This is a genomic window from Pseudoxanthomonas sp. CCNWLY206-1, from assembly GCF_039710385.1.
In the GTDB taxonomy this organism is placed as follows: domain Bacteria; phylum Pseudomonadota; class Gammaproteobacteria; order Xanthomonadales; family Xanthomonadaceae; genus Pseudoxanthomonas_A.
The window spans coordinates 260,825-318,495 of sequence record NZ_JBDKXI010000005.1 but is presented as its reverse complement, the minus strand read 5'-3'; the positions used below and the strand labels follow the sequence as shown (position 1 = coordinate 318,495).

The 57,671-nt window shown below is 63.0% G+C and carries 48 protein-coding genes and 1 pseudogene (2 of these 49 running past the window's edge); 21 read left to right on the top strand and 28 right to left on the bottom strand.

The genetic code is table 11. From position 1 onward, the window contains the following. A protein-coding gene (locus AADW18_RS13575) for a hypothetical protein (RefSeq protein WP_337343922.1) crosses the window boundary here: on the top strand, window positions 1–572 show its 3' portion. It extends 133 nt beyond the left edge of the window; only the last 572 of its 705 coding nucleotides appear in the window; its start codon lies off the left edge, out of view; it ends in the stop codon at window positions 570–572. Between the two features lie 232 nt (window positions 573–804). Here AADW18_RS13575 and AADW18_RS13570 read toward each other — a convergent pair whose 3' ends face one another. The 3 genes from AADW18_RS13570 to coaBC are packed head-to-tail and all read right to left on the bottom strand — an operon-like array spanning window position 805 to window position 4,844. Continuing rightward, the gene (locus AADW18_RS13570; RefSeq protein ID WP_337343921.1) at window positions 805–3,123 is read right to left on the bottom strand and encodes a phosphomannomutase/phosphoglucomutase; all 2,319 of its coding nucleotides are present in this window, start codon (window positions 3,121–3,123) and stop codon (window positions 805–807) included. 15 nt (window positions 3,124–3,138) lie between these two features. After that, window positions 3,139–3,612, bottom strand: coding sequence for a dUTP diphosphatase (gene dut, locus AADW18_RS13565; protein WP_337343920.1), 474 nt, complete (start codon window positions 3,610–3,612; stop codon window positions 3,139–3,141). Then, complete coding sequence (gene coaBC / locus AADW18_RS13560) at window positions 3,609–4,844, bottom strand: bifunctional phosphopantothenoylcysteine decarboxylase/phosphopantothenate--cysteine ligase CoaBC (RefSeq protein WP_337343919.1); 1,236 nt, start codon at window positions 4,842–4,844, stop codon at window positions 3,609–3,611. Before coaBC ends, dut begins: the two co-directional genes overlap by 4 nt. 96 nt (window positions 4,845–4,940) lie before the next feature. On the opposite strand from coaBC, the gene radC reads away from it, so the two are divergent. From radC to AADW18_RS13540, 4 genes are all read left to right on the top strand, one after another. Beyond that, window positions 4,941–5,615: a DNA repair protein RadC gene (radC, locus tag AADW18_RS13555; RefSeq protein WP_337344004.1), complete on the top strand. Its 675-nt coding sequence runs from the start codon at window positions 4,941–4,943 to the stop codon at window positions 5,613–5,615. A 167-nt stretch (window positions 5,616–5,782) separates the two neighbouring features. Continuing rightward, complete coding sequence (gene argS / locus AADW18_RS13550) at window positions 5,783–7,471, top strand: arginine--tRNA ligase (RefSeq protein ID WP_337343918.1); 1,689 nt, start codon at window positions 5,783–5,785, stop codon at window positions 7,469–7,471. A 14-nt stretch (window positions 7,472–7,485) separates the two neighbouring features. Beyond that, window positions 7,486–8,292 (top strand): SPOR domain-containing protein, encoded by an 807-nt coding sequence (locus tag AADW18_RS13545; RefSeq protein ID WP_337343917.1) that lies wholly within the window; start codon window positions 7,486–7,488, stop codon window positions 8,290–8,292. Between the two features lie 155 nt (window positions 8,293–8,447). Next, complete coding sequence (locus AADW18_RS13540; RefSeq protein ID WP_337343916.1) at window positions 8,448–9,197, top strand: SDR family oxidoreductase; 750 nt, start codon at window positions 8,448–8,450, stop codon at window positions 9,195–9,197. Window positions 9,198–9,458: 261 nt separating this feature from the next. On the opposite strand, the gene speA is transcribed toward AADW18_RS13540, so the two are convergent. Both speA and AADW18_RS13530 read right to left on the bottom strand, forming a co-directional pair. Beyond that, window positions 9,459–11,351 (bottom strand): arginine decarboxylase, encoded by a 1,893-nt coding sequence (gene speA / locus AADW18_RS13535; protein ID WP_337343915.1) that lies wholly within the window; start codon window positions 11,349–11,351, stop codon window positions 9,459–9,461. Between the two features lie 61 nt (window positions 11,352–11,412). Continuing rightward, complete coding sequence (locus AADW18_RS13530; protein ID WP_337343914.1) at window positions 11,413–13,263, bottom strand: M48 family metalloprotease; 1,851 nt, start codon at window positions 13,261–13,263, stop codon at window positions 11,413–11,415. Window positions 13,264–13,361: 98 nt separating this feature from the next. Between AADW18_RS13530 and speE the strand changes: the two genes are divergently transcribed. Beyond that, window positions 13,362–14,228 carry a polyamine aminopropyltransferase gene (gene speE / locus AADW18_RS13525; RefSeq protein ID WP_337343913.1) on the top strand — a complete coding sequence of 289 codons (867 nt, stop codon included), beginning with the start codon at window positions 13,362–13,364 and terminating at the stop codon, window positions 14,226–14,228. Between the two features lie 155 nt (window positions 14,229–14,383). On the opposite strand, the gene AADW18_RS13520 is transcribed toward speE, so the two are convergent. Continuing rightward, window positions 14,384–14,878 (bottom strand): hypothetical protein, encoded by a 495-nt coding sequence (locus AADW18_RS13520; RefSeq protein ID WP_337343912.1) that lies wholly within the window; start codon window positions 14,876–14,878, stop codon window positions 14,384–14,386. Window positions 14,879–14,985: 107 nt separating this feature from the next. Beyond that, window positions 14,986–15,324, bottom strand: coding sequence for a P-II family nitrogen regulator (locus AADW18_RS13515; RefSeq protein ID WP_337343911.1), 339 nt, complete (start codon window positions 15,322–15,324; stop codon window positions 14,986–14,988). Window positions 15,325–15,565: 241 nt separating this feature from the next. Here AADW18_RS13515 and AADW18_RS13510 point away from each other — a divergent pair, with 241 nt between their 5' ends. From AADW18_RS13510 to AADW18_RS13495, 4 genes are all read left to right on the top strand, one after another. Beyond that, on the top strand, window positions 15,566–15,832 hold the full coding sequence (locus AADW18_RS13510) for an accessory factor UbiK family protein (protein WP_337344003.1): 267 nt from the start codon (window positions 15,566–15,568) through the stop codon (window positions 15,830–15,832). A gap of 7 nt (window positions 15,833–15,839) precedes the next feature. Next, window positions 15,840–17,360: a YifB family Mg chelatase-like AAA ATPase gene (locus AADW18_RS13505; protein ID WP_337343910.1), complete on the top strand. Its 1,521-nt coding sequence runs from the start codon at window positions 15,840–15,842 to the stop codon at window positions 17,358–17,360. 193 nt (window positions 17,361–17,553) lie between these two features. Next, window positions 17,554–18,378: a hypothetical protein gene (locus AADW18_RS13500; RefSeq protein WP_337343909.1), complete on the top strand. Its 825-nt coding sequence runs from the start codon at window positions 17,554–17,556 to the stop codon at window positions 18,376–18,378. Further along, complete coding sequence (locus AADW18_RS13495; RefSeq protein ID WP_337343908.1) at window positions 18,378–18,971, top strand: hypothetical protein; 594 nt, start codon at window positions 18,378–18,380, stop codon at window positions 18,969–18,971. The genes AADW18_RS13500 and AADW18_RS13495 overlap by 1 nt, the downstream gene beginning before the upstream one ends. Before the next feature lie 132 nt (window positions 18,972–19,103). Here the strand turns inward: AADW18_RS13495 and aceA are convergent, their stop codons facing one another. Together aceA and aceB are read right to left on the bottom strand one after the other, a co-directional pair. Then, a complete protein-coding gene (aceA, locus tag AADW18_RS13490) occupies window positions 19,104–20,396 on the bottom strand; it encodes an isocitrate lyase (protein ID WP_337343907.1) in 1,293 nt (430 codons plus the stop codon). 148 nt (window positions 20,397–20,544) lie between these two features. Further along, window positions 20,545–22,194 carry a malate synthase A gene (aceB, locus tag AADW18_RS13485; RefSeq protein ID WP_337343906.1) on the bottom strand — a complete coding sequence of 550 codons (1,650 nt, stop codon included), beginning with the start codon at window positions 22,192–22,194 and terminating at the stop codon, window positions 20,545–20,547. Window positions 22,195–22,304: 110 nt separating this feature from the next. On the opposite strand from aceB, the gene AADW18_RS13480 reads away from it, so the two are divergent. Next, on the top strand, window positions 22,305–23,270 hold the full coding sequence (locus AADW18_RS13480; RefSeq protein ID WP_337344002.1) for a LysR family transcriptional regulator: 966 nt from the start codon (window positions 22,305–22,307) through the stop codon (window positions 23,268–23,270). 18 nt (window positions 23,271–23,288) lie between these two features. Here the strand turns inward: AADW18_RS13480 and AADW18_RS13475 are convergent, their stop codons facing one another. The 3 genes and pseudogenes from AADW18_RS13475 to AADW18_RS13465 form a co-directional block, all read right to left on the bottom strand. Then, window positions 23,289–24,071: a phytanoyl-CoA dioxygenase family protein gene (locus tag AADW18_RS13475; protein WP_337343905.1), complete on the bottom strand. Its 783-nt coding sequence runs from the start codon at window positions 24,069–24,071 to the stop codon at window positions 23,289–23,291. 175 nt (window positions 24,072–24,246) lie between these two features. Next, on the bottom strand, window positions 24,247–25,236 hold the full coding sequence (locus tag AADW18_RS13470) for an isoaspartyl peptidase/L-asparaginase (RefSeq protein WP_337344001.1): 990 nt from the start codon (window positions 25,234–25,236) through the stop codon (window positions 24,247–24,249). A gap of 174 nt (window positions 25,237–25,410) precedes the next feature. Further along, a pseudogene (locus AADW18_RS13465) lies at window positions 25,411–25,980 on the bottom strand (cyanophycinase); the annotation flags it as partial. A 482-nt stretch (window positions 25,981–26,462) separates the two neighbouring features. Here AADW18_RS13465 and AADW18_RS13460 point away from each other — a divergent pair. From AADW18_RS13460 to AADW18_RS13450, 3 genes are all read left to right on the top strand, one after another. After that, window positions 26,463–27,053, top strand: a complete 591-nt coding sequence (locus AADW18_RS13460) for a sigma-70 family RNA polymerase sigma factor (protein WP_337343904.1) — start codon at window positions 26,463–26,465, stop codon at window positions 27,051–27,053. Then, window positions 27,031–28,098 carry a FecR domain-containing protein gene (locus AADW18_RS13455; RefSeq protein WP_337343903.1) on the top strand — a complete coding sequence of 356 codons (1,068 nt, stop codon included), beginning with the start codon at window positions 27,031–27,033 and terminating at the stop codon, window positions 28,096–28,098. The genes AADW18_RS13460 and AADW18_RS13455 overlap by 23 nt, the downstream gene beginning before the upstream one ends. A 110-nt stretch (window positions 28,099–28,208) precedes the next feature. After that, window positions 28,209–31,316 (top strand): TonB-dependent receptor, encoded by a 3,108-nt coding sequence (locus AADW18_RS13450; RefSeq protein ID WP_337343902.1) that lies wholly within the window; start codon window positions 28,209–28,211, stop codon window positions 31,314–31,316. Window positions 31,317–31,396: 80 nt separating this feature from the next. Here AADW18_RS13450 and AADW18_RS13445 read toward each other — a convergent pair whose 3' ends face one another. Both AADW18_RS13445 and arfB read right to left on the bottom strand, forming a co-directional pair. Continuing rightward, window positions 31,397–31,999 carry a lysophospholipid acyltransferase family protein gene (locus AADW18_RS13445; protein ID WP_337343901.1) on the bottom strand — a complete coding sequence of 201 codons (603 nt, stop codon included), beginning with the start codon at window positions 31,997–31,999 and terminating at the stop codon, window positions 31,397–31,399. Window positions 32,000–32,004: 5 nt separating this feature from the next. Next, window positions 32,005–32,439 carry an alternative ribosome rescue aminoacyl-tRNA hydrolase ArfB gene (gene arfB / locus AADW18_RS13440; protein WP_337344000.1) on the bottom strand — a complete coding sequence of 145 codons (435 nt, stop codon included), beginning with the start codon at window positions 32,437–32,439 and terminating at the stop codon, window positions 32,005–32,007. Between the two features lie 126 nt (window positions 32,440–32,565). Between arfB and AADW18_RS13435 the strand changes: the two genes are divergently transcribed. After that, window positions 32,566–33,108 carry a DUF2059 domain-containing protein gene (locus AADW18_RS13435; RefSeq protein WP_337343900.1) on the top strand — a complete coding sequence of 181 codons (543 nt, stop codon included), beginning with the start codon at window positions 32,566–32,568 and terminating at the stop codon, window positions 33,106–33,108. A 184-nt stretch (window positions 33,109–33,292) separates the two neighbouring features. On the opposite strand, the gene ung is transcribed toward AADW18_RS13435, so the two are convergent. The 5 genes from ung to rhlB form a co-directional block, all read right to left on the bottom strand. Next, a complete protein-coding gene (ung, locus tag AADW18_RS13430) occupies window positions 33,293–34,018 on the bottom strand; it encodes a uracil-DNA glycosylase (RefSeq protein ID WP_337343899.1) in 726 nt (241 codons plus the stop codon). Beyond that, entirely contained in the window at window positions 34,015–34,854 is an 840-nt protein-coding gene (locus tag AADW18_RS13425; RefSeq protein WP_337343898.1) for a response regulator, read from the bottom strand. The genes ung and AADW18_RS13425 overlap by 4 nt, the downstream gene beginning before the upstream one ends. Window positions 34,855–34,868: 14 nt before the next feature. After that, window positions 34,869–35,813 carry a permease-like cell division protein FtsX gene (gene ftsX / locus AADW18_RS13420; protein ID WP_337343999.1) on the bottom strand — a complete coding sequence of 315 codons (945 nt, stop codon included), beginning with the start codon at window positions 35,811–35,813 and terminating at the stop codon, window positions 34,869–34,871. An 11-nt stretch (window positions 35,814–35,824) separates the two neighbouring features. Next, window positions 35,825–36,511 (bottom strand): cell division ATP-binding protein FtsE, encoded by a 687-nt coding sequence (gene ftsE, locus AADW18_RS13415; protein ID WP_337343897.1) that lies wholly within the window; start codon window positions 36,509–36,511, stop codon window positions 35,825–35,827. 72 nt (window positions 36,512–36,583) lie between these two features. Next, window positions 36,584–38,263, bottom strand: coding sequence for an ATP-dependent RNA helicase RhlB (gene rhlB, locus AADW18_RS13410; RefSeq protein ID WP_337343896.1), 1,680 nt, complete (start codon window positions 38,261–38,263; stop codon window positions 36,584–36,586). Between the two features lie 226 nt (window positions 38,264–38,489). On the opposite strand from rhlB, the gene trxA reads away from it, so the two are divergent. Both trxA and rho read left to right on the top strand, forming a co-directional pair. Then, complete coding sequence (trxA, locus tag AADW18_RS13405; RefSeq protein ID WP_337343895.1) at window positions 38,490–38,834, top strand: thioredoxin TrxA; 345 nt, start codon at window positions 38,490–38,492, stop codon at window positions 38,832–38,834. A 203-nt stretch (window positions 38,835–39,037) separates the two neighbouring features. Continuing rightward, window positions 39,038–40,831, top strand: a complete 1,794-nt coding sequence (gene rho, locus AADW18_RS13400) for a transcription termination factor Rho (RefSeq protein WP_337343894.1) — start codon at window positions 39,038–39,040, stop codon at window positions 40,829–40,831. A gap of 277 nt (window positions 40,832–41,108) precedes the next feature. Here rho and AADW18_RS13395 read toward each other — a convergent pair whose 3' ends face one another. The 5 genes from AADW18_RS13395 to AADW18_RS13375 form a co-directional block, all read right to left on the bottom strand. Continuing rightward, on the bottom strand, window positions 41,109–42,266 hold the full coding sequence (locus AADW18_RS13395; protein ID WP_337343893.1) for an NAD-dependent epimerase/dehydratase family protein: 1,158 nt from the start codon (window positions 42,264–42,266) through the stop codon (window positions 41,109–41,111). Further along, window positions 42,263–43,306 (bottom strand): Gfo/Idh/MocA family oxidoreductase, encoded by a 1,044-nt coding sequence (locus AADW18_RS13390; RefSeq protein ID WP_337343892.1) that lies wholly within the window; start codon window positions 43,304–43,306, stop codon window positions 42,263–42,265. The genes AADW18_RS13395 and AADW18_RS13390 overlap by 4 nt, the downstream gene beginning before the upstream one ends. A 231-nt stretch (window positions 43,307–43,537) precedes the next feature. After that, window positions 43,538–44,395, bottom strand: a complete 858-nt coding sequence (locus AADW18_RS13385; protein WP_337343891.1) for a protein tonB — start codon at window positions 44,393–44,395, stop codon at window positions 43,538–43,540. Between the two features lie 72 nt (window positions 44,396–44,467). Continuing rightward, the gene (locus AADW18_RS13380; RefSeq protein WP_337343890.1) at window positions 44,468–45,316 is read right to left on the bottom strand and encodes a protein tonB; all 849 of its coding nucleotides are present in this window, start codon (window positions 45,314–45,316) and stop codon (window positions 44,468–44,470) included. A 91-nt stretch (window positions 45,317–45,407) separates the two neighbouring features. Next, a complete protein-coding gene (locus AADW18_RS13375) occupies window positions 45,408–46,130 on the bottom strand; it encodes a hypothetical protein (RefSeq protein ID WP_337343889.1) in 723 nt (240 codons plus the stop codon). 227 nt (window positions 46,131–46,357) lie between these two features. Here AADW18_RS13375 and AADW18_RS13370 point away from each other — a divergent pair, with 227 nt between their 5' ends. Beyond that, window positions 46,358–48,148 (top strand): monovalent cation:proton antiporter-2 (CPA2) family protein, encoded by a 1,791-nt coding sequence (locus tag AADW18_RS13370; protein ID WP_337343888.1) that lies wholly within the window; start codon window positions 46,358–46,360, stop codon window positions 48,146–48,148. A gap of 154 nt (window positions 48,149–48,302) precedes the next feature. Here AADW18_RS13370 and AADW18_RS13365 read toward each other — a convergent pair whose 3' ends face one another. Then, entirely contained in the window at window positions 48,303–51,575 is a 3,273-nt protein-coding gene (locus AADW18_RS13365; protein WP_337343998.1) for an ankyrin repeat domain-containing protein, read from the bottom strand. A 37-nt stretch (window positions 51,576–51,612) separates the two neighbouring features. Continuing rightward, window positions 51,613–51,900 (bottom strand): YcgL domain-containing protein, encoded by a 288-nt coding sequence (locus AADW18_RS13360; protein WP_337343887.1) that lies wholly within the window; start codon window positions 51,898–51,900, stop codon window positions 51,613–51,615. A gap of 155 nt (window positions 51,901–52,055) precedes the next feature. On the opposite strand from AADW18_RS13360, the gene AADW18_RS13355 reads away from it, so the two are divergent. The 3 genes from AADW18_RS13355 (at window position 52,056) to hemF (ending at window position 56,039) form a co-directional block, all read left to right on the top strand. After that, window positions 52,056–54,434, top strand: a complete 2,379-nt coding sequence (locus tag AADW18_RS13355; protein WP_337343886.1) for a S9 family peptidase — start codon at window positions 52,056–52,058, stop codon at window positions 54,432–54,434. A gap of 17 nt (window positions 54,435–54,451) precedes the next feature. Then, the gene (locus AADW18_RS13350; protein WP_337343885.1) at window positions 54,452–55,009 is read left to right on the top strand and encodes a hypothetical protein; all 558 of its coding nucleotides are present in this window, start codon (window positions 54,452–54,454) and stop codon (window positions 55,007–55,009) included. A gap of 67 nt (window positions 55,010–55,076) precedes the next feature. Next, window positions 55,077–56,039, top strand: coding sequence for an oxygen-dependent coproporphyrinogen oxidase (gene hemF / locus AADW18_RS13345; RefSeq protein ID WP_337343884.1), 963 nt, complete (start codon window positions 55,077–55,079; stop codon window positions 56,037–56,039). 153 nt (window positions 56,040–56,192) lie between these two features. On the opposite strand, the gene AADW18_RS13340 is transcribed toward hemF, so the two are convergent. Together AADW18_RS13340 and polA are read right to left on the bottom strand one after the other, a co-directional pair. Next, window positions 56,193–56,678 (bottom strand): YetF domain-containing protein, encoded by a 486-nt coding sequence (locus AADW18_RS13340; RefSeq protein ID WP_337343883.1) that lies wholly within the window; start codon window positions 56,676–56,678, stop codon window positions 56,193–56,195. A gap of 504 nt (window positions 56,679–57,182) precedes the next feature. Beyond that, window positions 57,183–57,671, bottom strand: the end of a protein-coding gene (gene polA / locus AADW18_RS13335; RefSeq protein WP_337343882.1) for a DNA polymerase I. It continues 2,286 nt past the right edge of the window; only the last 489 of its 2,775 coding nucleotides appear in the window; its start codon lies off the right edge, out of view; its stop codon occupies window positions 57,183–57,185.

Here is a 57,671-nt window from a genome sequence, read left to right as displayed (position 1 = left end):
ATGCCTTGCCCGCCGAAGCGGTAAACGCCGCGCGCGAGGAGATCAGCGCCCAGAGCGGCCTGAAGGTCGGCGAAGTGCAGCGCGCGCTAACCGAAGACGAGCGTGCGCAAGCCGCCGTGGAAGCCGCCCAGCGGCAGCTCGACCTGGCCGCTGAGGAAACCCGCCGCCGTACCGATGAAGCCATGCTGCTCTCCTACCGCACGGAAGACGAGTTGCGCCGTGTATTTGGGGAGCGCACCGCGATTGTCGACAACAATGTCCGCACCGCCCGCTTCAACGTGGCCAGCTTGCGCGACGGCCTGGTCAGCTTGCTGCAGACCACGGGTGATCGGGAAATGGCGGGCAAGCCGATTCCTCCGGAAATGACTAGCACCATCCGCCAACGCCATGCCGCACTGTTGCGCCAGCACCGGTTGCAGCTGAATTTCGAAAGGCAGCGCGTCGAACTGGATGCGGAAATCGCCGAGATCCTCCAGCGTTACCGCGTGAAGAAAGGTCTCCTGCCGGCCGCTACGCCTGAGAGCTCCACAGCGGCCAATCCACCCGCCGCCAAGCCCACGTCCACGCAATAGGGCGCGAGAAGCATCGCGGAAGTTGCCGGACACCGGAGGCTCTCGTGCGTTTTTGATCACGCGTTGGCGATTCTCGCCTACGGTGCCGTGGGAGTCGCTGCCTTTCGGTTGCGTCGGAAGATCAAGAGCAAATCCCCCTCGGTCCCCCTTTTTCAAAGGGGGAGGTAGAAACGTTGAGGTTCTCGGTTCTCGGTTCTCGGTTCTCGGCTCCAAGCTCCAGGCTCCGGGCTCTCTAGAACGTCGGCTTCAGTTCTGGCGCGATCGTCAACAGATGGGCGCGGAACGCATCCTTGATACGCGCCAGCGCCTCCTGGTTGTCGGCTTCGAAGCGCAACACCAGGATGGGCGTTGTGTTGGACGCTCGCAGCAGTCCCCAGCCATCGTCCCAGTCAGCGCGCAAGCCATCGGTGGTAGAAATGCGGGCGCCTTCGAAGTGGGCCGTGTCGACGAATCGTTGCACCACTTCGTGCGGCGTGCCGGTGTCCACCGGCACCTTGAGCTCCGGAGTGGAGATGCCATCAGGTAGCGTCGCCAGCACTTCCGACGGTGTTTCGGGACGGCCTGCCAGAATCTCCAGCAGGCGCGCTGCCGAATACAGGCCATCGTCAAATCCGTACCAGCGTTCCTGGAAGAAGAAGTGGCCGCTCATTTCGCCGGCCAGTTCGGCGCCGGTTTCGCGCATCTTGGCCTTGATCAGAGAATGCCCGGTCTTCCACATCATGGGGGTGCCGCCGTAACGCAGCACCCAGGCTTGCAGCTTGCCGGTGCATTTGACGTCGTAGATGATCAGGGCACCCGGGTTGCGTTCCAGCACATCGGCAGCGAACAGCATCAATAGCCGGTCGGGGAACACGATCTCGCCTTCCTTGGTCACCACGCCCAGGCGATCGCCATCGCCATCGAACGCCACGCCGATGTCGGCGTCGAAGCGTTTCACCGTCTGGATCAGGTCCTCCAGGTTGTGCGGCTCGCTGGGATCGGGATGGTGATTGGGGAAAGTCCCGTCCACCTCGCAATAGAGCGGAATGACTTCAGCGCCGATTGCTTCCAGTAGTTGCGGCGCGATATCGCCCGCCACGCCGTTGCCGGCATCGACCACCACTTTGAGCGGGCGGTCCAGTTGCACGTCATCGGCGATGCGCTGGATGTAATCGGCCGCCACATCGCGCTGCTGCAGATCGCCATGGGTCTTGCCCACATGCAGGCGGTTTTCATTGATCCGGTTGTACAGATCGGTGATCGCATCGCCGGAGAGGGTTTGTCCGCCCACCACGATCTTGAAACCGTTGTAGTCCGGTGGGTTGTGGCTGCCGGTGACGGCGACGCAGCTCCCGGTCCGCAGATGATAGGCGGCGAAATATGCGACCGGGGTTGGCGCCATGCCGATATCGACCACATTGCGACCAGCCCGGCGCAGGCCGGCGATCAATCCATCCACCAGATCCGGACCAGAAAGGCGCCCGTCCCGTCCGACCACGATGTCGTTCAGATCCGCTTCCTGCATCACGGTACCGATGGCTTGGCCGATCAGTTCGGCCACCTCGATGTTCAAGGTCTGGCCAACGATGCCGCGAATGTCATAGGCCCGGAAAATTCCAGGATCGACTGCAATCTGTCTCATGTACTCATCCTTCGGGGGGGGAGGCGTAGCACGGGTGGGCGGTGGCAGCGGTTCACGCTGCAGGGCCTGCCCCAATGTGGTTTCGTCGCCTGCTTCCTCGGCTTTCTTGCGCGATGTCAGACGGGGCAGTCGGATACCTCCGCGCGCTACCAGCAACAGCAGCACCGCGATCACGGCGAGTGCCGCCGCCAGGATAAGGTTGGGCACCGCGTCCAGGCCGAATGCGCCGCCCTCGCTGTCGGGTACCGCCGCCGCTACCCGCAATCCCGTTTTGCCAACGGTATGCGCCAGTACTTCGGCACCCTCGCTGAGCGCGGCGTTGCCTTTCTCGCTAACGTTGTAGCTGCCTTGGCGCAAAGCCAGGTACGCCTTGTCTGCCACGGTGATCGCATCAAAACCGGCAGTCAATTCAGTCAATGGCAACCGCACATACATCACGCCCTGCGGCACGGTGGCCGCCAGGCCGAATTTAGGTTGCTTGCCATCGCGTATTACTCGGGCTGCCACCTGGTCCGCGCGCAAACCATCTTCGAGCAGTGCCAGCTTGCTGTAGCCGAATGCCTCCGGTTCGGCATAACCGGCATCCAGGCTAGAGGGCAGTATTTCGACCTGCTCGACTTGCGGCCAGTCTTTCTGGATAGCGGCGGTAGCGGCGGCCGTATCGTTCGCCGCCAACGCGTCCTTGACTGGCGGCGAAGCCAGGCGTTCGGTCAATTTGCGGACTTGCGCAGCATGCGCGGATGTCAGCGCAGCCACCGCGTTGTCGCGCGCCTGCTGCAGGCCTTCCGCCATCTGGGTGTCTTGCCACTGGCGTACGCCCATCCACCCCAGCCATGCGGCCAACAACAGCAGCAGCACCGCCAATAGCGGCAACGCTCGCCCGAGTTGCGGTATCTGCAGTGCCGACTTGCTCTCGCTAGTCTCAGCCATTCTCGTTTTCCCCTGTCAACGGACGCCTGTGTGGCCAAAACCGCCAGCACCGCGCGTGCTGTCGGCAAAACTATCCACCACTTGCAGGCTTACCCGCACTACCGGCAGGACCACGAGCTGAGCAATGCGGTCGCCCGGCTCGATGGTGAAGGCTGCATGGCCTCGATTCCAGACACTGATCAACAACGGCCCCTGGTAATCGGCATCGATCAGACCGGTACCGTTGCCCAGCACGATGCCATGGCGATGGCCCAGGCCGGAACGCGGCAGCACCACTGCGCATAGTTGTGGATCACCCAAATGCAAAGCGATGCCACTGGGCACCAAGGCGGTGTCGCCGGGTTCCAGGACCAGCGGCGTTTCGATCGCCGCGCGCAGGTCCATCCCGGCACTGGCGTCCGTGGCATAAGCCGGCAACGGCCAGGCATCGCCGAAGCGGGGATCCAGCAGCTTCACTTCCACGGCGCGCGGGGCGGATAGCAGGGTCATGCGTTCAGGCGCTCCACGATCAGATCCATGAGTTCATCAGCCAGCTGCGTCTTGGGTGCCGAGGCGAAGGCCCGCTCGCCATCTTTCCAGTACGCGGTCATTGCATTGCTGTCGCTCTCAAAGCCCCCATCGGCGATACCGACGCGGTTGGCGACGATCATGTCCAACCGCTTGGCAACCAATTTCTTGCGGGCGTATTCGGCGACCTTTTCTGTTTCCGCCGCAAAGCCCACCACCAGCTTCAATCCCTGCGTCTGTGCCGCCACCTCGGACAGGATGTCCGGTGTGCGCACCAAATCCAGCGCCAGCGACTCGCTGGACTTCTTGATCTTGTTCGCCGCCGGTAGCCGCGGGGTGTAATCGGCGACAGCAGCCGCCCCAATATAGATGTCGGCGGGAAATGCGGCGAACACTGCTTCGCGCATCTGCGCAGCCGATCGCACATTCACCCGGGTCACCCCAGGCGGTGTCGGCAAAGTCACTGGACCGGCCACCAGCAAGACTTCGGCACCTCGTTTCGCGGCACTCGCCGCCACCGCGAAACCCATCTTGCCGCTGCTGCGATTGCCGAGGTAACGGACCGGATCCAGATCCTCATAAGTGGGTCCGGCGCTGACCACCAGCTTGATTCCGGCCAGGCTGTCGTCAGCCGCGCCTGCTGAATGGGCAACCTGCCCGACGGCCAGTGCGGCCACGATGGCTTCCGGTTCGCTTAGCCGGCCAGGACCGGATTCGCCCTCGGCCAACGGACCGTCTTCCGGACCAATCACCTGCACGCCACGCTCGCGCAGAGTAGCGATGTTGCCTTGGGTGGCCGGGTGCAGCCACATGCGATGGTTCATGGCCGGCGCCACCGTGATCGGCGCCGTGGTCGCCAGGCAGAGCGTGGTCACCAGGTCATCGGCGAAGCCGTGCGCCAGCTTGGCAAGCAAGTCGGCGGTGGCCGGAGCAATCAGGATGCGGCTGGCCCAGCGCGCCAGTTCGATATGACCCATCGCCGCTTCCGCCGCGCTATCCCACAAGGTGGTGCGAATGGGGTGCCCCGACAGCGCCTGGAAGCTCAAAGGGGTGACGAACTGCTGCGCGCCGGCGGTCATCGCGACCTGCACTTCGGCACCCGCCTCTTTCAAACGCCGTACCAGTTCCAGCGATTTGTAAGCGGCGATTCCACCGCCCACGCACAACAGAATGCGCTGGTTCCCCAGCGAGGGCGGTTGCGTCGATCCTGTCACGTCAGCGATTTCCTACCTCCGAACCAGCGGTTAGCTTACCCGATGCGCCTGTAAAGCCTGACGGCACGTACGCAGATCGAAATGCATTCTGGTTCTATGCACATCCGCGATTGGCCCGCCGAAGAACGTCCCCGCGAAAAGCTGCTCAGCCGCGGCGCCGCGGCACTGAGCGATGCCGAACTGCTGGCCATATTCCTGGGCTCCGGCTTGCGCGGCAGCGATGCGGTCACCACGGCGCGCGATCTATTGGCCCGTCATGGCCCCTTGCGCAAACTGCTGGAACGGCCGCCGGCAGAGATGTCCAAGCTGCCTGCGCTGGGCCCTGCCCGAGCCTGCCAGTTGGCGGCGGCGCTGGAACTGGGCCATCGATATCTGGCCGCTTCGCTGGAACGGGGCCTGGCGGTTACCGATCCTGCTGCGGCGGGACGGTACTTCGCGCAGCGGTTGAGAGGGCGTCCCCAGGAAGTCTTCGCCGCCTTGTTCATGGATACCCGGCATCGCACTGTGGCGTTCGAGGAGCTGTTCCAGGGTTCCATCGACAGCGCGGAAATCCACCCGCGCGAAGTAGTCCGTCGGGCGCTGGCTCATAACGCGGCGGCGGTGATCGTGGGGCATAACCACCCTTCCGGCTGCTCCGAACCCTCCACGGCCGACCGCAACATCACGCTCAAGCTGAAGGAGGCGCTGGCGCTGGTGGAGATCCGCCTGCTGGACCATTTCGTGATTGGGGACGGTTTGCCGCTTTCCATGGCGGCGCGAGGATTGGTATGACAGGCAACAGCAAATCCCCTCAATCCCCCTTGACCAGCCATTCGGCTGTTGAGAAGCGCTTGGCAAAGGGGAGATAGAGCAAAGCCTCACTCGCTTCCAGTTTCCGCGGGGCACGCTCGCCCGCACTCGGCTAAAATCACCGTTTCCCACGTTCCAGTAGAACTTCCGTGAAACCCTTACTCCGCGCCCTGATCACTCGGGGCATCGATGCCCTGCGCAATGCCGGCACTCTTCCGGCCGATACGCCTACGCCGGACTTCGTGGTCGAGCGTCCCAAGACTCGCGAACATGGCGATTTCGCCACCAACGCCGCCATGCTTCTGGCAAAAGCGGCGCGCAGCAATCCGCGCGCCATTGCCACCGCACTGGTAGAGGCTTTGCCTGCCAGCGAAGACGTCACCCAGGTGCAGATTGCCGGCCCCGGCTTCATCAATTTCCATCTGTCGCCAGGCGCCTACCAGCGCGAGGTCGCCACCGCCTTGTCGCAAGGCGCGGCATACGGCCGCAATACCTCAGGAGCAGGCAAAACGGTCGGCGTGGAATACGTGTCGGCCAATCCCACCGGTCCGCTGCACGTTGGCCACGGACGCGCCGCCGCCATCGGCGACTGCATAGCGAGGGTGCTGGCCGCCAACGGTTGGAACACCAAGCGCGAGTTCTACTACAACGATGCTGGCGTGCAGATCGAGAACCTGGCCAAATCGGTACAGGCGCGCGCATTAGGCAAGACGCCCGATAGCGCCGATTGGCCGGAAGACGGTTATCGCGGTGAATACATCGCCGATGTGGCCCAGGCTTATCTCAATGGCGATACGGTCGAGTTCGAAGGCCATTCCGTCACTGGTGAGAAAGATCCCGCCGACCGCGACGCCATTCGCCGCTTCGCCGTGGCCTATCTGCGCCGCGAGCAGAATCTGGACCTGGCCGCATTTCGCGTCTCCTTCGACACCTACTTCCTGGAAAGCTCGCTGTACGCCGACGATAAAGTCGAAGAGACCGTGCGCAAGCTGATCGCCTCCGGCCACACCTATGAGGAAGGCGGCGCGCTATGGCTGCGGAGCACCGACTTCGGAGACGACAAAGACCGCGTCATGCGCAAGTCGGATGGCACCTATACCTACTTCGTGCCCGATATCGCCTACCACATGTCCAAATGGCAGCGCGGTTACGAGCGCGCCATCACTGAATTGGGCGCCGACCACCACGGCAGCCTGGCCCGCGTACGCGCCGGTCTGCAGGCGTTGGGCGAAGGCATTCCGCAAGGCTGGCCGGAATACGTGCTGCACCAGATGGTCACGGTGATGCGCGGTGGCGAGGAAGTGAAGCTTTCCAAACGGGCAGGCAGCTACTTCACGTTGCGCGACCTGGTCGAAGAAGCCGGCTGCGATGCCACACGCTGGTTCCTGATCGCCCGCAAGCCGGATTCGCAGCTCACCTTCGATATCGACCTGGCCCGTGAACAGAGCAAGGACAACCCGGTTTACTACGTGCAATACGCCCACGCGCGTATCTGCAGCCTGGTGCGCAAAGCAGCCGAAAAAGGCTACGTCTACGACCAGGCGCAGGGCATCGCGGCCTTGGATCAACTGAGCGACGAACCCTCGTTGTTGCTGATGGTCGAGCTCTCGCGTTATCCCGAAACCGTGGAAGGCGCGGGCCAGGCGTTGGAGCCCCACTTGATCGCGCAATACCTGCGCGAGTTGGCCTATGCTTTCCAGACGTGGTACGACGGCGCACCGATCCTGATCGACGACGCAGCCGTGCGTAACGCACGCTTGGCGGTGGCCTTGGCGGTCCGGCAGGCGTTGGCGAACGGACTTGAATTGTTGGGCGTCAGCGCCCCGGAGCGCATGTAAGTGGAGAGCAAGTAATGGCTGCAAGACGCGGCAAAAGCCAGGCGACACGTCATTCCAATCAAGCCACTCCGGCGTGGGTGTGGCTGCTGCTCGGGCTGCTGGTTGGTGTCGCCATCTTCTTCATCGCGCCCGGTCTGCTGAAGAAGGACGGCGATGGTTTCTTCCGTCCGCAGCCCAACCCGGATGCGCAGCCAGCACCGGCAGACGTGACCAGTGTGGAAGAAGTGGCTCCCGAACCGCCCGTCTCCACACAGCAGCCCACGGCCACGGACGAAGCGCCGAAAGAAACTCAGTACGACTTCTACACGTTGCTGCCGGGCAAGGAAGTGCAGATGTCCGATGCGGAACTCGCCGCCAGTGCGCGCGAGGAAGATGCACGCAGAGCGCGCGCCTTGTTGACCGCCGGCAACGACACTCCGGTTGCTCCGCCAGCGACCACGCTTCCACGCAATCCAACGCCTGTGACAGAGACCCCGGACAACAGGCCGACGCCCGCCAACACCTCCACGGTGACGGCGGCGACCGTCGCACCGGCCAAGCCTGTCACCGAGACGAACACAGCCACCACGGTCGCCAGCGCCAACACCGGCGCGCGCTACATCCTGCAAGCAGGTGCGTTCGGCGCTTCCGGCGATGCGGAAGCGGCCAAGGCCAAGATCGCCTTGCTGGGTCTGGGCGCACGCGTCGAATCGGCGCAGATCAACGGCAAAACGGTATACCGGGTGCGCATGGGGCCGTACGGCACCGCCAGCGAACTGGCCGACGCCAAACAGAAACTCGCCAACGGTGGCTTGCCAGCGATGGCCATCAAGGCGCAGTGAGCGAAGCCGGGAATGGGGAATAGGCAGACGGGAATCGGCAGGAACAAGGACGTCGGCGCTGCCGCATTCAAGAACTTCTGTTTCCGCTCCATGATCTTCGCCGGTCCGTGCGCTTCCCGGCTGCCCATTCAACATTCTCGATTCAAGGTTTCCAGATGACACGAACCGTCCTCATCACCGGCGGCACGTCTGGCTTCGGTGCCGCAGCTGTCAGGCGCTTCGCTAGTGCCGGTTGGCGCGTGATCGCGACCGGCCGCCGGGCCGACCGCCTGCGGATGCTGATCGACGAACTGGGCGCCGACAAGGTCCATGCGGCTTGTTTCGATATCCGCGACGAAGCCGCCATGGACGCCGCATTGACGGCACTGCCCGAAGGTTTCCGCGACATCGACCTGCTGATCAACAACGCCGGCCTGGCGTTGGGTACCGCCCCCGCGCAGAACGCCAGCCTGGACGATTGGCGCACCATGATCGATACCAACATCACCAGCCTGGTCATGCTGACTCATCGGTTGTTGCCTGCGCTGATCGCGCGCAAGGGCGCCATCATCAACATCAGTTCGATCGCAGGCAGCTACCCCTATCCTGGGGGCAATACCTACGGCGGCACCAAGGCCTTCGTCACCCAGTTCTCGCTGGGCCTGCGCTCGGATCTGCACGGTACCGGCGTCCGCGTGACGTCCATCGAACCGGGCATGGCGGAGACCGAATTTACCCTGGTGCGCACGCATGGCGACCAGCAAGCGTCCGAAAAGCTCTACAACGGCGCCCAGCCGATGACGGCCGAAGATATCGCCGAGACGCTGTACTGGGTCGCGACGCTACCGCCGCACCTCAACATCAACCGGCTGGAACTGATGCCGGTGACGCAGTCATTCGCGGGATTTCAGGTGGCGCGGCAGTAGACCTGTCCCTTCTCCCCTCGGGAGAAGAGCCTGCCCTCGCGAAGGCGGGGGTGGCGCGCAGCGACGGATGAGGGCATGAAGTGTCCGCGTGTAGCGAATGCCGATAGCGAGTCACTGCCATTCCCCCATCCGCCCTCCGGGCACCTTCTCCCGAGGGGAGAAGGCAAGAGGATCCGCTGGCTTCTCATCGCGAGGATGACGGGTAGATTAGTCAGACTCGATGCCGATGAAGTTCCCCCCCTTCGGCTTGAAGGAACAGCGTCACGCCAACGGCTCATCCGACAGATAGGTATAGCCAGTCAGCCCGGCTTCCAGCGCTTCGGACAACATTTTTGATTCGCCGGCAGGCAGCTGTGCGTTCGCCACGCGCTCGGCATATACCGCGCGCAGATCGTCCAGTTTGTAGCCCACGTAGTCCAGCATCACGTCGGTGGTATCACCACGGCGTTGCTGGTTCAGGAGGTAACCCGTACCGGCATCAGTGCTGACTTCCACCGCATCGGTATCGCCGAACAGGTTATGGATGTCGCCCAGGATTTCCTGATAGGCGCCTACCAGGAAAATGCCCAGGCGGTAGCTCTCACCGGATTTCAGGCTGTGCAGTGGCATGGAGGAATCCAGACCTTCATTTTCGACATAGGTCTTCACCATGCCGTCCGAATCGCAGGTCATGTCCGCTATCACGCCACGACGATCGGGCGTCTCGTCCAATCGCTCGATCGGCACGATGGGGAACACTTGATCGATGGCCCACACATCGGGAATGGATTCGAACACGCTGAAGTTGACGAAGTACTTGTCGACCAAGCGCTCGTTCAATTCATCCAGCAGATCGCGGTGGCTGCGCTCGTCGCTGCTCAGGCGGCCGCGCACGGAGTGGGCGATCGCATAGAAAAGATCGTCGATGCGCGCGCGGTGAGTGAGGTCGATCTGCCCCAACGCATACAGCGACAGGCCTTCGCTATGGTGGTGCTGGGCTTCATGGAACAACTCCACCGCCGGGCGCGCGTCCAGTTCGCCGTGGATCTCGCGCAGGTGGCGGATGACCGCCGGCTCGTCCTCATGCGCGGGCGGCACGCGGCCTTCCGGCGCGCGCTCCACCTCTGAAACATTGGCGACCAGCACGGCGTGATGCGCGGTCATGGCGCGTCCGCATTCGGTGACGATGCGCGGCGCCGCCAGTCCATGCTGTTCGCAGGCCTCGGCCAGCGGCTGCACGATATTGGAAGCGTATTGGTTAAGGCCGTAGTTGATCGAGCAGTAGCTGCGCGAACGCGTGCCTTCGTAGTCGATGCCCAGCCCGCCGCCGACGTCGACGTGGCTGATCGTGGCACCCAACTTGGATAGCTCGATGAAATAGCGGGTCGCTTCGCGCATGCCATTGGCGATGTCGCGCACGTTGGATATCTGCGAGCCCATGTGGAAATGCAGCAGCCCCAACGCATCTTCCATGCCCGAGTCGCGCAGGTACTTCCACATGTCCAGCACTTGACGCGGACTAAGGCCGAACTTGGCCTTGTCGCCGCCGCTGTTCTGCCACTTGCCCGCACCCAGGGATGCCAGCCGCATACGCACGCCGAGACCGGGGCGCACCCCCAACGCACGCGCTTCTTCCATGATCAACGGCAGCTCGGAAGGCTTCTCCACCACGATGAAGGTCTGCAGTCCCAGCTTGCGCCCGATCAGTGCCAGACGGATGTACTCGCGATCCTTGTAGCCATTGCAGACGATCAGTCCGCCCGGGCGCGACAGCGCCAGCACCGCCATCAGCTCGGGCTTGCTGCCGGCTTCCAGACCAAAGCCTTCACCGGCGTGCGAAGCGAGCGTCCCCGCCACGCCGCGGTGCTGATTGACCTTGATCGGGTAAACGGCGGTATAGCCGCCCGGATACTCCCATTCACTCTGCGCCTGTGCGAACGCCGACTGCAGTTTTCCCAGCCGATCGCCCAGGATGTCCGGGAAGCGCACCAGCAGCGGCAGCTTGGCACCGTTGGCACGTGCGGCGTCCACCACATCGGGTAGCGGGATCTGCGGCCCCTGCGCGCCCTTGGGGGACACCACGATGCGGCCGGCGCTGTCCACGTCGAAGTACCCTTCCGCCCAATGCGGGATGGAATAGGTCTTTCGGGCCTGGTCGAGGGACCAATGGGTCATTGCGGCGGCTCACGTAGAACAAGAAGGCGAGCATTCTACCGCCGCGGATGTCGCACTCCGGTTACCGTCGCCGCTGATAGGCTGGTTCGCCCGCCTTGGGCCTTATTCGTCTCGCCAGTGCCGCCTGTGTGGTAGCGGTGACGATGGTGAAGGTACCCGGCAAGCGAAGCTGGTCCGCAAGCCGCACCAAGCCTGCAGACTCGCTGGCCACCGAACCTGCCCAGCGCACCAGCACCAGATAGTGCGGCAGCGCCGATGCGCCGCCTTGGGGTTGAAGGACGATCCAGACTTCCGCGACCTTCTCGAAGCCACGGAATACCCGCGCAAGGGCCTGAATTTGCGTAGCGTCCAATGCATGCGGTAGCCATTCGTCGTCAGCTTCCAGCAGGTTCCCACTGTGGATCCGAGCGCCGTAGCGTTTTCTCAGCGCCGCCACGGTCGCGAATAGCTCGCTGTCATCCGGTAGCGTTCGCACATGCTCTTCCAGACTTTGTAGCGCCGGCTCGATCACCGCAGCATTCGACTCCATCGCGCGCTGCACACATTCGACACCTTCCACTTGTTCTCCGCGTTTCAGCAGGAGCACTCCCAATCGGTATCGGGTCCAGGCATTCGAAGGCGATCTGGCCAACGCCTCCCGATATAGCGGCAGCGCATCCGTGCCCAGGCGATGCGCTTCAATCAGCGCTGCATATTCCACCCATTCGGCGGGCGATCGCACGTCGTGCGCTTCCAGTTCCGCCAGCCGGTGGCGTTCCAACTCCAACTGCCGGTGCCGCTCCTGCCATTCTTTTTTTGCCGCCTCCTGCCATTCGCGGCTAAAGCGTTGCTCCAGCTTTTCGTGCAGCGTCTCCCCCAGCAGGTCCGCCGCGGAATGGTCGCTTCCGGAGTCCAGGCGCGGTGCAACAGCGACCTTGAGCGCGCCGAGCCGCTGGGCCAAGGTGGGGTGCGTATCGTCCAGGCCGGCATCGCGTTCAAGCAGCCAACGCGGGGCATCCTCATGGGTAAGCCGGTGCGCGCGTATCGCGGCCGACAGCCGGCCGTGGACATGCACCGGCGGGTAGGACTGGTCGTGTTCCGACCGATGCACGCTTGGCCAGAAGTCGCGCTGCAACCAGTCTGCGGTGAGTCCTATCCTCACCAGCGCACTCGCCATCGCCTGTTCTCCCGCGACCATCGCACCAACCGAATCGGCTGCGTATTCCTGACGGCGCGCCAGCACAAAGCTGTAAGCATCGAAATAGGGCGCATACCAACGGAAGAAAAGTTGCAACAATTGCCCCACGGACCAGCCGCCGCGAGCCACGCCTTCCATCAACCGGTACCAGCTGCTGCGCAAACGATATATCCAAGCCCCGAAACGGCCATGACCGCCATGGAAATGGCCGAATTCATGCGCGATCACCGCTGCCAGTTCGCTCCGGTTGAGCAGTTGCAGCAGAGGCAATCCCAACACCAGATAGTGCCGTTGATTCCACAGCCCGAATCCATTTGGCACGTAGGCGGCAGCGGCATTGAGTTCATCATTGATGACAATGCCGTGCAGGCGCTCGGCGCCGACTTGCCGCCGTATCCGTTCCACCTCCTCTCGCAATTCCAGCGCCTCACCCGGCTGCAGGCGGTGCCCATCGGGCTCGCTGAAACGGATCCAGACCGCGCGCAGAATGACGACACCGACGGTTCCGAGCATCAAAATGGGAATAACCACCATGGGATCTCCCGGCGGGCGAACGATCACCACGTACAGCACCAGAAAAACCGCCACGCCCAGCGTCATCGCCAGCGACAGAGCCAATACCGCATAGCCCACTGCGGCCAACAGGGCAAGTTTGAGCCGGTAGCGCGCGGGTGCCTGGTGTACTTCCCGCTCCAGCCGCTCCACCAACCTTCGCCGGGCTTCCATTGAATGCATTGTTGTCTCCCTGGTTCCCCCGATGCTAAAGGATCGCCGCCGGCTTGTAACACCGGTTCCGGTACAATCGGCGCCCCTTTGAACCGCGAATCCTGGCGATGACGAACGAAGACAACTGGTATATCGAACACTTCCAGCCCACCGGTTCGGCCATCGGCTATCGCATCACCGGCAAGCTGGATGAAGTACAGTCGCCGTTCCAGAAAATCGAGATCTACAACACCACCGACTGGGGCAAGTTGATGATCATCGATGGCGCGGTGATGCTGACCACGCGCGACAACTTCTTCTACCACGAGATGATTTCGCATCCGGCGTTATTCACCCATGCCGATCCAAAGCGCGTGGTGATCATCGGCGGCGGTGATTGCGGAACTCTGCGTGAAGTCCTGAAGCATCCGGGCGTGCAGAGTGCCACGCAATGCGATATCGATGAGCAAGTGACGCGGATGTCTGAAAAGTACTTCCCGGAACTTTGCGAATCCAATGGCGACCCGCGCGCCGAACTGCTGTTCGACGATGGCGTGGCCTATATGGCCAATTGCCCGGCTGGCAGTGTGGACGTCGTCATCGTGGATTCGACCGATCCGGTCGGGCCGGCGGAAGGCTTGTTCAACAAGGCGTTCTACGAATCCTGCTTCCGTGCGTTGAAAGACGACGGCATCCTGGTGCAGCAATCCGAATCGCCACTGGCGCTGCTGGAGCTGATCAAGGAAATGCGCGCCGAAATGGGCAAGGCCGGCTTCACGACCTTCAAGACGCTGCCCTTCCCGCAGCCCTGTTATCCCACTGGCTGGTGGAGCGTGACGATGGCGCGCAAACATGCCGATGGAAAGCATGGCGGCTTCGATTTTCGCCAACAGGATTCGAATGGCAAATCCTTCAATACGCTGTACTACACCGCGCATCTGCATGCCGGCGTAATGGTAGCGCCGCCGTTCGTCGCAAAAGCGCTGGGCGAGTAATCCGCACTGCTATCCGATAAACAAAGCCTCGCTGTGCGCGGCTTTTGTTTTCATTTGGCCGAGACCCACCGTGTGGGTGATCAAGAGGTTCGACGAGCCTCACGCGTGGCATAAAAAAAACCCCGCATCGCGCGGGGTTTTCGTATGCGCCCGCGTCAGTCGCCTAAAGCAGCTTCGTCGGTCGGCGCCTTCAGCCAGCCGCCTACATCCTTGCCCAAGGTTTCGACGGTGCGGCCCAGGACCGAACAGGCCCCCTTGAAGCCAGCGAAAGCGCCGCCCATCGAATTGCGACGCGCCTTGAACGAGCCGACTTTCTTCCCGTCCTGATAGAGCGTTCCACGTATCTTGGTGTAGGTCTGGCGCCCCATGAAGGCGTTGCCCATGTTCACCGAATCCAGGATTTCCATCTGCAGCACGCGGCCGGCACCGGTATCCAGCGGCCCGTCGGCGAGGGTCACTGGCAACGAGGAATTTCGCTTGACGGAATCCGCCAACTTCTCGCCCAGATTGCACTCGGCCTTGATGGCGTCGGAGATGTCGTTCTCCGCAGCCAGCGGCGTCACTTTCAGCAACGTTATCGTTTGAGCCGAAACCCATGACGAGGCGCTTAGCGCCACTGCCGCTGTCAACATGATCAACTTGTTACGCACTCAAATCCCCTTTCCGTTGTGAAGTTCCATCGTTGAATGCCTTCTAATGGATCCAGGCACCCCTACCCGCCAAGTGAGATCACTTGCCGCGGGCCATTCGTCCATCCTCACAGCGCGTCTCTATCCAATTCACCGGTCCGGATCCGCACCACCTTTTCCAGCTCATAGACGAAGACCTTGCCGTCGCCGATCTTGCCGGTGCCGGCGGCCTTGACGATGGCTTCCACCACCTGCTCCACCTGCTCGTCCGTGACCGCCACTTCCACCTTTACCTTGGGCAGGAAGTCCACGACGTATTCGGCACCGCGATACAGTTCGGTGTGGCCCTTCTGCCGGCCAAAGCCCTTCACTTCGGTGACCGTAATGCCGGCGATGCCGGATTCGGCCAGCGCTTCTCGCACATCGTCCAGCTTGAATGGCTTGATGATGGCCATGATCATTTTCATGCAGGGCTCTCCTTCTTTGCTGGCAGGCAGGATAACCCGATTGGGTTGTCTGATTGGAGTCGTCCGACTGGGGCAGCCTCACAGGCATCGGGGGATGGAGCCGCGCTGTTGCGGCCGACGCGGGGGTGCGCTTCAATGGCGGCGCGGAGAGCATCGGATTTTCCCGACAGCACCGTACAGCGAACGCTGATGGCGCTGCCCTTGCGGTATGGACAAGCTGGCCGGACTGCCGGAGAAACTCATGATCGACCTGAACCACATCGACGACCTAGCCCGCCGCCTCAGCAATCTGGTTCCGCCCGGCCTGCGTGAATCGCAGGAAGAACTGCAACAAACGTTCAAGAGCGCGTTGCAGACGGGATTGTCGAAGCTGGACCTGGTGACCCGCGAAGAGTTCGAGGTTCAACGTGCGGTGTTGTTGCGAACACGCGAAAAGCTTGAAGCACTGGAGCGCACGGTAGAGGCTCTGGAAGCCCAAGCCGCCGCAGCCAAACCCGACTCGAACTGAGACTCCCATGAGTCTTGCGCTGGTGCACAGCCGTGCACGCGCGGGCGTGCGTGCGCCTCCGGTCCGGGTTGAAGTGCATCTGTCGGGGGGCCTGCCAATGACGCACATCGTTGGCCTGCCGGAGGCGGCGGTGCGTGAATCCCGCGATCGCGTGCGCGCCGCCATCCTTTGCTCGCAGTTCGAGTTTCCCTCCAGCCGTATTACCGTCAACCTCGCGCCCGCGGACCTGCCCAAGGAAGGCGGACGCTTTGATCTGCCTATCGCACTGGGCATTCTTGCGGCCAGCGGGCAAATCCCGCGCGAGGCGCTGGATGAATACGAGTTCCTGGGCGAGTTGGCGCTGACCGGTGAATTGCGGACCGTGGATGGCGTGTTGCCCGCGGCGCTTGCAGCGGCGCATGCCGGACACAAGCTGATCGTGCCGGCCGGCAGCGGTGCGGAGGCCGCGCTGGCACGTGAGGTGAACGCGTATACCGCGCGTACGCTGCTGGAGGTCTGCGCGGCCCTGATCGGCACCAAGATACTTCCCGCCGCCGAAGCACCACCACCGCAGCCGACGCAAGTTCCCGATATGGCCGACGTACGCGGCCAGATGCATGCACGCCGCGCGCTGGAAGTGGCTGCGGCGGGCAACCATCACCTGCTTCTTATCGGTCCACCAGGCTGCGGTAAGACGCTATTGGCTTCACGGCTTACCGGGCTGCTGCCAGAAGCCAGCGAGGCGGAAGCTCTCGAAAGCGCTGCCATAGCGTCGATCAGCGGGCGAGGATTGGACCCGGCACGTTGGCGGCAACGTCCCTACCGGGCCCCGCACCACACCGCCAGCGCGGTGGCGTTGGTGGGCGGCGGCGCGGACCCGCGTCCGGGCGAAATTTCGTTGGCGCACCATGGTGTCCTGTTCCTGGACGAGTTGCCCGAATGGGATCGGCGCGCGCTGGAGGTCCTGCGCGAACCGTTGGAATCAGGCACCGTCACCGTCTCGCGTGCCGCACGCAGTTCCGAATTCCCGGCGCGGTTTCAGCTCGTGGCCGCAATGAATCCTTGCCCGTGCGGCTGGGCAGGTGATCCCAGCGGCCGCTGCCGGTGCAGCCAGGAAAGTACCCGCCGCTATCGCGCGAAAGTTTCCGGGCCATTGATGGATCGCATCGACCTGCATGTGGAAGTACCACGCCTGCCGCCGCAGGAGCTCCGACCCGATGCGCCCGACGGCGAACCCACGGCCAGCGTGCGTGAACGGGTGGTACGGGCAAGGGCTTTGCAAACGAGCCGCAACGTCAACGGCAAAGTCAACGCGCAACTCGGTCAGGCCGACACCATGCTGCATTGCCGGCTGCAACCACGCGACCAGGCTTTGCTGGAAAGCGCGATAGAGCGCCTGCAACTTTCCGCGCGGAGCATGCACCGCATCCTGCGTGTCGCACGCACCATCGCCGATCTGGCCGACTCCGTGCACATCCAAACGCCGCATTTGACGGAAGCTTTGGGTTATCGGCGGGTAGATCGGGGTGCGGCGAACGGAGCTACCTGACAGCACCGGGAAGAAGGTATGTGCGCCAGTATTTTTTCGAGAAATATCCATTGATTCGGCAAAAATGGTAGCCGACATTGAATGCGCAAACGTGAGCGTCTACGGACCGTTTGCTCTGTATTTCAATGGAGAAGTTGCTATGACGCGGCATGTACAAAGTAGGCGGTATGCTCTCTCGGCGCCAGCCGTTCTGATGATTTTTCTGGCAGGGGCAAGTGGGCGAGCCAGCGCCCAAGAAACAGCAAATGTGGCTCTATGCGATGGCTGCACCAGCGCCCAGATGCAAGAAAAAGCAAAAACTTCGGGCCTCCATCTCGTACACGTGGGAAACCGTGCTACCGGCCAGCTCAACGCGTACTGGGTAGATCTCACTCCCATTTGGGTCTATCCGATGGACTGGGTAGTAACACCCATGTCAGTCACCGAAGAACGGGCCATGGAGTTCATGGCCTACTCAGATGCCTATCGCGAGGCCGGTGGCGCGACAGTTGTTGATTTCAACGTTTATACGGCTGCTGCTCAGCCTACAACCGTGCCGCCGCACTTTCCTCAGAGCGGGTTTGATATTACGCGCGATGGATCGGCCCGTCAGGCGCTCTTGCAATGGGCAAAGAACGTCGATAACTGGCCTGATGCGGGCGACAGGCGAAGCTTTTACGCCAAGCTTGTTATCGAGTCTGGCAAGAAGCTCCATACCGGAGAGGAGTTCGCCATCCGGATCACCTTCCGGTTTCCCGATGGCACTGTGGCCAAGGTCGACTACCAGTCCGCAACTCAGTCGCTTGTCGTAGCGGAAGTCCGAGATTCGGCAGGTAATCTCATCTACACCAGCAGCCAGTCGCCCGTTCAAGTGGATTACTCTTCGTATGAGCGCCCCGAAGCTCGCAATGCGCCGGACTACAATCGAGGGCTGGGGTGGCTCAACAGCCACGGCCTCCTCATTGTTCGACCAAACGGCGGCATTGGGGTGAGGTCCGGAACGGTAATTGTCGGCAGTGTCGTAACCGTGCAGCAGTGATGGTTTTCAGACAACTCCGAGTCGATCCGCGGCGCCTCTATGGCACCGCAACCTTGGGAACATTAGCTCTCTTTTTCCTCTTGAGCTTTGGCTTCCAACAAGTGCGGTTGTTCGCGTTCGGAGCAACTCCAATAGCTGCCCTTTTTATCGCATTCAGATCCGCCGCCTCTCTGGATCGTAAGCTCACTAGGCGCTGGCTGTCGCTAGCAAAGCAGTGGTTTGTGTTCTGCACGTGCATTGCTACTGCAAGCGCTGTTATTGATGCGCTGAAGGTTGCATCCGAGATGTTTCAGACGACGGTTCAGGTCTTCTCCTACGGGGCGATGCTTTATGCCCTTCTCGGCTTAGCGATGTGGATGAGGCCCTTGATCGAAGCCTTTTGGCTCAGAGTGGGAATTGTTTTTCTGCTATCCAGCCTGCTCAGTTATGCAACGCTCACCGCGGCGGCCAACAATTCTCTCGAGAAGGAGACCTCGCCGATGCTCCTGGCTGTCAGACCCTGGCTAGGGTTCTGGCCTGGGGTGGTCGCAGCGAGCGATCCACACATTGAGGTCTCCATACCAGCCTCACCGCACCAGCCGACTGCAAGGTGATTCGGCGCCGATATCTGGCAGCCATACATTACCGCGGATAGTGGCCGACACAGGCGCCCATACTTTCATGCGAGCAATCCACGGCAAGTTGGTTCCTTTGATCAAAAAAATGGCGGCTAACGCACCTCGCCGTCACGCGGCCTTCTCGCCGTGAAACTGCTCTTCCTCGGTGGAGCCCTTCAGCGCCGTGGTCGATGACAGGCCTTGCTGGATCGCCTGGGTGACGGCGTCGAAGTAGCCAGTGCCGACTTCGCGCTGGTGCTTGACGGCGGTGAAGCCGCGGTCGGCAGCGGCGAACTCGGCTTCCTGCAGTTCGACGAAGGCGCTCATCTGGCGGCGAGCGTAACCGTGGGCCAGGTTGAACATGGAGTAGTTCAGTGCGTGGAAGCCGGCCAGGGTAATGAACTGGAATTTATATCCGTAGTTGGCGATTTCCTTCTGGAACCTGGCGATGGTGGCGTCGTCCAGGTTCTTCTTCCAATTGAAACTGGGCGAGCAGTTGTAGGCCAGCAACTTGCCGGGGAATTCGGCATGAATGGCTTCGGCGAATTTACGCGCGAACTCCAGGTCGGGCTTGCCGGTTTCGCACCACACCAGATCGGCATAAGGGGCATACGCCAGACCGCGGCTGATGGCTTGATCCAGACCGTTGCGGGTCTTGTAAAAACCTTCGACCGTGCGCTCGCCCACGACAAAAGGTTTGTCGTTGTCGTCGACGTCGCTGGTCAACAGGTCAGCGGCTTCGGCGTCGGTGCGCGCCACCAGCAAGGTGGGTACGCCGCAGACGTCGGCGGCCAAACGCGCCGCATTCAACTTCTCAACGGCCTCACGCGTTGGCACCAGGACTTTGCCGCCCATGTGGCCGCACTTCTTCACGCTGGCCAGCTGGTCTTCAAAGTGCACACCCGCGGCGCCGGCTTCGATCATGGCCTTCATCAGTTCGAAGGCGTTCAACACACCGCCGAAACCGGCTTCGGCATCGGCCACGATGGGCTGCAGGAAATCGATGCTGTCATCGCCTTCCGCGTGATGCAACTGATCAGCGCGCAGCAACGTGTTGTTGATGCGCTTGACCACCGCGGGCACCGAATCAGCGGGGTATAGCGACTGATCCGGATACATCTGCCCGGCCAGATTGGCGTCGGCTGCGACCTGCCAGCCGGACAGGTAAATTGCCTTCAGGCCCGCCTTTACCTGCTGCATGGCCTGGTTGCCGGTCAGCGCGCCCAGTGCATTGACGAAGTCTTCGGTCTGAAGATAGTTCCACAACTTTTCCGCACCCAGCTTGGCGATGGAATGCTCGACCGGTACGGTGCCGCGCAAGCGCACTACGTCCGCCGCGGTGTAGTTGCGCGTGATGCCTTTCCAGCGCGGATTGGTGTCCCAGTCTTTCTGGATCTGTTGGGCAGTCGGCAGTTGGGTCATGGCAGTGGTTCCGTGTTGTGAAGCAAAAGAAGGAAAAGCCATGTAGGAGCGGCGTCCCGCCGCGAGCTCTTTCTGGCGGGTTGCGGTAGAGACGAAGAGCTCGCGGCGGGACGCCGCTCCTACAAAAGCGAGATCAATAGAATCAAGATCAATCGATGCGTTCGTATGCGGGCAGTGTCAGGAACTCAGCCAGCTCGTCGCTGCGGGTCAGTTCGTCCAGCAGGGCGATGGCTTCATCGATTCGGCGACCACCTGGAATTCCGGTGATGTCTCCCAGCTTGGCGGGCAGATTCGTCAACGTACGCGCCAGCAGCGCGAAGTCGATCGATGTGCCATCGGCCAGGTGCAGCCCGTCGGTGTGCAGCCATTGCCACAGCTGCGTGCGCGATATTTCCGCCGTGGCGGCGTCTTCCATCAGCCAATGAATCGGCACGCAGCCGTTGCCGTCCAACCATGCGGCCAGGTAGCGCACGCAGACTTCCACATTGCCTTCGAAGCCGGCGCGGGTGATGGTGCCGGTGGATGGCGCGATCAGATCTTCGCGCGTCACCAGGACGTCTTCACGCAATACCTGATGCTGATGCGGACCGGGCATGCGCTCGTCGAAAATGGCGCGGGCGATGGGGATCAGTGCCGGGTGCGCCACCCAGGTGCCATCGTGTCCGGCGGTGACTTCGCGCAGTTTGTCCGCCCGCACGCGCGCCATCGCCTGCTCGTTGGCGGCTTCGTCGTTGCTGATCGGAATTTGCGCGGCCATGCCGCCCATCGCGTGCGCGCCGCGCTGGTGGCAGGTCTGGATTAGCAGTTCCGAATAGGCTTTCAGGAACGGCTGCGTCATCGTCACCTGACCGCGTTCCGGCAACACTTTGTCGGGATGCCTGCGGAAGGTTTTCAGATAGGAAAAAATGTAGTCCCAGCGTCCGCAGTTCAGGCCGGCGATACGGTCGCGCAGCGCGTACAGAATCTCGTGCATCTCGAACACCGCCGGCAGTGTCTCGATCAGCACGGTGACCTTCATCTGGCCCTGCGGCAGGCCCAGCGAGGCTTCGATATGCGACAGCGCGGTTTCCCACAGCGCCGCTTCTTCCATGCTTTGCAGTTTGGGCAGGTAGAAGTACGGGCCGCGGTCTTGAGCCGCCAGCGCCTTGGCGTTGTGAAAGGCGAACACCGCCAGATCGAACAAACCGCCCGAGATGGGCGCGCCATCGATCAGCACATGCTTCTCGTCCAGGTGCCAGCCGCGCGGACGCACCAGCAGCACTGCTTGTTCTTCGAGCGGTTTCAACGAATAGCGCTTACCGGAGGCGCCGCCAGAGGCCGGGGCGGTGAAGGTCAGGTCACCGGCGACCGCGCCGATCAGGGAGCGCTGGCCGGTCAGCAGGTTGTTCCAGGTCGGCGAGGTGGAATCCTCGAAATCCGCCATGAACACCTTCGCCCCCGAGTTCAGCGCGTTGATGACCATCTTGGGGTCGACCGGACCGGTGATCTCCACCCGGCGGTCGCGCAGTGCGGCCGGCAGCGGCGCCACTTTCCAATGGCCTTCGCGGATGCTCCGCGTGTCCTCTCGGAAATCCGGTAGGCCACCTGCGTCGAAGTAGGCCTGGCGCTCGCGGCGCTTCGCCAGGCGCTCCTGCCGCTCCGGCTCGATCGCGCGATGCAGTGAGACCAGAAGCGCCAAGGCCGCGGGCGGAAGCAAGCTGTCCTGGCCAATCACGCTCGTGGTCAAGGTGATACCTGGCGTGGGTCGGCCGGGCCCGGTTTCCCGGGAAGTAGAGATGGCGAAAGCGGTGGCGGACATGAGCAGGTCTCCTACTATTGCTGGCCTGTAAGCTGCTCCCGACCAATATATTTGACAACACAGTTTTATCAATGCATTAAATAAGCTCAGCTTATATTGGCTAACCGGACATCGATAAAGCCCCGCCCCCGCTGCGTTTTCCTTACAAGTCCGATCGGCTGAAACCGCTGCGGGCGTTCTGCCAGACGGTACGCCTGGGGTCAGTTTCGCGGGCAGCCGAAGCGCTTTTCGTCAGCCAGCCCGCCATCACCCTGCAGTTGCAGGCGCTGGAGCGAGAGCTGGGAGTGAAGTTGTTCGAACGCAGCGGCCGCCGCTTGGCGCCCAGCCGGGAGGGCCAGGTGCTGTTCGAACTCGCGCAGCCGCTGGTCGAAGGCATCGATGGGCTGGAGACCGTATTCCACGACAAGGTCAGCGGGCTGGACGCCGGCGAGCTGAACATCGCCGCCAACAGCTCCACCATCCTGTATCTGCTGCCAAAAATCGTGGAGAACTTCCGCCGGGAGCACCCGGATGTCCGCCTGACGCTGCACAACGCCATCACCGCCGATGGCACCGATCTGCTGCGCTCGGACGCGGTGGACCTGGCGATCGGCTCGGTATTGGATGTGCCGGCCGACCTCAGTTATGCGCCGGTCTATCGGTTCGAGCCCTTGCTGATCACGCCGCTGGACCATCCGCTAACCAAGAAATCCAAGCTGAAGTTGGAAGATCTCTCACCCTACGGCCTGATCCTGCCGCCCAAACGCCAGATCACTTATCGGTTGGTGGACCTGGTGTTCCAACAGAACCGCGTGCCCTACACGGTGGCGCTGGAAGTCGGCGGCTGGGAAGTGATCAAGCAGTACGTGGCGATGGGCATGGGCATCTCCATCGTTACCTCGATCTGCTTGACCGAAGCCGACCGCAGCCGCCTGACCGCGCGCTCGCTCAGCGATTATTTCCCGTCACGCAGTTACGGCGTGGTGGTGCGCAAGGGCAAGTACCTGTCACCGCAGGCGCGCGCCTTCATCGAACTGATCCAGCCCGACTTGTTCACCCGTCGCAGCTACGACGACAGCGGGCATTCCGAGCGCTGATCCGCGCATTCCTGGCGCCTATTTTTCTTCCGGCGGGCTCATGCCGATGGCGGTGCGTTCGCCGGTGCGCTGATTGACCTTCACCCGCCAGGGATAGTGATCGCCTTCGCCGCCGGCGCCGCGTCGCTGCAGGTGATTGGTCACCGCTTTGCGCCAGCCGGTGCCCAGATTGGCGGTGCTCATATGCGGCGTCTTGGAATGATGGAATGCGACATCACCGCGTTGCATGGGACACGCCACCATGTCGCGTTCGTCTACGTCGCAGGTCAGCAGATCGCTCTGCACGCCTTCCACCAAACGGTGCGGCAGCACGCCTAACGTGTGGCCCCGATCGATGAAGTGCATGCAGCCGTTCACCGCATCGACAGCCTGCAAGGGAATCCAACCGGTGATACCGGCGTCGTAAAGATTGCGACCCCAATAGCCTTCGTCCTGATGCCAATCCGTGGGCGCGCTGTTGCCAGGTGGCTTGCCCAGGAACTGGTCGTACCAGAACGCCATGTCCAGCCCCATCAGACGCGAAGAGAAAGCCGCCAGCCACTGGCGATACGGCTGTTCGGCAATCTCTGGCCAGACCTTGGTCGGCGACGATTGGACGATGCGGAACGAGCGGTTTTCCTTGTTCTCGCCGACGGTCCACGCCCAGTCGTTGGCCAGTTCGTGCTTGCGCTCGATCAGCAGGTCGCAATATCCCTCCAGCTGATCCAGATCGGCTTGAGGAATCGCGTTCCTGACCACCAGATACCCATGCTCGCGGAAGAATCCCACATGTTCGGGAGTCGCTTCGGGGTACTCCGCCATCTGATCCACCGCATCGTCGCAGGATGCAGCGGATTCTTCGCCATCGCGGCGCCTTCAACAACGATGGCGCGCTATCTTCTGAGCATGCGAAAGCTTGTCTTTGGTTTTTTACTCTGCGTTGGTGCATCAGCCGCTGAGGCGCATTCAATGCACCCCAGCTCAAGATCGAACCGCCTTAATGTTCCGGAAGGCTATCGTTCGCATAGATCGCGACGTGCGGCACACCGTCTTCGCCGATCCAGCCGCGGTACATGCCTTCGGTGTTGAACGGCAGAGCGAAACTACCGTCCGCAGCCAACGCGATCGCACCACCGTCGCCACCGGCCTTTGGAATGTCTTCATTGATCACGCCACCGGCGGCGCGCGCGATGCTTTGTCCGGATAGGCGCACGCGCGCGCAGATTTCATGCGCCGCAACGGCGCGGATATAGTACTCGCCCCAACCGGTACCGGAGACCGCGCAGCGATGGTCGGCCCAGTTGCCGGCACCGATGATCGGTGAATCGCCGACACGACCGTAGCGCTTGTTGGTCATGCCGCCGGTCGAAGTGCCCGCCGCCAGACGACCCTGCGCATCCAGCGCCAGCGCGCCGACGGTGCCGAAATAATCCAGCGCGCGTTCGGTCGCGGCCTGCTTGCTGGCTTCTTCCTTCAGCGCCTTCTGCAACTGCTGCCAGCGCTTCTCGGTACGGAAGTACGACGGGTCGACCAGTTCGATGTCCTGCTCTTTCGCGAAGGTCTCCGCACCTGCTCCCACCATCATGACGTGGCGCGATTTCTCCATCACCGCGCGCGCCAGCAGGATGGGATTCTTCACTCGCTGCACGCCGGCCACCGCACCCGCTTTGCCGGTGGCGCCATCCATCAACGAAGCGTCCAGCTCGTTCTTGCCGTCATGAGTGAACACCGCGCCGCGCGCGGCGTTGAACTGCGGTGCGTCTTCCAGCACGGTGATGGCGGCGGTGACCGCGTCCAACGCCGGCTTGCCTGCCTGCAACTGCGCATAACCGGCACGCAATGCAGCTTCCAGTGCCTTCCGTGCCGCATCTTCATCGGCAGGTGTCATGCCGGCGCGTTCGACACCGGCGCCGCCATGGATTACCAGGCGCGGTGCGCCCAGGGCGACCAGCACACCTTCGCGGACGGCGTAGCGGCGTTCGGCGATGGGACGCTCCACGCGTCCACTGGGCAAGTGCAGGACCGAATCCGCGCCGGCCACGACGGTATCCACGCGCGAAAGATTCATCGGCGCGTCTTCCTTCTGCTTTTCCGCGGAACCTCCCTTCACCACGGTCGCGCCGGCGTTCGGTGCGGTGGCATATACGCGTGCGATGCCATCACCTTCCACCGCCACCGCGGCGTCTTCGTCCACGCCCAGACCGATCAACGGCCGTCCGGCGATCGACTCTGCTTTGGCGACGAAAGCGATCAGCCGTCCCAGCCGATTGCGTTCGCTGAAGTGGGTGTCGGTCACCACGCCTTTCAATAGCGCGATATCGAGGAAATCACGCTCGATCGTATTCTCCGCGCCCAATGGATCGGCCAGTGCGCGTGGGCTGATCTGGCTGCCGCCGTCCATCGCGCCATACAGGTACTCGCCCAGCATGGCCAGGCCGGCGCTGGTTCCGCCCAGTGGTTTGCCGGCGCGGACGTGCGCGTCCAGTGCCTGCGCTACTGGCGTGCCACGCCAGTAGCGCACATAGCGCGACTGGTCGCCGCCAGCCAGGAAGATGCCGTCGGCACGCTTGAGGCTGCGTAGCAGCGCAGGATCGCTGGCGGCTTCCCGATCCGTGAACACGAATGTCTCCACAGAGGCGATGCCGCCGACTTCGTTGAAGAATTCCTCGCCCACCTCTCCTGCCTGCGAAGCACGCAGCACCACGATGTGGCCGTTGCCTGCCTTGCGCATGAACCAGCGCAGCGCATCGAAGTTGCGATCGCCACCGCCCATCAGCAACAGACCGGGTTGCACGCTGCCGGGCGTCTTCGCGGTGGTGTCGCCCAACTGATAGTGGGCGGGGCCAGCGGCGTGCGCTGGAAATACCAGCGTCGCCATCAACGCCAGGACACACGCTCCACGCCGCAACGCGCCGAATGCAGACACCATGCCGCCACTCCCGGAAAAGATAAAAGGTCGCGGCAGGATGCCACGGACCGGTGCTTGTGTAGACGAACGGAGCACTGGCTTCCCCCACACCTTGGTGCGGGAGGTTCGGCTAGCGCATCGCCCCGATCAACTCTTGTCTTTGCATTGATGGGCAAAGGCAAAAGCAAATCCCCCTCAGTCCCCCTTTTCTAAAGGGGGAGGCAAAGCTCGAGCGTTTCCCGTTTCCCGTTTCCCGTTTCCCGTTTCCCCATTCACGGCTCCGCGATTAACAGTAGAGTGCGACCATGCCCACCGATTTCGACGCCTGGTTCGTCCGCGAGATCCTCGTCCACGAACGGGCGCTGATGCTCTTTCTGCAAAGCAAGTGGTCGCGCCGCGATGAGCTGCACGATCTTCGGCAGGAGGTCTATACCCGCGTCTACGAATCGGCGATGCGCGCGCGGCCCCAGCAGCCCAAGGCTTTTCTGTTCGCCAGCGCCCGCCACTTGATGATCGACCGCCTGCGCCGCAGCCGGGTGGTCTCGATCGAGCCGATGGGTGATTTCGAGTCCTCGAACGTCTACTTGATCGACGAGCTGTCGCCGGAACGCTGGGCGGGCACGCGGCAGGCGCTCAGACGGATGACGGAAGCGCTGGACCGATTGCCTGATCGTTGCCGCGAAGTGGTCTGGCTGCGCCGCGTGGAGGAGTTGTCGCAGAAGGAGGTCGCCCTGCGTCTGGAGATCAGCGAGAAGACCGTGGAAAAACACTTGGCCAAGGGAATGCGCTTGATCGCCGACCATCTTTACGGCGGCGAACCCGCGCCCGGTGGCTGCGTTGGGATGGAACCGCACATGGAAGAGGACGAAGCGAATGGCCGACAGCAGGCAGATTGAACAGGTCGCGGCGCAATGGCTGGCGCGCCGCGATGCCGGCTCGTGGACCGCGCGCGACCAGCAAGCACTGGACGCTTGGCTGGCCGAAGCGACCGATCACCGTGTCGCCTTTCTGCGGCTGGAATCCGCCTGGAATGAGGCCGGCCGCCTGCGGGTGCTCGCGGCAGGACTACCGGCGGGCGTAATGCCCGCCAGAGCACCGCGGCCTGATTCGACAGCGGCGAATGAGCCAGCGCTTCCATCATTGGCCAGCCCTCCCGATCTGCGCCGCGTCACCTTCGCTTCCCGTCCTGTCGCGACTTCCGGCCGTTGGCGGAAGGGCGCGGTGGCGGCGCTGATGTTCGCCGTGGTGGGATCGATGGCATGGGGCGGGTGGCAACTCAGCGGCCATCAGCAAACCCGCTATGTCAGTAGTGTGGGCCAGCTGCGGACCGTGGCTTTGGCCGACGGCTCCACCGCCACCCTGAGCAGCGACAGTCGGCTGGACGTGAGCATGAGCCGCGGCGAACGTCATGTGCTGCTGGCAAAAGGCGAGGCTTTCTTCGACGTCGCGCGCGATGCCCGGCGCCCGTTCGTGGTGGAAGCCCAGGGCCGCCGCGTCGCCGCGGTGGGTACCCGCTTCTCGGTGCGTAGCGACCCCGAAGCACTGCGCGTGGTGGTAACGGAGGGCAAGGTGCGATTGGAGAGCGTGGCCGGCACGGATGGCCGTGCCCAACCCGAAGCGCTGCTGCCCGCGGGCAGCGTGGCCACCGCCGGCCGCAATGGCGTGCTGGTTCGTTCGCTGCCGCTGGCCGATGCCGAGCGCTATCTGGAATGGCGCGGTGGGTATCTGAGTTTCGACGACACTTCGCTGGCGGCGGCCGCCGCGGAGTTCAACCGCTTCAGCACGCGCAAGCTGGAATTGGGCGACGCAGCGGTAGCCGAGCTGCGTATAGGCGGCAATTTCCGCTGGTCCAACACCGAGGGTTTCGTGCGCCTGCTGGAGCAAGGATTTCCGGTGCGCGCCGAACGGCACCCAGACCGCATCGTGCTGCATTCGCGCTGAGAACTTTGAAGGTTCTAGTTGCTTCGCGCGAGGGCCACGGGGGGATTTGCGCGGCTCGCTCGTCCTGATAGCCAGAAGGTGCCATCCCGAGCACCGGGGGAGAATCGTCGATGCCGGATTCAGTGCGCGTTTCAGTGCATGTTCCAATGCGTGTCCTGCTGTTGAGCATGGCTTGTAGCGTGGCGCTGGTCGCCCAGGCACAAGCGGCATCCGGGCGAATCGACCTGCCTGCCGGCGAGCTGACGGCCGCGCTCAATACGCTGGCCAAGCAGTCGGGAACACAGCTGGTCTACCGAGCAGACCAGCTGAAGGGACAGCGCACCCCGGGCGTGCAGGGCGCGACATCGCCAGACCAGGCGTTGGAGCGATTGCTGCGCGGTAGCGGGTTCGAGGCCAAGCGCGATGCGTCCGGCGCGGTGCTGATCGTGCGCGCCGACGCGGCATCCCGACGTGCGCCACCCCCGCGTCCCGCGCCACAGGAGGCACCTCCCGGTGGCGGCTCCGCGCAAGCCGAAGAGCCCGTGACCCAACTTGAAACGCTGCAGGTCACCGGCTCGCGCATCCCGCGCGCGCAGATCGAAGGCCCCGCGCCGATCACCGTGGTGACCGCCGAACAGATCCAGGCCGCCGGCCTTACCTCCGTTCCCGATGTGCTGCGCTCGCTCAGCCAGAACAGCGGCAGCGTGCAGGGCCAACAGAACACCACCAGCGCCCAATCCACCCCAGGTGCGCAGGCCGTGGACCTGCGTGGACTCGGCCCCAACCACACCCTGGTACTGGTGAACGGCCGCCGCATTGCCGACTTCCCGCTGCCGCTCAACGGTCGCAGCAATTTCACCGATGTCGGCAACATTCCTCTGGGGATGATCGATCGCATCGAAGTGCTGACCGGCAGCGCCTCGGCCGTCTACGGATCGGACGCCATGGCCGGCGTGATCAATTTCATCCTCAAGAAGTCCACCGACGGCACCATCATCGATTATCGCTATGGCGACACCGACCGCGGCGGCGGCGAGTCCCACAAACTCACGCTGACCACCGGCTTCGAGCGGGGCGATTTCAGCGGCATCATTGGGGTGGAACTGCAGGACAAGCGCCCGCTGTGGGGTTATGAACGCAGCAATCAGGATTCGACTCTCGACGCACCGACCTCGCGGCGGCGCCTGCCGCGCCTTACTGCCCAGCTCTACGACTGGGACGATGACGTCAACGTCGCACCGGCCGACGATTGCGCGGCGATGGCGGGCCTCAACGAAGGCACCACGGTGCTGGCCGAGGACCGCTTTGGCGAACCGTATTGCGGCAGCGAGCGCGCCATCGCCTATCGCACCATCCAGAACGAGCGTAAAGGCGCCACCGCCTATGGTTCGTTCGAATACCGTTTCTCCGACGCGCTTTCCTGGTTCGCCGACGTCCAACTGGGGCACCAGAAGGTCAAGCTGCTGACCGGCACCAATGGCAACGACGTGGTCAGCGACGTCATGGGCTGGGAGTTCCACGATCCGGCCTCGACCGACAACAACGACAAGGTGTTCTACAACGCCGTCACCGGCCACTACGAAACCTGGTCGCGTCAGTTCACGCCCGAGGAAATCGGCGGCCTTCGCAACCGCATGAACACCACCACGCAGAAGACACTGGCGGTGACCACCGGCTTCAAAGGCATGTTCGCCGAGAGCTGGAATTGGGAAGCCGCCTACAACCATTCGCAATACAAAGCGGACGTGGGCATGCCCCGTATCCACGCCGATGCTGCCAACCGTCTGTTCCTGGGCGAGCGACAGGGCTATGACGCCGATGGCTATGCGATCTACAGCCCGGACCCGGCGCGCCTGTTCACACCGCTGACGCCCGCCGAGTTTGCCTCCATCGCGGCGATGTCCACCTTCCGTCCCAAGGCCGATAACGACAACCTCAGCTTCACCGTCGATACCCCTGCCCTGTTCTCGATGCCGGCCGGCGATGTCGGCTTTGCCGGCGCAGTCGAATTCGGCACCCAGTCCTATGAAATCAACCCCGATCCGCTCGCCCTGACCGCCGATGCCTACTTCGGCCCGCGTTATGGCGATGGCCATGGCGATCGCGATCACTGGAGCGTGGCGGGCGAGCTTCGCCTGCCGTTGGCATCCACGCTGGAAGCCAGCCTGGCGGGACGCTACGACCGCTATAGCTACGGCAACAAGAACCCGGGCAAGTTCACCTACAGCATGGGCCTGGAATGGCGTCCGCTCGACACGTTGCTGGTGCGCGGCTCCTACGGCACCGGTTTCCGCGCCCCCGACATGCATTACCTGTTCGCTGGCGACGACTACTACCGCACCGTATCGACCGATTACTACCAGTGCCGCACCGCCGAACCGGACGCCACCGACGGCTACTGCTACGACGACGGCAGCTACGACATCAACACGTTCGACGTCTACACCGGCAACATGGAGCTGGACGTGGAAACCAGCAAGTCGTTCTCCGCGGGCTTCGTCTGGGCGCCATTCGCCAATTTCGACCTGGCGGTGGACTACTACAAGATTCGCGTGTCGAACCAGGTGCAGAGCCAGAGCAGGGAGCAGCTGCGAATGGACGAAGCCAATTGCCGGATCGGCACCACCGATTCCGGCGCATCGGTGGATATCAGTTCGCCCACCTGCGTCGACGTCCTGGCCCGCGTCATCCGCGACGAGGACGGCAACATCACCAGCGTCCACTTCAGCCCGATCAACATCGCCAACGAAGAAACCTCGGGCGTCGACGTGACCGCCAGCTACCGCCTGCAAACCGCCCGCGCCGGCGACTTCCGCTTCAACGGCACCTACACCTGGACGGACCGCCACACCCGCCAGCAGTATCCGGGGGATCCGGAGGAGGACATGCTGGACGTCAGCTTCAGCGCCACTACCCTGCCGCGCACCAAGGGCAACCTGAGCGCAAGCTGGGATCGCGGCGCATGGGGGGCGAGCCTTTTCGGCAACTACCTGGGCCGCGTCGCCAACTACGACAACGATGCGTGGACGGGCGCGACCTGGCGCTTCAATGCGGGCGCGCGCTATGACATCAACGACCATCTGCGCGTGTCGCTGACCGTCAACAACCTGCTCGACAAGATGCCGCCCAAGGACGCGACGTGGGCGAACTATCCGTACTACGACACGTCCTGGTTCGACTCCATGGGACGCAGCTATTTCGTGCAGGTCACCTGGAAGCTGGGCGGCGAGGCGTTGTAAGCGCGCATTGCCCGAGATGAGAAGGAAAAACCCGCCTCACGGCGGGTTTTCCCAGGGCCGATCATGACGCAGCGAGCCATTCACACCGTGCCGCGGTTCTTGCCCTGCCACGGCTGGTACCACTCACGGATCTTCGCCATGTCGGCTTCGGCGTCGCCCGTGGTGTAGAAAACATCGCCAATGCCGACGATCTTCTCCGGATAATGGAAATACGCCATCAGGATCGGCACATCGGCGCGGCGTGCGATCTTCAGGAAGCCGCTTTTCCACTTCTGCACTTTTCTGCGGGTACCTTCCGGCGTCAGAGTGAACCACATGCGGTCCGAGCGCTTGATCAGTGAGATGGCCTGCTCCACCGTGCCTTGCGGCGAACTGCGATCGATCGGCAATACGCCCAAGCGGGTCAGCAACGGACCAAGCGGCCACCAGAACAACTGCGCCTTGCCCAGCACGCGCACCTCAAGACCCATCGCGATCTTGGCCGCCATGCCCCACAGACCATCCCAATTGGATGAATGCGGCGCCACGATCATCACCAGCTTGGGAATGTCCGGCAACGTGCCAACGACGCGCCAGCCGAACAGGCGCAGGAAACTGCGCCCCAGCCAGCGTGTGAACCGATTCGGCGGCACCTGAGGCATGTTGGGCGGAATAGCGGGGATGACATCGCGGGTGTCGCTCAATCGGTTTACTCCCATTGGTTCTTTTGCGAGCGGCCTCGCTTGATCTGGCTGCGCTCGCGCTTGTCGTCCAAGCGGCGCGCCTTGGCTGCCCGGGACGGTTTGGTCGCCACGCGCTTTTTCGGCGCGGTCAGTCCTGTCGCAATGAAAGCGGCCAAGCGTTCACGCGCATCCTGTCGGTTTCGCTCCTGGGTGCGGAATCGCTGCGCGTCGATGATCAGCACGCCATCGTCGGTGATCCGGCGATCGCGCTTGGCCAACAGACGCTCGCGCACAGGCTCGGGCAGCGATGGCGAATGCGCGAGATCGAAACGTAGTTCCACCGCCGTGGACACTTTGTTGACGTTCTGGCCGCCCGCACCGCTCGCGCGCACGAACCGTTCGACCAATTCGTCGTCCGGTATCGCCAGCGTGGGCGTGATGTCGAGTGAGCCGATCCCCATGCGGGAATTGTAGTCAGGAAGAACGACAGAACGTAGCGCGGACAGCAAAGCGCCGTCACTTAACGTGACATTTACTTGGTCGGCGGCACCATTCATGACCTTTCGTCCCGGACATGCCGAAACCGCATGAAGATCGCATCCTTGCCTGCTCGCATGCTGTTGACGCTGGTCCTGGTGGTGGCATCCGCCGCCGCGCACGCCGCTGAACCTTCCGACGCGGACATCGATCGCCTGCTGCGAGCCTCGCGCGCGCAAAGCCTGCTCAACGGCGTGATCCCGCAACTGGAAGCCATGCAGCAGCAGGAATTCGAAAAACACTTTGCCGGCAAGGAGCTCAACGCCGAGCAGACCGCGGAAGTGGCGCGCATCCAAACGAAAACCCGTGAAATCGCGCAAAAAGCGCTGTCCTGGGAAGAAATGCGCCCCTTGTATGTCGACGTCTACAAGAAGACCTATACGCGCGAGGAAGTGCGGGCAATTACCAAGTTCTACGAAAGTGCTGCCGGCAAGAGCCTGCTGGACAAGAACCCCGTGCTGATGCAGAACCTGATGGCCGCCATCCAGCAGAAGATGGTGCCGATGCTGGAACAACTGCAAACAGAGATCAAAAGTATTCCGGTGGCACCGGCACCTGCGGTTTCGCCGCCGAAAAAGCGCCGCAATCGCTGAGGCGGGAAACGGGAAACGCTCTTGCCTTGCCTCCCCCTTGCAAAGGGGGATGACCCGCCATTCGGCGGTTGTAAAGCATTTGAGGGGGATTTGCTGTGGCTCTAAGCCCTTGCAGGAGCGACGTGAGTCGCGTGAAGCTTTCCCGGTAAAGCCCCGTCGCGACTCACGTCGCTCCTACAAGGGTTCAGGCCGGCGCATCCAGCACCAATTGACTGCGAAGCGGCAGACGCCAATCCACCGGCGTCTGCCCGCGCTGAGCCAGATATTGATTGGTCGCCGAGAAGTGTCCGCAGCCCAGGAACCCGCGATGCGCCGACAGCGGCGATGGATGCGGTGCGCGTAGCACGCGATGGCGACGGCTATCGATCACCTTGCCTTTGGCCTGCGCGTAACTGCCCCACAACAGGAACACCAGTCCTTCGCGCTCGGTCGCCAGCGTTTCGATGACGTGGTCGGTGAAGCCTTCCCAACCCTTTCCCTGATGAGCGCCGGCACGGCTTTCTTCCACCGTCAGCACCGCGTTGAGCAGCAGCACGCCCTGCTGAGCCCAGGGCAGCAAGCAACCGTGATCCGGAGGCGGAATGCCCAGGTCGCTGTTGATCTCCTTGAAGATGTTCTGCAACGAAGGCGGGACCGGCACGCCCGGCAGCACAGAGAAGCACAGGCCATGTGCCTGTCCGGGCCCGTGGTACGGATCCTGGCCCAGGATCACCACCTTTACCCGGTCGAATGGCGTGGCGTCGAAAGCGCCGAAGATCCGCGGGCCCGGCGGATAGATGCGCGCACCAGCTGCCTTGCGCTGGCGCAGGAAAACGGAAAGTTCGCGCATCTCCGGGCGCAGCAGCCAATCGCCGACACGCGCCTTCCATGAAGCTTCCAACTGGATGCGTTCGCCTTCCACGCCACTCATACCAAACTGCGGGCGTCGTCCATGCGGGCAAGCCGCAGTTGGAACAGGACCTTGGTGACCAGCAGGCGTTCTTCGATCGGCTTGAGCACCAGGTCGTTGGCGCCGGCCTGCAGCAATTCGGACTGATTGTCGCGATTGCCGTCGCCGGTCATCACCAGGATCGGCAGGCGACGCTTGCCGTAAGCGAAGTCCACGCGGATGCGCTGCACCACGTCGCGCCCGCTCAGCTCGCCTTTCAGCGTCACGTCGGTCAGCACCAGATCGAAACGATGCGTCGACAAACCCAGCGATTCGGCGGTGAGCAGGGCGAACGCGTCCTCGGCCTTCAACACATGCACTATTTTCAGCGATTGCCGTTCCAGCATGCGCTTGGTGGTTTCCGCCACCACGCGACTGTCTTCCACATACAGGATGGTGGCGCCGACGATGGGCTCAGGCTGCACGTAGCCGCGGATGAAGGTCGCCAAGGCTTCATGACCGAGCGATTTATCGAAGTAGTCGGTGACGAACTCGGTGAAGCGGCGTTCTTCCAGATGTTGCTGGGCGTCGCCGGACACCACGATCACCGGCACATAGGCCTGGCCAGCGGATTCGCGCACGCTGCGGGCGATCTCCAGCCCATCGCCATCGCGCAACGCCAAGGCGGTGGTCACCAGGTGCACCTCCCCGCTCGCCAGGGCCTTGCGCGCCTCCGCGATGCTGGAGCAGCCGATCACCTCCACGCCAGGCACTTCGCGCTGCAGCATGTCAGCGATCATCTTGCGCACCAGCTTGGAGCCATCCACCACCATCACCCGGGGGGCATCGCTGATTAGATGACGGAGCTCTTGTGCCATGAAAGGGTGGAGGCTCAGGTTTCGGTCGGGCGAGTCTGACGTAAGAAGTGTCCGGTCACCAGCCATGCGCCCAGCCAGCCGATCGCGGCGGCCGCCAGCAGCACCGCACCGGCCAGTATTGGCTCCAGCCCGGCCAGCGCGAAACCGCTGCCGTAGCTTTTGGCCAAAGCGGCCAGCGGCGCGCGCAATGCTATCCCGGCCAGCGCCAGCAATCCCAGCGCCAGCCCGCCTGCCGCCAGGCCATACCAGGCTCCCAGGTAGATGAAAGGGCGCCGGATGAAGCCATCGGTGGCTCCCAATAGCTGCAGCACGCCGATCTCTTCGCGTCGCGACTGGATGTCCAGCCGGACCGTGTTCCCCACCACCAGCAGCGCGCCCAGTCCGAACAGAGCCGCCAGCACCCCGCTCAACCGCTCACCGAAATTCAACCAGCCCCGCAACCGCTCACGCCAAACGGCGTCGTGCTGCAGAAGATCGCTCTCCGGCAGGCGCTGCAACGAGGTGATCAGTTGGGCGTCCTCGCCACGCGGCGTGATGATCAACAAGCTGGGTAGCGGATTGCTGTCCAGCGCTTCCAGCGCGCCACCCAAACCGCTGCGCTCGCGAAATTCCGCCAGACCTTCTTCGGGCGTACGCAGTTCGACCGCCGCCACATCGGCACGGCCACGTAGCTCCTCCGCCAAAGCGCGGGCGCGGGCGACATCGATCTCGGGCTTGAGGAAGAGGTCGACTTCGCGGGATTGCTGCACGCTGCCGGCGAAATGCTCCACGTTGGACAACACCAGCCATAGGCCGAGCGGCAATGCGAACGCCACGGCCATCACGCCGATGGTCAGCAGCGTTGCCCAAGGCTTGCGCACGATCCGGCCCAAGCTGGCAACAAAGCTATAGAGATGCTGGTCCAGCCAGATACCCAAGCCCGAACGTGGGCGCGCCATCGCGTTGCCGTTGTCGTTCATTCCGCGAGCGCTCATTCCGCAAGATCCGCCGGCGAGATATCGTCGACCAGTCTGCCGTGATCCAGGATCAGCACACGCTTTTTCATGCGCTTGAGCAGCGGCAGGTCATGGCTCACCACCAGCACGCTGGTACCGCGCTCGGGCATGGAGGCGAACAGCGACATGATTTCCGCCGACAAGGTGGGGTCCAGATTGCCGGTGGGCTCATCGGCCACCAGCAGCTTGGGTTCGGCGACGATGGCGCGTGCGATACCCACGCGTTGTTGTTCGCCAGCGGATAGCTGCGTGGGCAACGCGCGTTCGCGGTGGCCCAGGCCCAGCCGCGCCAGCACTTCGCGCACCCGGGAGCTCATGCCATGACGGCGGTCGCCGCGCAGGATCAGCGGCAGCGAGACGTTTTCCATCACCGTGCGGTCGGTCAGCAGGCGATGGTCCTGATAGACCGCACCGACATGCCGGCGATGCAGCGCAATGCGGCCACCACGCACCTTCAGCAGATTCCTGCCGTCGAACACCACCGCGCCGCGGCTGGGGCGTTCGCTCAAGTGGATCAGTTTGAGCAGCGTGCTTTTGCCCGCGCCGGAGTGACCGGTGACGAATAGCATCTCGCCCTCGGCCACTTCGAAACTGATGTCGGTCAATGCCTCATGGCCGCCGGGGTACTGCTTGCTGACGTTTTCGAATCGCAGGACGCTCATAGCCCGGGATTATGCCGTGTTCCTTCACGTTCCGGAGACAGGAGGGACCTACCTCGGAATGGATGACACGCCTTATCCGCCCGAGACCAGCGACTTCAGCTTGCGGCCAAGGCGGGTAAGGAAAGACGAGCTCTCCGCGGCAGGCTGCGCCACTTTCGTCGCAGGCTTGTGCTGCGTCGATGGCTTCTGCTCGTTCGTTGCGGCCTCGGCACCCTCCAGCGGACGCCCATGACGGCGGCGGCGGCGCTTACGCGGTGCGCGATCACCTTCCGGCTGAGCGGCATCCGCAGGCTTGCTGGCGGGCTTGGCGACGGCAGCTTGCGTCGCTGTAGCGACTGGCTGGCCGGTTGCTGGCGTGCTTTCCCGGCGCGGGGCGCGTGGCGGACGCGGCTTGCCATCACGAGAACGCGAGCCATCACCGCGTCCACCGCCACCCGGACCGCTCTTGCGCGGTCCGCCGCGACGCTGGTCGTCGGCAGCCTTCTGTTCGCGCGCCTCGCGGAAGATTTCGCCGATGCTCTCGTCGTCTTCGCTTTCAGCACCTTCGGCGGCCGGCGCACGCTCAGGGCGCGGCAGCGGCGTCAGTATTTCGGCAGTGACCGGCTCCACCGGAATCTTCTGCTCGATGTAGGCTTCGATATCGGGCAGGCTCTGCGCGTATATCTCGCAAGCGAAGCTGATCGCATCGCCTTCGGCACCTAAGCGCGCGGTACGGCCGATGCGATGCACGTAGTCTTCGGCGTCGAATGGCAAGTCGAAGTTGTAGACGTGCGATACGCCATCGATATGCAGACCGCGCGCCGCCACGTCCGTGGCCACCAGCAATTCCAGCTGACCTTTTTGAAAGCGGTTGAGCAGGCTTTCGCGCTTCTTCTGCGGTACGTCGCCGGACAGCACGCCGACCCGGTAGCCGCCCTTCTCCAGCGCGCGCGCCACACGTTCCACCCATGCCTTGGTGTTGACGAAGACCATGGTGCGCGCGCCTTCGCTGCGCGACAGCAGGCCGAGCAGCAACGGGATCTTTTCTTCGTTGGCCGGGAAGTACATTTTCTGCCGCACTTTGGCTGCGGTGATGAACTCGGTTTCCACCACGAGCTTCTCTGGCTCGTTCATGTGCTCATACGCCAACTCCAGCACACGGTGGCTCAAGGTGGCGGAGAACAGCAACGTCTGGCGCGTGGTGCGCTCGGGCATGCGGCGCAGCAGGAAGCGGATGTCCTTGATGAAGCCCAGATCGAACATGCGGTCGGCTTCGTCCAGCACGCAGACTTCGCACGCGTGCAGCGACACGACCTTGTGCTGCTTCACGTAGTCGATCAGACGGCCCGGCGTCGCGATGATGACGTCGACGCCCTGCTGCAGGATTTCGCGCTGCTTGTCGTAGTCCACGCCGCCATAGATCAGCGCGAAGCGCAGACCGAGGTCGGAACCGAACTTCACCGCGTCCTTGTGGATCTGGATGGCGAGTTCACGCGTGGGCGCCAGGATCAGCGCGCGCGGGTCTTCCGGCTTGCGGTCGGCCAATGCCGGACGCGTCAGCAGCCGATTGATCACCGCGACCAGGAATGCCAGCGTCTTGCCGGTACCGGTCTGTGCCTGTCCGGCGACATCGCCACCAGGCAGCGCCACCGGCAATGTCAGTGCCTGAATGGGGGTGCAGCGTGAAAATCCCGCAGACTCCAGGCCAGCCAATAACGCCGGGTGCAGGTCGAATGAAGAGAAAGTTACATCGGTTAAAGGTTTGTCGCTCATGCCTTCTTCTTTGTGCCGCTGTGTTCTATGCGCGGGCTGGATAGTTGGGGAATCGTGGCTTGCATCGCCGTCGGCGGCGTCGCACACTGCGCCCCCTATGCTGGGTTGCGCGACCGCCTGGGTACACACTTGAATCTGGCCGCGGAACGCCCCAGTTTACCGCAATAGAGGTGGCCGCCCCGGCCCAATCCGTCCGCGCTCATCCGCGGACCTGCAGGAGACCCCAGTGACCGATAAAGTAACCCACGTTGGCGATGCCGATTTCGAAGCCACCGTGCTGAAGTCCGAAGAACCCGTCCTGGTCGATTTCTGGGCCGAATGGTGCGGCCCGTGCAAGATGATCTCTCCGGTCCTGGACGAGCTGGCCAAGACCTATGATGGGAAGCTGAAGGTGGTCAAGCTCAATGTGGACGAGAACCGCGCCACCGCCATCAAGTACCACGTGCGCAACATCCCGCTGCTGCTGATGTTCAAGGACGGCCAGGTGCAGGCCACCCAGGTCGGCGCCGTCGGCAAGGGCCAGTTGACCCAGATGATCGACAAGGCCATCGGCTCCGCCCACACCGCCTGATCGTCCGTTCTTCGCCGGCTGAACTGGCCGGCTGAATCTGTTCGAACCCGCCGCCGCGCAACGCTTGCCGTTGCTGCGGCGCGGTGTTAGTGTCCGCATATCCGGCGTGGTATCCAGCGCCGCACCCCTTCTGAGAACACCACTCTCCCACCCAAAAACGCCCGCACTTCCGCCGGCGCTCGCCACTTAGCGAGGAATCGCACTTGTCCGACAGCAACAATGAAACCGGCGCCATCGCCGAGAAGCGTGTGCGTAAGCCGCGCGCTCCGAAAGCCACCCCCGCCGAATCCGCGGCCCCTTCCAAAGCAGCACCGGCCGAGTCCGCTCCCGCCGTAGCCGCACCGCCTAAACCGGCGCCAGCGCCCGCCGCGGAAAAGACGCCGGCTGCGGAAAGCACCCTGCCGCCAGCGCCGCGCGAGTATGTTCCGCGTGAATCCGCTGCTGCGCCCAAGCAAGAGTCACGGCAGGAGTCGAGCCCGCCCCCGGCCCAAGCGCCAACGTCCGACGGAGGCCAGAATGGCGCCGCTCAAGAAGGCGATCAGTCGCGCGGCGGCGAGCGTTTCGGTGGCAACCAGAACCAAAATCAGAACCAGAACCGCCGCGACCGCTTCCGCAACCGTCGTGAACGCAACCGCGAGCGCTTCGGCAACGAAGGCATGCCCAACGAGGGCGGCAACGGCAATGAGGTTTATGTGCCTCGTCCGCCCGCCGCCAATGTGCCGGAAGGTTTCCCGCAGTATTCGCTGAGCGACCTGAAGCGGATGCCGGCGCAGAAGCTGCTGGACATCGCGGAACAGCTCAGCATCCAGGACGGCGTCGCCCGCGCGCGCAAGCAGGACGTGATCTTCGCGCTGCTGAAGGTGCTGACCCGTCATGGCGAAGGCGTCGCCGCCGACGGCGTGCTGGAAATCCTGCCCGACGGCTTTGGCTTCCTGCGTGCCGCCGAGGCCAGCTACCTGGCCGGTCCGGACGACGTTTACATCTCGCCCAGCCAGATCCGCCGCTTCAACCTGCGTACCGGCGACCACTTGTCCGGCCGCATCCGCTTCCCGAAAGATGGCGAGCGCTATTTCGCGCTGTCGATCGTCGACACCATCAATGGCGAGCCGCTGGAAGCCAGCAAGAACAAGGTGCTGTTCGAGAACCTGACGCCGCTGTTCCCGCGCCGCCGCTTCACGCTGGAGCGCGGCAACGGTTCCAGCGAGGACATCGCCGGCCGCATCCTGGACTTGATGGCGCCGCAGGGCAAAGGCCAGCGCGCGCTGATCGTCTCGCCGCCGAAAGCCGGTAAGACCATCATGATGCAGCAGATCGCCACGGCCATCACCACCAATCATCCCGACGTGCACATGATCGTGTTGCTGATCGATGAGCGTCCGGAAGAAGTGACCGAAATGCAGCGCACGGTGCGTGGCGAAGTGATCAGCTCCACCTTCGACGAGCCCGCCGCCCGCCACGTGCAGGTCGCCGAAATGGTGATCGAGCGCGCCAAGCGCTTGGTCGAGCACAAGAAGGATGTGGTCATCCTGCTCGACTCCATCACCCGCCTCGCCCGCGCCTACAACAACGTGGTGCCCAGCTCCGGCAAGGTGCTGACCGGCGGTGTCGACGCCAACGCGCTACACCGTCCGAAGCGTTTCTTCGGCGCGGCACGTAATGTCGAGGAAGGCGGCAGCCTGACCATCATCGCCACCGCGCTGGTCGATACCGGCAGCAAGATGGACGAGGTGATCTACGAAGAATTCAAGGGCACCGGCAACAGCGAAGTGCATTTGAACCGCCGCATCACCGAGAAGCGCGTCTACCCGGCCATCGACATCAACCGCTCCGGCACCCGCCGCGAAGATCTGCTGATCGAACCGGAACTGCTGCAGAAGATCTGGATCCTGCGCAAACTGCTGCATCCCATGGACGAGATCGCAGCGATGGAATTCCTGCTCGACAAGATGAAGAACACCAAGTCCAATGATGAGTTCTTCGCTTCGATGAAGCGGTAATTCGCCCAGCCAAGCATCAGGTGAAAGATAGAAAAAAACGCCCCGCAATGCGGGGCGTTTTTTTAATTGAGGATCGGGCCGATCAAAAAATCAGCCTAAGCAAGGTCTGAATAATTCGGCTGTTGCTCGTCATTCCCGCGAAGGCGGGAACCCCGTGCCCTTGCTTTCAATGGCTTAAGTCGCTGGATCCCCGCCTTCGGGGGGACGACGACAATTATTCAGAGGTTCCCTAGGACGACTTGGTTCGGCATCAGAGCCAGAAACTGACAACGTCCGATCAAACGATGCGCGCGAAGCGCATCCATTCGCCCGTGCGTCGGGCGCCGAGTTCGAACGAATGGGCCGGCACCCAGCCGAGCCGGGCCTTGGCCAGATCGTTCGACACCCATGATCGGTACGCTTCGCGCACGACCCGGCCCTCGCTGGGCATTCGCACCGCCGGGACGTCATCGGGGTGTGCCGCAGCGCGACGGCCCTGCAGCCGGGACTTGATCATCATCTTCTGCTCGGCGCTGATCCGCCGGGCGACCAACTCCTTGGTGCCGCGGATCAGCTTGCCGACCGGCGGGATGGTGCCGAGTTGAGCATGAAATGTCGGAGAGGCGGCAAGCCGCATCGCCGCAGTGACGCTGTCGCGCGCCCGCGGGCGTCCCCGCTGCCAGTAGGCGGCGATTTCTTCGAGCGAGTGGTCGTGGATGGTCTTTTCGCCCTCGACCATGCTGGCGAACGTGGTGATGAAGTCGCGCCACGTGATGCGGCTATCGCCGTTGATCAAGAACGCCGCACCAACCGCGTCGTCACGGTCGAGCGCTGCCATGATCGATTCACAGACGTCGTCGACGTACACCGCGTTGCAGATGCCCCGGCCGCCATCGATCATGCTGATCCTTCCTGCCCGCGCATCCTGGACGATGGGCGTGACGAAGAAGCTGTACGGACCGTAGACGATGGTCGGGCGGAGAACGACGGTCGCGAGCGCGCCGCGCTTTCCGGCAGCGGTGACTACCGCTTCCGCAGCGGACTTGGCGTCGGAGTAGCCCTCGCCCCATCGCTTGATCGCTGCGGTGCTCTCGGTGAGCACCGGCGGCTTCGGCGACGGCCCGTGCACCGCCATCGAACTCACGTGGACCAAGCGGCGGACCCGCGCACGCACGCAGGCGTCGACCAGAAGCGTGGTCTGCTTTTCGGCACTCTGGTCGTCGCCGTGGGCCAGGTTGATGACGGCGTCGCAGCCTTCCACCGCCCGCGCCAGACTGCCGGCGTCGAGCATGTCGCCGGCGACCAATTCGGCATCCAATCGGGCGATCCGCGCGGCGCGCGAGAAGTCGCGGACCAACGCACGGTACGGCAACCGGTGCTCGAGCGAGAGAAGTTCGCACAGGCGCGAGCCGATGAACCCGGTGGCGCCGGTGACAAGGATCTTGGTGGGTTTCACGCCGAACGCTCCATTCGTGCCAGCCAAGGCTGCGCCATCGGCGTACGCCTTGCGTACGCTGTCTCGATGACCGCGAGCGCCTGCAAGGCCGACTCCGCGGTCACGAACGGCAGGCGCCGCTCGCGGACAGCGCCGATGAAATCGTCGAGCTGTGCCCGGTAGTGGCTGCGCCCATCCCATCGCTTCGCGCACGCGATCTGCATCTCCATGGGCCCGCGGCGCGTGGTGCGGTGAAGCGTCAGCGTCCGCGGATCCGAGGTCGATGCCTCGAGCGTGCCGCGCTCGCCGATCACCCGGATGCTGCGGCGAAGCCGGTGCGACCAACTGAACTCCAGGCGCGTCGGCACCGGCCGTCCGCCGATGTGCAGCACGCCGGTCAATTTCGCATTGCTCTCGAAGCCACCAAATGAGTCGTCCTCGTAGGCGATGTCAGTGAGATCGCCGAACAGCCAGAGCACCCGGTCGAGGAGATGCACACCGCTGTCGAAGAGGACACCGCCGCCGGTCGCCTTGCGATCGAAGTAGCTGTTGCTCGCCATCGGCCAGTCGAGCGGGGCGCCGTCCTCGACGATCACCTCGCGAACTTCACCAATCTCGCCTTCCTCCACCAGGTCCGCGAGCCACCGGTTGTGCGGAAAGAACCGCATCATCAGCGCCACGGCGAGCACCCGTTCGTTCTGGCGAGCGGCCTCCACCATCTTGCGTCCGTCGGCGACCGTAATCGCGAGCGGCTTCTCGCACAGCACATCGATCCCCATCTCCATGAGCTGGATCGCAATGGGCGCGTGGAAGCGCGGCGGGACTGCCACGATGGCGGCATCGACCTTGCCGGCGAGCTCGGCCAGGTCGGTAGTGATCACCGCATCGACGCCACTCGCGCGCGCGGCTTGCGTGGCGTTGGTGCGATCGCGATCGCAGAGCACGGTCACCTGGACCCTGCGGTCTCCGGTAATCACCGGCAGGTGTGCCTCGCGCGTGATCGCGCCGCACCCGACAATACCGAGCCGCACGGGCGGCTGGGTGGAATGAAAGCTGGTCAAGGATACCCCCGGGTTCTCAGCACACTAAACGGCAATTGCAGCTGGATCAGGACATGCTGCTCGATGGTCTGGGCGAGTAGCGCGTGCGGCGGGGCCAGGAATTCCTGTTACCCAGGACGAAGAACACCAAGGTTAACGACGGGCTCTTCGCTTCGTGAGGCACTAACGTTCGGTTGATCAAGTTCAAGATTGAAGCCTCGCAATTGCGAGGCTTTTTTCACGAACCGCTATTTAGTTGGCCTGCAATGGAGTGAGCAATTCCAACCCGCTCTTGCCGGCCAATCGAATGTCACCTGCTGTCAACGCATCTGGTGCAAAGCCAGCTGGTTCATCTATAGACCAAGGATTTTCCTGCCGAGGTCCCGGAATGTAAGCCACCCATCGGCCATAGCGGGGTGTGCCTTGCCACGCCATCGAATAGTCCACAGGTACACGTACGGTCCAATAAGGATCGTCAGCCGCTTCACCGATAACGGGAGGCACAAAGGTCCATTTCATCGCGGCTGCCAAGCTGCTCTTGGCGAACATATCGCGCCAGCGCTGCATTTGGCTTTCATCGGAAACTACCCGCAGGTTCACCTGTTCGACGAGCGCATCTTCCACCATGCCGGATCGATTTATCTTCAACAGGAGATAAGCGGTTCCTACAGCGCTAGCTCTTGCTGCAGGCACGGGATAACTGGGCGGATCCATTTTTATGGCGGATATCCCGGCACCTGACGCGGATTCCTGCTTCAGCGGTGCGAAATCGACAGCCGCGATATACATTCTGAAGTCGCCGCTTTCGAGCTTATTCGCCCGCATAAGGATGCTCATCTTATTGTGCAAGATCGCAGGCTTCCCTTCGTGCAGGTAGGGCGTGAATGTCCACTCTACAACGTTCCTGTCGATGAAGGTGGCCACTTCGGCGGGGAGCTTTTCGCGTTGATCCAGCGTATGGCTTCTAACTTCACCATCGCTGCCGACTTCGAGAGCTCCCGTCACTAGCATGCTGGCTTCGGTCTGCTTGCGAACGACGCTCGGTCCGGCGGCCCACGCCGCAACCGACAACAACAACAGCAAAAACCCCAGCCCTATGCGTTTTTTCATTTCAATCTCCCTGCTCACAGAACGTACCTCAATGCCGCGTGCGGCATCAGGCCAATGCCAAGCGTGTGCTTTCTAGGTCCCGTCGAGCTGCGTAAGCAGTCGCGGACGCGACTGACCCAACATGTAGACGCCACCGTCGGCCAACGCATCCGACCCCGTCCCGAACTCTTCTCTGCCCCATTCCGGCACTTCACGTGGCCCCGGCACGTACAACTGCCATTGTCCGTATTGAGGCAAAGAGTCCATCAGGAAGAAGTCCACTGTCGTACGCAACACCCAGTACGGTTCGTCCGCCTTGTCGCCTTCCGTTGGCGGCACGAACTGCCAATTCTTCGCGTTATTCTTGGCCGCATTACCCAACACGCGGCGCCATCGCGCCATGACGCCCTCGGTCGCGACCACACGCAGATTCACCTGCTCCGCGACGGCATCTTCCACACGCCCGTCGCGACCAATGCGAAGTAGCAGGTACGCCGTTCCGGACACGCCACTCTTGGCGGCGTCGACAGGATAGCGAGGTGGATTCATTACCTTCGACGTAACGCGCAGTTCCTTCGGTTCTTTCTCGGGATCTCCAAATACAGCGCTTCGTATGCCCACGGTTAGGCGGTCGCCGTCCAATTTCTTGCTCGCAATACGCACACTCATCTTGGTCTGCGCGTGCACTGCCTTTCCATCGATTACGATCGGCTCGAAGCGCCAGTCACGCACCTGCTCCTGCACCATATCCACCACACCCGGTGGAATTTTCTCGGGAGAATCCAACACGGCATCGCTGACCATGCCGTCTGGCGCTATTCCAATCGTCCCGGTTATCAGCATGCTGGCTTCCGCCTGCTTGCGGGCAGCACCCTGGCCGCCCGCCCAAGCGGCGCACGCCAGCAGCATCAATGCAAAACCAGATCCAATGCGTTTTTTCATCTCAACTTTCTTATTTCCTGGAGAGGCCATCGGCTCAATATCGTCAACGTACTTTTGTTGCTTTACTGCACTCCCTCACCCACTGGAGCTCTTAACCACCTACGTCTAGCAACTTGAACGGCGAGTCCAAAGCCACCGGCGTGAGCGTGTTGCTTTCCTCACCTTTTGCTGCCAAGCAAGCTTCGGAGTTCTTTTCCTCGCGTTCGGCGGCGCTCAGAAGCCTCTGCTGCTTCGATTCGCCTCCCATCGAAAATTTCACTCGGATATTCGAACGTGTGCTCACTGGCCTCCCCGCTACTTGCTCCGGCAGAAAAACGAAATGCTCCAGCCACTGTTCCAGGGCGGGCTTGAAGTAGTTACGTCCCTCCTGTGTTTTTTTCTCTGGACGGACAGAATCGACAGTAGCGCGACCGTCTGCTCCGATGGTGTATTCCACATGCCAAGCGCCCGTGATGCCTCGCGAAGCCGCGCCAGCGGGATAACGCGGCGGAGGTAAATTCGGTAGGCCCTCTGGATTGCCGGGACCGTTGCCGCGGTATTCCACCGCTAGTCGTAAGGCATCACGCTGCCCTGTCTCCACGGCGCAGATGCGCAGCGACAAATAGGTGATGCCTTCGCTGGCGACGCCGTTGACCGTCGGAGGCTCGAAGCGCCAAGCCGACACCTGCTTTGCGATATGTACACGGACGGATTCCGTTACCCGCTCCGAAACTTCCACCTTGGTGGGAGTGCCTTGGGGGTCTATCCAAACCTTTGAGGTCGTCTGGAAAACCAATGGCTCCCCAGCTGAAGCACAAACCGCCCACAGCAGCATCGCGGGCAGCAGGCTCCACGGCTTCCTTCTTACGTCGTTATGCATCTTCATTCCCCCTGCGGCGTCTCTGCCAACCCCATCCCTATCCGAGGCACGTCAGCGTCGGTCCCTGCCTCCCCGTTTCGAAGCAGAGCCCGCAGCCTATCCCACCGGAAAGCGGCGTTCAACGAACGCTCCCGATGCCTCGAAACTTCGGAAGAGCCCCATAATGTCACTCGAGGTGACGCATGCACGGTAGTGCCCTGGAATTGACATTGGTGTTTTTGCTGGCCGCGGTGACCGCCGTGCCGGTGTTCAAGCGTTTCGGACTGGGCGCCGTCTTGGCGTACCTGGTGACCGGCGTGGTGCTGGGGCCATACGGCCTGGGCGTGGTGCAGGACGCAGACCGCATCCTCAACGCGGCGGAAATCGGCGTGGTGATGATGCTGTTCGTGATCGGCCTGGAATTGTCGCCATCGCGGCTGCGGGTGATGCGCAAGCCGGTGTTTGGCGCTGGCGGTCTTCAGGTACTGCTGACGGGTCTGGCACTGGGCGGGTTGGCGCTGTTGGCCGATCAGCACTGGAAAACGGCGCTGATCATCGGCCTCGGTCTGGCGCTGTCGTCCACGGCGGTGAGCCTGCAGCTGCTGTCCGAGCGCAAGGAGCTGACCAGCGAACACGGACGCCTGGGTTTCGCCATCCTGCTGTTCCAGGACCTGGTCGCCATTCCCCTGCTGGCGGCGATTCCGCTGCTGGGCGGTGCCAAGGATGAAACCCTTACCTGGACAGCCGTCTTCCAGGCCGTCGGCGCCGTGGCCGTCGTCATTTTCGGCGGCCGCCTGCTGCTGCGTCATCTGTTCCGGATCGTGGCGCGCACACGCATGCCGGAAGTGTTCACCGCCAGCGCGCTGCTGGTGGTGTTGGGCATCGCCTGGTTCATGCAGCTCGCGGGGCTGAGCGCGGGACTGGGGGCATTCCTGGCAGGCGTGCTGCTGTCGGATTCGGAATTCCGCCACGAACTCGAATCGCAGATCGAACCGTTCAAAGGTTTGCTGCTGGGCCTGTTCTTCATCGCGGTCGGCATGGACGTGGATCTGGACCGGGTGATGGCCGAACCGCAACTCATCAGTGCCGGTGTTTTGGTCCTGCTGGCGGTCAAGTTCCTGATGCTGTTCCTGATCGGCATGGGGCCCGGCAAGTTGGATGTGCGGGGGGCACTGATGCTGGGCGGCGTGCTGTGGCTGGGCGGCGAGTTCGCTTTCGTGGTGTTCAGCGAAGCGGTGCGAGCCAACCTGATGGATGACGAATTACGCGACCGCCTGGTCGCCATCGTCAGTCTGTCGATGGCGCTGACGCCGTTGTTGTTGATCGGCATGAGCCGGATGCTGGCCGGTGTCGCCAAACGCAAGCCACCGTCCCGCGCGTTCGACGATTATCCCGACGATCATCCGCAGGTACTCATCGCTGGCATGGGCCGTTTCGGCCAGATCATCGGCCGCCTGCTCACCGCGCAGCGGGTGCCGTTTGTTGCGCTGGAGAACAGTCCGGAGACGGTCGACACGCTGCGCCGTTTCGGCAATGCCCGCATCTATTACGGTGATCCGACCCGTCCCGACTTGCTGCGCGCGGCCGGCGCCCAGCACGTCAAGGCTTTCGTGGTGGCGATGGACGACCCGGACACCAATATCAAGACGACGCGATTGATCCGCCGCATGTTTCCGAAAGCCAAGGTATTCGCCCGCGCCCGCAACCGCCAGCACGCGTGGCGGCTGATGGATCTCAGCGCGGAGCCCGTGCGTGAAACCTTCGGGTCAAGCCTGGAAATGGGCGAACAGGTATTGATCGCGCTGGGTTTGCCGGCGGATGCCGCTGCCCGGCAAGCGAAACTCTTCCGCGAACACGATGAGAAGCTGCTGCGCGCGCAGTATCTGGTCTATGACGATGACGTGGCGGTGATCCAGACCGCCAAGGATGCGATCGGCGATCTGGAAAAATTGCTGGAAGCCGATGCGGGCGGGGTTGAGGCGCAGGAGAGTTGAAGCCTGTTGCACGCAACAGCGGGCGACAACAAATAGCCGTGATCTTTTTTTTCGTAGAGCGGAGCTTGCTCCGCTGCCCTTCGAAATGGTCTTGGCAGCAACAAGCAGCGGAGCAAGCTCCGCTCTACGCGGTGCGGTGGCGCGATTCGGCGTCTCAGCTCCGTTCGCGCAGGAAGCGGGCCATCGATGCGCCCGGCAGCGCGGGTGAAAATTCACTGGCGACATCGACGAACCCACGCATGATCGCGATCTCGCGTGGTGTGCGGTTCAAGGCGTCGCGCAGTTCGGGATCCGCGCCCGCACGCATCAGCCGCTGAACGACGCGCAGCAGACCATGCAATGCGGCCAGATGCAGTGGGCCGAAACCGCGCGGATCCTGCACGTCGAGCGAAACATCTTCGTCGAGCAGGCGCTCCAACCCGGCCAGCACGACATCTTCGTCGCAGGCCGTTCCTGGTTCGGCGCGCGCGCCCAGCAATAGCAGCAATGGCGTGACCGCGCCGGCGGCGATCTGTTCTGGCTCGGCACCGGACAACAGCAACGTATCGAACAGCGCCACCAAGCGCGGCTTGTCGCGCGCGGTGAAGCCGTACAGTGCGGCGCAGTGCAACGGTGTGAGTCCTTGCGCGTCGCCGGCTTGGACATTGGCACCGGCGGTCAGCAATTTGGCGACGATCTCGGGCAAGCCCAACGCCGCAGCCAGCATCAGCACAGTGACGCCGCCCGGCAGGCGATGTTCCAACTGCGCACCCGCAGCCAGCAGTGCATTGACGATGTCGGCTTGGCGCATGCTGACCGCGGCCGACAGCGGCGTAGCGCCGGTATTGGCGGCGCGCTGCGGATCGGCACCGCGCGAAATCAGCAATTCGACGGTAGTGCGATGGCCGCCGCCGGCGGCACGCAGCAACGCGGTGCAGCCTTGGGTATCCGGCGAATCGACCGCGAAGCCCAAGTCCAGCAAACGGCGTACGGCTTCGGTATCCCCGACCATCGCCGCCGCTGGCAGGTCAGAAGGACGCAGGGCGCGCTTAGGCAGGTTCCAGCCACGCCAATCCAACCAGTCCGCCAGATCGCGCCGACCGGTCGACAAAGCAACGCCCAGCGGTGTCTGTCCGTCCGCAGCGCGCGATTCTGGTGAAGCGCCCATGGCGATCAGGCGCTTCAACGCGGCTTCGCGGCCCAGCGCAGCCGCCAGGTGCAGTGCCGTCATTCCATGACTGTCTCGCGCCTCGCGGTCAACGCCAATGTCGAGCAGACGTTCCAGCAAGCGGGGCCACCCCAGGCGCACCGACAATGACAGCGGCGGATCGCCCTGCTTCGACGGCGCGAACGGATCGGCACCGCGTTCGATCAACTCCAACGCAAACTGTTCCAAACCACGAGCGGCCTGTTCGTCGTGCGCGCAGGCGGCCAGGAAACGCGCCAGGCCGCCAGCACCGGCGGGCGAGACTCCACGGCGCAGCAGTACCTGCAGCGCCGGCACGGCGTAGGCGCCTTCCGGCAACAAGAAGAACACCAGCACATCACCGGAATCGTCGCGGATCTCAGGATCAGCGCCCCGCGCCAACAGCCACTCCAACCGTGTCGGCGACAAAGCCAACTCAGGATCGTGCAGGAGGCTGCCTAGTTCCTGGGCGGAACATAATTTCGCCAACTCGGCGAGTCCGTCGTACTGGCTGGCGTGAAGCCCATCGCGTACCAGCGCCAGCGGTGCGCGGTCTGGCGGCGCTTGCTCTTCGTCACCCAGCGAAACCGCCGAAGGCAGCGGATAGTCCGGGTCCAGCACGGATACGATCGCCCAGCGACCCGCCGCCGCCGCCAGGTCGACGGCGCGTTTGCCCTCGGCATCGGCATAGCCGGGAGCGACGCCTATCTCCAACAAACGTCGAATCAGCGCGGGGGAAGCGGTTTCGGCGGTGCAGGCCAGCATGACGGCATTGCGCTGCTGGGCGTCGACAGCAGCGATATCCGAGCCAGCTTCCGCCAATTTTTCCAGTGTGCCGATGCGACCGCCGCGTGCGGCATCCAGCCAAGGCGTACGCCCGGCGTTGTCGCGGCCGTTCACATCGGCACCCGCGGCGATCAGCGTCGTCAGGATGTCGGTGTGCCCGGCAAGCGCCGCCTCATGCAATGCGCTGCGCAGCTGGCCATCGCGAGCATCGATCTTGGCCTTGTGCTTCAACAGCAGTTGCACGCCAGCGGGGTCATCTTCTTCCGTGGCGGCGGCCGCCAGCAACACCGGCTGGCCCCCTTGGGGATCAGGTCGCGCGCCGCGCTCCAGCAGGAACTTCGCCAAACGCCAGTTGCCCGCCACGCAGGCGATGCCGAGCGGCGACAGACCGTCGTGATTCAGCGCATCGACTTCCGCCGCTGCATCGCGCAGCAACGCCACCACCCCGGGATCGGAGCTGCGGGCGGCGAAATGGAGCGGTGTATTGCCTTCGTTATCGGTGATGCGCGGATCGGCACCGTTGGCGAGCAGGGTAGTGACCGCATCGGGGCGACCGTGCCAGCTATCACGCGTGGCGGCCAACAGCGGCGTCATGCCCGCATGCGCCTGGTTGAGATCCACACCTTGCCCAATCAAGGCACGCAGCAGGCGCAGATCGGGCAGCACCGCCGCCAACACGCTCAGGCTGCGCTGATCACGCGATCCTTCCGGCGGCACAGCATGTGGATCGGCGCCAGCGTCGAGCAAGTCCAGTGCGCGCTGCACGCGTCCGGCGCGGGCGGCTTCGAACAGCGCTGCGTCCAGATCGGCAACCGGCTGTTGAAGTTGATCCGGCTCAGGCGCTGCGGACATCGGCGCGGCAGCGGCATCGGATGCCATCTCCACCACCGGCAGCGTCCCGGCGCCTTCCATGCGTTGCAGCGTCCAATGCAGAAGCGGCGATACCAGCGCGTACGCCAACGCCACGGCGACTCGCCCACCCGCAGGCAGCAAGTCCGGCCAGGCCAGCAGCAGACCGCCGCCCACGGCCGCACCCACCAGCGCGGCCACACCCAAGCCGCGCCACGCGTGGAAGTCGCGCTCGGCCAATCCCCGCCAATGCGGGATCAGCGAACCACCATCGCGCTCCAGGCCGTGCCACAACGGCCACGTACGCCACAAACCGATCAGCACCGCGCCAATCACAGCGCTGACGCTCAGCGCCGCTGGCAGGCTGCCGCTTTCGCGCAGCGAAGCCAAAGGCCAGGCCAGCAGGATCGCGGCGGCGGCGAACGCGACCGCCCAGGCCAGCAGCAGCGCCGGCAGGTCCCTGCGCCAACCGCGCTGCGGCGCCAGCACGCGCGTCCCGCGCCACCACGACACGCCCAACGCCAGCGCCGGCTGCGCCAGCCAGGCGCCCAACGCCGCGATCACGCCGCCAACCACACCGCCCAATGCCGCCAGCAGCACGCCCAGCGCCAGCGTGGCCGCTGCGATGTGCCGAATGGAGATGCGTCGGATGGAAAAACGGGTTTCAAGCATCGGTGCGTTCGCCCGGAGTGCGTTGCGCAGGGGCGCGTTCGTCAGATCCGGGGGTTGGCGGGAACTGGATGTGGAACCCATGGCTCGCCAGATTCTGGCGAACCACCGCCGCGTCTCCGCGCGCCAGCTTCCGGTCCGGCGTCAGCGCCACCTCCAGCACGAAGGAAAGCGCTCCCATTTGGGTCCTCAACGGTTCGGGCAGGCAGGCGAAGTCATCGCGCTGGGCAAGATAGACGAAGGTGTCTGCCTTGCGCTGGCTTTTGTAAACGTAGGCTTGCATTCGCGCGCGCTGCGCCCTGCAGTAAATAAGGATCGGCAGATTGTGTAGTAAATGACAGTTCGGCGAAACCCGCACGACAAGCACGCCGTTCATTCGAAGCCGGATGCAACAGGCTGGTAATCTTGGCGTTTCACATCGCACTAACGGAAACCCGGATGCGCATTGCCCCGTTCGCCCTCCTGCTCTCGCTGGTCCTGGCTCCCCCACTGCATGCCCAGGACGCTGCCAGCGCCTCGACTTCTGCGTTGACTATCGAGCAAGTAATGGCCGACCCGGACTGGATCGGTCCGCCCGTCGAGCGCGCCTGGTGGGCCTGGGATGGCAAGCGCGTGCAGTACGAACTGAAACGCAACGGCAGCCTGATTCGCGACACCTACGAACAGCCCGTCGAAGGTGGCACCGCACAGAAGGTGGAAGACGCGCAGCGCGGTACTCTGGATGCCAATGCGCCGGTTTACGACCCACAGCGCCAGCGCATGTTGTTCGTGCGCAACGGCGATGTGTTCATTCGCGATCTGCGTAATGGTGCATTGAGTCAACTCACCCGCAGCAACGACGGCGAAGCGCGCGCACGCTTCGCCACCAATGGCGGCGCGATCTGGCGCAACGGCAATGATTGGTATCGCAGCACACCCGGCGGCGTGGTCACGCAGGTCGCCCTGCTGAAAGCGGAGAAAGATCCGACCTCCGAACCCAAGCAGGATGCCCTGCGCGAGCAACAGCTGCGCACCTTGCAGACGCTGGCCCAGGACCGTGCCCTGCGCGAAGCGGCGCAGAAGCAGAGCGAGGCCTGGCGCAAAGCCGACCCCACCCGTGCGCCGGCACCGATCTTCCTGGGCGATGACGTCCTGATCGAAGACAGCGCGCTTTCGCCGAACGCACGCTGGCTGCTGGTGGTCACGCGCAAGAAAGGCGCCGATGCCGGCCAGGCGGGCAAGATGCCCAAGTACGTCACCGAATCCGGTTACGAGGAATTCCAGGAAGTCCGCACCCGTGTCGGCCGCAACGCGCCGGTGGCGCATACGTTGTGGCGAATCGATCTGAGCGACGGCGGCATCAAGGAGCTGAAGTTCGACGCGCTGCCGGGGATCGACAAGGACCCGATGGCAGCTCTACGCAAAGCCGCGGGCAAGGAGCCGCTGAAGGGCAACCGCGATGTGCGTATTGAAAACGACGGCGATGGCAATGCCATCATCTGGAGCGACGACGGCAATCAAGTCGCCGTGCAGATCCATTCTGTGGACAACAAGGACCGCTGGCTCGCCAGCGTCGACTTGGCCGCCGCCAAGCTGCAGCCGCGGCATCGGCTGACCGATGAAGCCTGGATCAATTGGGGCTTCAATGAGTTCGGCTGGCTGCCGGATAACAGGACCTTGTGGTTTCTGTCCGAACAATCCGGTTATGCGCATCTGTACGCGGTGGACGGCAACAAATCGCGCCAGCTGACCAAAGGAAAATGGGAAGTGTCCGCGCCACAGCTTTCCGCCGACGGCCGCGGCATTTTCTTCCTGTGCAACCGCGAATGGCCCGGCGACTACGAAGTCTGCAAGCTGGACCTGGCCAGCGAACAGGTGACCGAAGTGACCGCGCTGGACGGCGTGGAAGATTTCGCCCAGTCGCCCGATGGTGGCCGCTTGCTGGTGCGGCATTCGCGTAGCTACACCCCGACGCAGTTGTCACTGGTGGACGCTGCGGGTGGTCCGGCCAAGGCATTGACCGATACCCGCACCGCAGGCTTCAAGGCACGCGCCTGGATCCAGCCGGAAATCGTGCAAGTACCGTCCAAGCACGGCGCCGGCACCCTCTGGGGCAAGTACTACGGGCCCAAGCAGCTGGAGGCTGGCAAGCATTACCCCATCGTCATGTTCGTGCATGGCGCCGGGTATCTGCAGAACGTCCATGCCCGTTATCCGGCTTACTTCCGCGAACAGATGTTCCATAACCTGCTGGTGGAGCGCGGCTACATCGTCCTGGATCTGGACTACCGCGCAAGCGAAGGCTATGGCCGCGACTGGCGTACCGCGATCTACCGGCAGATGGGCCACCCGGAGCTGGAAGATTATCTGGATGGCCTGGATTGGCTGGTCGCCAACAAGCAAGGCGACCGCGATCGCGCCGGCATCTACGGCGGCTCGTACGGTGGTTTCATGACCTTCATGGCGCTGTTCCGCAAGCCCGGCGTGTTCAAGGCCGGTGCCGCGCTGCGGCCGGTGGTGGATTGGACCCAGTACAACCACGAATACACCAGCAACATCCTCAACACCCCGGAACTGGACCCTGAGGCCTATCGCAAGTCTTCGCCGATCGAATATGCATCGGGCCTGCAGGACCATTTGCTGATCGCCCACGGCATGATCGACGACAACGTCTTCTTCCGCGATTCGGTCGTGCTGACGCAGAAGCTGATCGAACTGCGCAAGGACAACTGGGAACTGGCGCCGTACCCGATGGAACGTCACAGCTTTGTCCGTGCCGACGCCTGGCTGGATGAGTACAAGCGCATCCTGAAGTTGTTCGAGAACAATCTGAAATAGTGCTGAGGGAGATTCCTGTGGTCACTACCAGCGCCGCCGCGCCGCGGCCGTCGCAGTTCGTGACGGTCATGGCCCAGATTTCCATTGTCCTGGGAATCGTCGGTACCGTTTACGGCTTGTTGCAGGCGGTGGTGATCGCCGTCCTGTTCGGCAGTGAGTCAGTGAGAGGTGTCTTCGCCGAGATTCCTGCAGAAGGGGTACCGCCGTTTGGCCAATGGTTGATAGCTCATCTACCCGCGGCCGGTTGGGGTTTCATGCTGATGTCAGTTGTTTTTCTGGCCGCGTCGGTAGGCTTGCTCAAACGCTACGAATGGGGCCGCCTGTTGTTTATCGCCTTCATGCTGGTGGGCGCGGCCGTGAATTTCCTGGGCGTATGGATGCTGGACGCTGTATTCGAGTGGCTGCAGTCACTGCCGATATCGGCGGAATCCCAGCCGGTGCAGGCGGAGCTGGCGCAGTTGCGCATCACGTTGCTGGTGGCGACGGCCGGCAGCGCCATCGTGTTTGCCGCACTGCATGGCTGGATCGTCCATCAACTATGCACGCGCGCCGTACGGTCCGAGTTTCAGCACTGACGCAGGAAGTCGGGTGGCGCAAGGAGTGCCACGCGGGATGGCACCCGCCGCCGTTAGAATGCGCGGCATGAACGAATTCGATGCCGTACGCGATTACCTGACCGGTCTGCAGGACCGCATCTGCGCCCAGATCGAAGCGGCCGACGGCCGCGCCCGATTCAAGGAAGATATCTGGACGCGATCGGTAGACAGCGACCGCTCCCGTAATCCTGCCTCACGCGACAGCGGCCCATCCCTGGGCGGCGGCGGACGTACGCGCATCCTGCGTGATGGCAATGTGTTCGAGCAGGCAGGCATTGGCTTCTCCGATGTCTCGGGCAACCAGCTGCCGCCGTCGGCATCGGTCCACCGGCCGGAACTGGCGGGCGCCTCCTGGCGCGCGGTAGGCGTCTCGCTGGTATTCCACCCGCGCAATCCCTATCTGCCCACCACCCATGCAAACGTCCGCCATTTCCGCGCCGAGCGCGAAGGCCAGACCGTGGCATGGTGGTTCGGCGGCGGCTTCGACCTGACCCCGTTCTATCCGATGGAAGAAGACGTGCTGCACTGGCACCGCACAGCGCGCGAGTTGTGCGAACCGTTCGGCGGCCAAGCGCGCTATGACGCGCACAAGCGCTGGTGCGACGAGTACTTCTTCATCAAGCATCGCAACGAGACCCGCGGCGTCGGTGGATTGTTCTTCGACGATCTTGGCGAAGACTTCGACTCCGATTTCGCTTACATGCGCGCGGTGGGCGATGGATTTCTGGACGCCTACCTGCCGTTGGTCGAGCGCCGCAAGGACATGGCGCATGGCGAACGCGAGCGCGAGTTCCAGCTGTACCGACGTGGCCGCTACGTCGAGTTCAATCTGGTCTACGACCGCGGCACCTTGTTCGGCCTGCAGAGCGGCGGCCGCGCCGAGTCGATCCTGATGAGCCTGCCGCCGCTCGTGCGCTGGGAGTACGGCTATGCACCAGAGTCCGACAGTCCGGAACAACGCCTCAATGACTATCTGAGGCCGCGCGACTGGTTGAACGAACTGGCGTGATGTTGGCGCAGCGCGAGCATGGCCTTGCGCTTCGCGTCTTATCCAGGATCCCGCTGTGTTGCACCCGAGCGACGTCAGTGTGCGGCTGAGAAGAACAGGTGGACCAACGCGGAAGAGTAAGCGTGCTGCGAGCGTCCTCCAATGCAATTCATATCAGTCCCGCCGGACGACGGTGATATGACCGTTGGTTTCCAGTACCGCCATGCGGATATCGTCGACGCCTTCGATGCCAGCTTCGCGCAGCGCCTTTTCGAAATCCTGCCGGCTGACTAGTTCGCGCCGCAATACATCCTTGTAGACCTTGCCATCGTGTGCCAGCAGCACCGGCGTGCCTTCCACCAGTGCTTCGATCCTGTCGCTGCGCGCCGATACCATTCCGACCAACCAATTCAATACGATCAGCGTGGCAGCCAATAACAAACCGCCGGCCACCGAGTTGTCGCTGCCAAGCAGAGCGTTCTGCACCGCGTTGCCCAACAGCACCACCAGCAGCATGTCGAACGCGGTGAACTGCCCCATCGTGCGCTTGCCCGAAAGCCGGATCATTCCCAACAGCACGAAGTACACGACGCAGGCCCGCAGGACGAATGCCCACCAGGGCATCGATAGATCGAACATCTGGGCGAATTCGGCGTGCATGGACAGTCCCCTAGGTGGATGCGATTTTTCGCTGTTGTTTTTCGCTGTTGTAGGAGCGCCGTCTCGGCGCGAGCTCTTCGCTTCTTTCGCAATCTGGCGGGAAAAGCTCGCGACGGGACGTCGCTCCTACAAGGGCGTCATGGATGGCTGATTATGAGGAACCCGGGTGGTTGGACATTGCCATCACGAATCATCAGGCAATAAAAAGCCCCGCAGACCAGGGGGGGATCAGCGGGGCCAGGGAACGTGACCTGGGGAGGGGTCGCCGTTCCGGGGGAGATCACTCCAGGGGATGGGAGAGATCCAGCGACAGACCTTGCATCTGTCGCGACCTATATGACCATTTCGAGCATGGATGGTTCGTGAAGATTTCCGTTAATAAACCGTAAGATTTACTGAGGATTCAGTTTACTAAACCCGTAAGTTCATTAATGTACCTGACTAAAAATCACACTCGCTCTCGATAAATTACTGTTCTAAAACGGCTTTGTCATCCTGGGCCTATCAATGCGCCTCATCCCAGTTGTCTCCGACCCCGCTATCGACGATTAACGGAACGGAGAGTTGCGCCGCCCCCGCCATCAGGCGGGTCGCTTCGCTGAGCAGCGTGGGTACGAAATCCTCTTCCGCTTCGAATACCAGTTCATCGTGCACCTGCAGGATCATCAGGGCCCGCTCGCGATAATCAGCAAGCCAAGCATCGACGGCAATCATCGCGCGCTTGATGATGTCCGCCGCCGTGCCCTGCATCGGCGCATTGATCGCGGCGCGTTCGGCGCCCGCACGTTGCCCCTGCGTGCCTTTGGTGATGTATTCCAGATACAGGCGGCGGCCGAAAACCGTCTCCACGTATCCATATTCGCGCGCCTGTTGGCGGGTACGCTCCATGAAGTCGCGCACGCCAGGATAGCGGCTGAAATACAGGGCGATATAGTCCTGCGCTTCGCCACGGCCGATGCCTAGCTGGCGCGCCAGACCAAAGGCGCTCATCCC

Coding starts and splice junctions, on each gene's coding strand:
- radC (WP_337344004.1), top strand. CDS start 4,941: ATGCACATCCGCGATTGGCCCGCCGAAGAACGTCCCCGCGAAAAGCTG.
- hemF (WP_337343884.1), top strand. CDS start 55,077: ATGAACGAATTCGATGCCGTACGCGATTACCTGACCGGTCTGCAGGAC.
- arfB (WP_337344000.1), bottom strand. CDS start 32,439: ATGGGGATCGGCTCACTCGACATCACGCCCACGCTGGCGATACCGGAC.
- AADW18_RS13515 (WP_337343911.1), bottom strand. CDS start 15,324: ATGAAAATGATCATGGCCATCATCAAGCCATTCAAGCTGGACGATGTG.
- speE (WP_337343913.1), top strand. CDS start 13,362: ATGACGAACGAAGACAACTGGTATATCGAACACTTCCAGCCCACCGGT.
- AADW18_RS13380 (WP_337343890.1), bottom strand. CDS start 45,316: ATGAAAAAACGCATTGGATCTGGTTTTGCATTGATGCTGCTGGCGTGC.
- AADW18_RS13340 (WP_337343883.1), bottom strand. CDS start 56,678: ATGCACGCCGAATTCGCCCAGATGTTCGATCTATCGATGCCCTGGTGG.
- AADW18_RS13370 (WP_337343888.1), top strand. CDS start 46,358: ATGCACGGTAGTGCCCTGGAATTGACATTGGTGTTTTTGCTGGCCGCG.
- AADW18_RS13460 (WP_337343904.1), top strand. CDS start 26,463: ATGCCCACCGATTTCGACGCCTGGTTCGTCCGCGAGATCCTCGTCCAC.
- dut (WP_337343920.1), bottom strand. CDS start 3,612: ATGACCCTGCTATCCGCCCCGCGCGCCGTGGAAGTGAAGCTGCTGGAT.
- aceA (WP_337343907.1), bottom strand. CDS start 20,396: ATGACCCAACTGCCGACTGCCCAACAGATCCAGAAAGACTGGGACACC.
- rhlB (WP_337343896.1), bottom strand. CDS start 38,263: ATGAGCGACAAACCTTTAACCGATGTAACTTTCTCTTCATTCGACCTG.
- AADW18_RS13545 (WP_337343917.1), top strand. CDS start 7,486: ATGGCTGCAAGACGCGGCAAAAGCCAGGCGACACGTCATTCCAATCAA.
- aceB (WP_337343906.1), bottom strand. CDS start 22,194: ATGTCCGCCACCGCTTTCGCCATCTCTACTTCCCGGGAAACCGGGCCC.
- AADW18_RS13425 (WP_337343898.1), bottom strand. CDS start 34,854: ATGGCACAAGAGCTCCGTCATCTAATCAGCGATGCCCCCCGGGTGATG.
- AADW18_RS13530 (WP_337343914.1), bottom strand. CDS start 13,263: ATGCATTCAATGGAAGCCCGGCGAAGGTTGGTGGAGCGGCTGGAGCGG.
- AADW18_RS13495 (WP_337343908.1), top strand. CDS start 18,378: ATGGTTTTCAGACAACTCCGAGTCGATCCGCGGCGCCTCTATGGCACC.
- AADW18_RS13385 (WP_337343891.1), bottom strand. CDS start 44,395: ATGAAAAAACGCATAGGGCTGGGGTTTTTGCTGTTGTTGTTGTCGGTT.
- AADW18_RS13500 (WP_337343909.1), top strand. CDS start 17,554: ATGATTTTTCTGGCAGGGGCAAGTGGGCGAGCCAGCGCCCAAGAAACA.
- AADW18_RS13375 (WP_337343889.1), bottom strand. CDS start 46,130: ATGCTGCTGTGGGCGGTTTGTGCTTCAGCTGGGGAGCCATTGGTTTTC.
- speA (WP_337343915.1), bottom strand. CDS start 11,351: ATGACCCATTGGTCCCTCGACCAGGCCCGAAAGACCTATTCCATCCCG.
- AADW18_RS13435 (WP_337343900.1), top strand. CDS start 32,566: ATGAAGATCGCATCCTTGCCTGCTCGCATGCTGTTGACGCTGGTCCTG.
- AADW18_RS13355 (WP_337343886.1), top strand. CDS start 52,056: ATGCGCATTGCCCCGTTCGCCCTCCTGCTCTCGCTGGTCCTGGCTCCC.
- AADW18_RS13450 (WP_337343902.1), top strand. CDS start 28,209: ATGCCGGATTCAGTGCGCGTTTCAGTGCATGTTCCAATGCGTGTCCTG.
- ftsE (WP_337343897.1), bottom strand. CDS start 36,511: ATGAGCGTCCTGCGATTCGAAAACGTCAGCAAGCAGTACCCCGGCGGC.
- AADW18_RS13455 (WP_337343903.1), top strand. CDS start 27,031: ATGGCCGACAGCAGGCAGATTGAACAGGTCGCGGCGCAATGGCTGGCG.
- AADW18_RS13505 (WP_337343910.1), top strand. CDS start 15,840: ATGAGTCTTGCGCTGGTGCACAGCCGTGCACGCGCGGGCGTGCGTGCG.
- AADW18_RS13360 (WP_337343887.1), bottom strand. CDS start 51,900: ATGCAAGCCTACGTTTACAAAAGCCAGCGCAAGGCAGACACCTTCGTC.
- AADW18_RS13540 (WP_337343916.1), top strand. CDS start 8,448: ATGACACGAACCGTCCTCATCACCGGCGGCACGTCTGGCTTCGGTGCC.
- AADW18_RS13475 (WP_337343905.1), bottom strand. CDS start 24,071: ATGGCGGAGTACCCCGAAGCGACTCCCGAACATGTGGGATTCTTCCGC.
- AADW18_RS13510 (WP_337344003.1), top strand. CDS start 15,566: ATGATCGACCTGAACCACATCGACGACCTAGCCCGCCGCCTCAGCAAT.
- ftsX (WP_337343999.1), bottom strand. CDS start 35,813: ATGAACGACAACGGCAACGCGATGGCGCGCCCACGTTCGGGCTTGGGT.
- ung (WP_337343899.1), bottom strand. CDS start 34,018: ATGAGTGGCGTGGAAGGCGAACGCATCCAGTTGGAAGCTTCATGGAAG.
- AADW18_RS13570 (WP_337343921.1), bottom strand. CDS start 3,123: ATGGCTGAGACTAGCGAGAGCAAGTCGGCACTGCAGATACCGCAACTC.